Origin of the sequence: Nocardia sp. NPDC127579 (assembly GCF_042672005.1) — a bacterium.
Taxonomy (GTDB): Bacteria; Actinomycetota; Actinomycetes; order Mycobacteriales; family Mycobacteriaceae; genus Nocardia.
Window position 1 is genome coordinate 1,664,710 of the sequence record NZ_JBHXVZ010000001.1, and the last position, 57,671, is coordinate 1,722,380.

Annotated in this window: 42 protein-coding genes and 1 tRNA gene (2 of these 43 only partly in view); 22 read left to right on the forward strand and 21 right to left on the reverse strand. The window is 69.2% G+C overall.

From position 1 onward, the window contains the following. A protein-coding gene (locus ACFVMC_RS07235; protein ID WP_379207653.1) for an FAD-dependent oxidoreductase crosses the window boundary here: on the reverse strand, window positions 1-82 show its start. It extends 854 nt beyond the left edge of the window; only the first 82 of its 936 coding nucleotides appear in the window; it begins with the start codon at window positions 80-82; the stop codon falls past the left edge of the window. 94 nt (window positions 83-176) lie between these two features. Further along, a complete protein-coding gene (locus tag ACFVMC_RS07240; RefSeq protein WP_379207655.1) occupies window positions 177-1,283 on the reverse strand; it encodes a DUF3068 domain-containing protein in 1,107 nt (368 codons plus the stop codon). Between the two features lie 203 nt (window positions 1,284-1,486). On the opposite strand from ACFVMC_RS07240, the gene ACFVMC_RS07245 reads away from it, so the two are divergent. Next, window positions 1,487-2,674: an acyltransferase family protein gene (locus ACFVMC_RS07245; protein WP_379207657.1), complete on the forward strand. Its 1,188-nt coding sequence runs from the start codon at window positions 1,487-1,489 to the stop codon at window positions 2,672-2,674. Here ACFVMC_RS07245 and ACFVMC_RS07250 read toward each other — a convergent pair. The 4 genes from ACFVMC_RS07250 to ACFVMC_RS07265 form a co-directional block, all read right to left on the reverse strand. Further along, window positions 2,671-6,894 carry an alpha-(1->3)-arabinofuranosyltransferase gene (locus ACFVMC_RS07250; protein ID WP_379207659.1) on the reverse strand — a complete coding sequence of 1,408 codons (4,224 nt, stop codon included), beginning with the start codon at window positions 6,892-6,894 and terminating at the stop codon, window positions 2,671-2,673. The two genes, ACFVMC_RS07245 and ACFVMC_RS07250, sit on opposite strands and share 4 nt — an antisense overlap. A 117-nt stretch (window positions 6,895-7,011) precedes the next feature. Further along, entirely contained in the window at window positions 7,012-7,179 is a 168-nt protein-coding gene (locus ACFVMC_RS07255) for a DUF2613 domain-containing protein (RefSeq protein WP_379207661.1), read from the reverse strand. A 127-nt stretch (window positions 7,180-7,306) separates the two neighbouring features. After that, window positions 7,307-8,395: an isochorismate synthase MenF gene (locus tag ACFVMC_RS07260; protein ID WP_379207662.1), complete on the reverse strand. Its 1,089-nt coding sequence runs from the start codon at window positions 8,393-8,395 to the stop codon at window positions 7,307-7,309. Window positions 8,396-8,473: 78 nt separating this feature from the next. Next, on the reverse strand, window positions 8,474-8,953 hold the full coding sequence (locus ACFVMC_RS07265; RefSeq protein WP_379207664.1) for a universal stress protein: 480 nt from the start codon (window positions 8,951-8,953) through the stop codon (window positions 8,474-8,476). A gap of 131 nt (window positions 8,954-9,084) precedes the next feature. Here ACFVMC_RS07265 and ACFVMC_RS07270 point away from each other — a divergent pair, with 131 nt between their 5' ends. From ACFVMC_RS07270 to ACFVMC_RS07280, 3 genes are all read left to right on the forward strand, one after another. After that, window positions 9,085-10,233 carry a glycoside hydrolase family 3 N-terminal domain-containing protein gene (locus ACFVMC_RS07270; RefSeq protein ID WP_379207666.1) on the forward strand — a complete coding sequence of 383 codons (1,149 nt, stop codon included), beginning with the start codon at window positions 9,085-9,087 and terminating at the stop codon, window positions 10,231-10,233. Window positions 10,234-10,378: 145 nt separating this feature from the next. Continuing rightward, the gene (locus tag ACFVMC_RS07275) at window positions 10,379-10,978 is read left to right on the forward strand and encodes a TetR/AcrR family transcriptional regulator (RefSeq protein ID WP_379207667.1); all 600 of its coding nucleotides are present in this window, start codon (window positions 10,379-10,381) and stop codon (window positions 10,976-10,978) included. Window positions 10,979-11,069: 91 nt separating this feature from the next. Next, window positions 11,070-12,299, forward strand: coding sequence for a DUF5685 family protein (locus ACFVMC_RS07280; protein WP_379207668.1), 1,230 nt, complete (start codon window positions 11,070-11,072; stop codon window positions 12,297-12,299). Between the two features lie 78 nt (window positions 12,300-12,377). Here ACFVMC_RS07280 and ACFVMC_RS07285 read toward each other — a convergent pair whose 3' ends face one another. Further along, window positions 12,378-13,244, reverse strand: coding sequence for a MaoC family dehydratase (locus tag ACFVMC_RS07285; RefSeq protein WP_379207882.1), 867 nt, complete (start codon window positions 13,242-13,244; stop codon window positions 12,378-12,380). Further along, window positions 13,244-14,602 (reverse strand): 3-oxoacyl-ACP reductase, encoded by a 1,359-nt coding sequence (locus ACFVMC_RS07290; RefSeq protein ID WP_379207670.1) that lies wholly within the window; start codon window positions 14,600-14,602, stop codon window positions 13,244-13,246. Before ACFVMC_RS07290 ends, ACFVMC_RS07285 begins: the two co-directional genes overlap by 1 nt. A gap of 146 nt (window positions 14,603-14,748) precedes the next feature. Here ACFVMC_RS07290 and ACFVMC_RS07295 point away from each other — a divergent pair, with 146 nt between their 5' ends. Next, a complete protein-coding gene (locus tag ACFVMC_RS07295) occupies window positions 14,749-14,949 on the forward strand; it encodes a hypothetical protein (RefSeq protein WP_379207672.1) in 201 nt (66 codons plus the stop codon). Window positions 14,950-14,987: 38 nt separating this feature from the next. Here the strand turns inward: ACFVMC_RS07295 and ACFVMC_RS07300 are convergent, their stop codons facing one another. Then, window positions 14,988-15,812 carry a helix-turn-helix domain-containing protein gene (locus ACFVMC_RS07300; protein ID WP_379207674.1) on the reverse strand — a complete coding sequence of 275 codons (825 nt, stop codon included), beginning with the start codon at window positions 15,810-15,812 and terminating at the stop codon, window positions 14,988-14,990. A gap of 80 nt (window positions 15,813-15,892) precedes the next feature. On the opposite strand from ACFVMC_RS07300, the gene ACFVMC_RS07305 reads away from it, so the two are divergent. Together ACFVMC_RS07305 and ACFVMC_RS07310 are read left to right on the forward strand one after the other, a co-directional pair. Next, the gene (locus ACFVMC_RS07305) at window positions 15,893-16,711 is read left to right on the forward strand and encodes an alpha/beta fold hydrolase (protein ID WP_379207676.1); all 819 of its coding nucleotides are present in this window, start codon (window positions 15,893-15,895) and stop codon (window positions 16,709-16,711) included. 112 nt (window positions 16,712-16,823) lie between these two features. After that, the gene (locus tag ACFVMC_RS07310) at window positions 16,824-18,137 is read left to right on the forward strand and encodes an acetyl-CoA C-acetyltransferase (RefSeq protein WP_379207678.1); all 1,314 of its coding nucleotides are present in this window, start codon (window positions 16,824-16,826) and stop codon (window positions 18,135-18,137) included. Window positions 18,138-18,216: 79 nt separating this feature from the next. Here ACFVMC_RS07310 and gnd read toward each other — a convergent pair whose 3' ends face one another. Continuing rightward, window positions 18,217-19,245, reverse strand: coding sequence for a phosphogluconate dehydrogenase (NAD(+)-dependent, decarboxylating) (gnd, locus tag ACFVMC_RS07315; RefSeq protein ID WP_379207679.1), 1,029 nt, complete (start codon window positions 19,243-19,245; stop codon window positions 18,217-18,219). A 254-nt stretch (window positions 19,246-19,499) separates the two neighbouring features. Here gnd and ACFVMC_RS07320 point away from each other — a divergent pair, with 254 nt between their 5' ends. The 3 genes from ACFVMC_RS07320 (at window position 19,500) to ACFVMC_RS07330 (ending at window position 22,566) form a co-directional block, all read left to right on the forward strand. After that, window positions 19,500-21,434, forward strand: a complete 1,935-nt coding sequence (locus ACFVMC_RS07320; RefSeq protein WP_379207681.1) for a VanW family protein — start codon at window positions 19,500-19,502, stop codon at window positions 21,432-21,434. 84 nt (window positions 21,435-21,518) lie between these two features. Then, window positions 21,519-21,944, forward strand: coding sequence for a DUF4234 domain-containing protein (locus ACFVMC_RS07325; RefSeq protein WP_379207682.1), 426 nt, complete (start codon window positions 21,519-21,521; stop codon window positions 21,942-21,944). A gap of 358 nt (window positions 21,945-22,302) precedes the next feature. Then, window positions 22,303-22,566 (forward strand): hypothetical protein, encoded by a 264-nt coding sequence (locus tag ACFVMC_RS07330; protein ID WP_379207684.1) that lies wholly within the window; start codon window positions 22,303-22,305, stop codon window positions 22,564-22,566. A gap of 65 nt (window positions 22,567-22,631) precedes the next feature. Here the strand turns inward: ACFVMC_RS07330 and ACFVMC_RS07335 are convergent, their stop codons facing one another. Further along, window positions 22,632-23,714, reverse strand: a complete 1,083-nt coding sequence (locus ACFVMC_RS07335) for a DUF4185 domain-containing protein (RefSeq protein ID WP_379207686.1) — start codon at window positions 23,712-23,714, stop codon at window positions 22,632-22,634. Between the two features lie 143 nt (window positions 23,715-23,857). Beyond that, window positions 23,858-25,684 (reverse strand): acyl-CoA dehydrogenase, encoded by a 1,827-nt coding sequence (locus ACFVMC_RS07340; RefSeq protein WP_379207688.1) that lies wholly within the window; start codon window positions 25,682-25,684, stop codon window positions 23,858-23,860. A gap of 280 nt (window positions 25,685-25,964) precedes the next feature. Between ACFVMC_RS07340 and ACFVMC_RS07345 the strand changes: the two genes are divergently transcribed. Beyond that, complete coding sequence (locus ACFVMC_RS07345) at window positions 25,965-26,561, forward strand: alpha/beta family hydrolase (RefSeq protein ID WP_379207690.1); 597 nt, start codon at window positions 25,965-25,967, stop codon at window positions 26,559-26,561. Between the two features lie 21 nt (window positions 26,562-26,582). Here the strand turns inward: ACFVMC_RS07345 and ACFVMC_RS07350 are convergent, their stop codons facing one another. Then, on the reverse strand, window positions 26,583-27,257 hold the full coding sequence (locus ACFVMC_RS07350) for a class I SAM-dependent methyltransferase (protein WP_379207692.1): 675 nt from the start codon (window positions 27,255-27,257) through the stop codon (window positions 26,583-26,585). A 184-nt stretch (window positions 27,258-27,441) separates the two neighbouring features. On the opposite strand from ACFVMC_RS07350, the gene ACFVMC_RS07355 reads away from it, so the two are divergent. Further along, window positions 27,442-28,884: an alpha/beta hydrolase gene (locus ACFVMC_RS07355; RefSeq protein WP_379207694.1), complete on the forward strand. Its 1,443-nt coding sequence runs from the start codon at window positions 27,442-27,444 to the stop codon at window positions 28,882-28,884. A 50-nt stretch (window positions 28,885-28,934) separates the two neighbouring features. Here the strand turns inward: ACFVMC_RS07355 and ACFVMC_RS07360 are convergent, their stop codons facing one another. Further along, window positions 28,935-30,041 (reverse strand): DUF4185 domain-containing protein, encoded by a 1,107-nt coding sequence (locus ACFVMC_RS07360; RefSeq protein ID WP_379207884.1) that lies wholly within the window; start codon window positions 30,039-30,041, stop codon window positions 28,935-28,937. A 172-nt stretch (window positions 30,042-30,213) separates the two neighbouring features. Further along, window positions 30,214-30,966: a crotonase/enoyl-CoA hydratase family protein gene (locus ACFVMC_RS07365; protein WP_379207696.1), complete on the reverse strand. Its 753-nt coding sequence runs from the start codon at window positions 30,964-30,966 to the stop codon at window positions 30,214-30,216. A gap of 118 nt (window positions 30,967-31,084) precedes the next feature. Between ACFVMC_RS07365 and ACFVMC_RS07370 the strand changes: the two genes are divergently transcribed. From ACFVMC_RS07370 to ACFVMC_RS07380, 3 genes are read left to right on the forward strand one after another with little or no spacing between them, the layout of a single operon-like run. Further along, window positions 31,085-32,584 (forward strand): acetyl-CoA acetyltransferase, encoded by a 1,500-nt coding sequence (locus ACFVMC_RS07370; RefSeq protein WP_379207697.1) that lies wholly within the window; start codon window positions 31,085-31,087, stop codon window positions 32,582-32,584. An 11-nt stretch (window positions 32,585-32,595) separates the two neighbouring features. Further along, on the forward strand, window positions 32,596-33,360 hold the full coding sequence (locus tag ACFVMC_RS07375) for a crotonase/enoyl-CoA hydratase family protein (protein ID WP_379207699.1): 765 nt from the start codon (window positions 32,596-32,598) through the stop codon (window positions 33,358-33,360). A 4-nt stretch (window positions 33,361-33,364) separates the two neighbouring features. After that, window positions 33,365-34,069 carry a TetR/AcrR family transcriptional regulator gene (locus ACFVMC_RS07380; RefSeq protein WP_379207701.1) on the forward strand — a complete coding sequence of 235 codons (705 nt, stop codon included), beginning with the start codon at window positions 33,365-33,367 and terminating at the stop codon, window positions 34,067-34,069. Here ACFVMC_RS07380 and ACFVMC_RS07385 read toward each other — a convergent pair. Next, window positions 34,009-34,791, reverse strand: a complete 783-nt coding sequence (locus tag ACFVMC_RS07385; RefSeq protein ID WP_379207703.1) for an alpha/beta fold hydrolase — start codon at window positions 34,789-34,791, stop codon at window positions 34,009-34,011. The two genes, ACFVMC_RS07380 and ACFVMC_RS07385, sit on opposite strands and share 61 nt — an antisense overlap. A 101-nt stretch (window positions 34,792-34,892) precedes the next feature. On the opposite strand from ACFVMC_RS07385, the gene ACFVMC_RS07390 reads away from it, so the two are divergent. Both ACFVMC_RS07390 and ACFVMC_RS07395 read left to right on the forward strand, forming a co-directional pair. After that, window positions 34,893-35,117, forward strand: coding sequence for a hypothetical protein (locus tag ACFVMC_RS07390; protein ID WP_379207704.1), 225 nt, complete (start codon window positions 34,893-34,895; stop codon window positions 35,115-35,117). Further along, window positions 35,104-35,400 (forward strand): hypothetical protein, encoded by a 297-nt coding sequence (locus ACFVMC_RS07395; RefSeq protein ID WP_379207706.1) that lies wholly within the window; start codon window positions 35,104-35,106, stop codon window positions 35,398-35,400. The genes ACFVMC_RS07390 and ACFVMC_RS07395 overlap by 14 nt, the downstream gene beginning before the upstream one ends. Window positions 35,401-35,404: 4 nt before the next feature. Here the strand turns inward: ACFVMC_RS07395 and ACFVMC_RS07400 are convergent, their stop codons facing one another. Next, window positions 35,405-35,695 (reverse strand): DUF1905 domain-containing protein, encoded by a 291-nt coding sequence (locus ACFVMC_RS07400; RefSeq protein ID WP_379207708.1) that lies wholly within the window; start codon window positions 35,693-35,695, stop codon window positions 35,405-35,407. Window positions 35,696-35,822: 127 nt separating this feature from the next. On the opposite strand from ACFVMC_RS07400, the gene ACFVMC_RS07405 reads away from it, so the two are divergent. Further along, on the forward strand, window positions 35,823-36,602 hold the full coding sequence (locus tag ACFVMC_RS07405; RefSeq protein ID WP_379207710.1) for an N-acetylmuramoyl-L-alanine amidase: 780 nt from the start codon (window positions 35,823-35,825) through the stop codon (window positions 36,600-36,602). A 57-nt stretch (window positions 36,603-36,659) separates the two neighbouring features. Here the strand turns inward: ACFVMC_RS07405 and ACFVMC_RS07410 are convergent. The 3 genes from ACFVMC_RS07410 to ACFVMC_RS07420 form a co-directional block, all read right to left on the reverse strand. After that, window positions 36,660-36,733, reverse strand: a tRNA-Gly gene (locus tag ACFVMC_RS07410). 77 nt (window positions 36,734-36,810) lie between these two features. After that, the gene (locus tag ACFVMC_RS07415) at window positions 36,811-37,188 is read right to left on the reverse strand and encodes a hypothetical protein (RefSeq protein ID WP_379207711.1); all 378 of its coding nucleotides are present in this window, start codon (window positions 37,186-37,188) and stop codon (window positions 36,811-36,813) included. A 187-nt stretch (window positions 37,189-37,375) separates the two neighbouring features. Next, the gene (locus tag ACFVMC_RS07420; RefSeq protein WP_379207713.1) at window positions 37,376-39,955 is read right to left on the reverse strand and encodes a serine/threonine-protein kinase; all 2,580 of its coding nucleotides are present in this window, start codon (window positions 39,953-39,955) and stop codon (window positions 37,376-37,378) included. 319 nt (window positions 39,956-40,274) lie between these two features. Between ACFVMC_RS07420 and ACFVMC_RS07425 the strand changes: the two genes are divergently transcribed. Then, a complete protein-coding gene (locus tag ACFVMC_RS07425) occupies window positions 40,275-40,619 on the forward strand; it encodes a hypothetical protein (RefSeq protein WP_379207715.1) in 345 nt (114 codons plus the stop codon). Window positions 40,620-40,752: 133 nt separating this feature from the next. On the opposite strand, the gene ACFVMC_RS07430 is transcribed toward ACFVMC_RS07425, so the two are convergent. Continuing rightward, window positions 40,753-41,202, reverse strand: a complete 450-nt coding sequence (locus tag ACFVMC_RS07430) for a hypothetical protein (RefSeq protein ID WP_379207717.1) — start codon at window positions 41,200-41,202, stop codon at window positions 40,753-40,755. Window positions 41,203-41,440: 238 nt separating this feature from the next. Here ACFVMC_RS07430 and ACFVMC_RS07435 point away from each other — a divergent pair, with 238 nt between their 5' ends. The 3 genes from ACFVMC_RS07435 to ACFVMC_RS07445 all read left to right on the forward strand — a co-directional run. Beyond that, window positions 41,441-42,094: a sigma-70 family RNA polymerase sigma factor gene (locus ACFVMC_RS07435; RefSeq protein WP_379207718.1), complete on the forward strand. Its 654-nt coding sequence runs from the start codon at window positions 41,441-41,443 to the stop codon at window positions 42,092-42,094. Then, on the forward strand, window positions 42,091-42,810 hold the full coding sequence (locus tag ACFVMC_RS07440) for an anti-sigma factor domain-containing protein (protein ID WP_379207720.1): 720 nt from the start codon (window positions 42,091-42,093) through the stop codon (window positions 42,808-42,810). Before ACFVMC_RS07435 ends, ACFVMC_RS07440 begins: the two co-directional genes overlap by 4 nt. A 147-nt stretch (window positions 42,811-42,957) precedes the next feature. After that, window positions 42,958-57,671, forward strand: the 5' portion of a protein-coding gene (locus ACFVMC_RS07445) for a non-ribosomal peptide synthase/polyketide synthase (RefSeq protein WP_379207722.1). It continues 8,353 nt past the right edge of the window; only the first 14,714 of its 23,067 coding nucleotides appear in the window; the start codon lies at window positions 42,958-42,960; the stop codon falls past the right edge of the window.

The window sequence follows — 57,671 nt, forward strand, 5'->3', positions numbered from 1 at the left end:
GCGCGCCCCGCTCGGCCAGGACGATCGCGGTGGTCAATCCGGTTACTCCGCCCCCGAGCACGATCACATCCGCGTCACTCATACCCAACCCTAGCAACGGGCCAGAAGCAGTGTGCGCAAATAGAATTCGGCCCCCCGGCGGATGCCGGAGGGCCGAATTCGGGAGTCCGACAGGGTCAGAGATTCCTGGTGTCGATCACCTGGGTCGGCGAGTCGTCACCGCGGACCGGGCCGCCCGTGGCGGGGCGGCGACCGGCGGGGGCGGAGCCACCGCGGATACCGATGAGCGCGCCGACGATCACCAGGATCGCGCCCAGCACGCCGAGCACGATCGGCATGATCCGGCCGAACATCGACAGCTTGTCGATGCTCTCCTTGGCGACACCGATCTGCGACTCGATGGTGGCCTCGTCGAAGATGAGGTCGGCCTTGAGCGCGGTGACCTCGGGCTTGTCGCCGTTGCGGGCGTAGTACAGGTGCAGCTTCTCGCCGCCCTTGATCACGGCGCCGGTCTGCGGCTCCACCCACACGTCGCGGGTGTTGGTGTACCACCGGGTCATGGTGACCGGGCCGTCGCCCTCGACGCCCCACTTGGCGGCGGGCAGTTCCAGGCGGTGGGTCGGTGCCTTGACGACGTCCCACATGTTGGTGGCCGGGATGGTCTGCTGGAAGTGGTAGACCTTCATGTTGTTGATCTCGGTCTCTTCGACGAAGTTGATGTCGAAGGTCTTGCGCGCGTTGAGATCGAAGTACGGGTAGGTCTTCTTCTCGGTGCCGATCGGGAAGCGGTACTGCAGACCGACGTGCTGCACCGGTTCGGCGACGCTCTTCATTTCCTTGTCGACGCCGACGGCGATGGAGCCGTTGGGCTCGGCCGCGACGGGTTCACCGCTCACGCGGTCGAGGGTGACGCGGTCGACCGAGGCGGTGAGCAGGCCGGTGTCGCCCTGCTTGTCGATGCGGCGCAGCGTCTGACCGGCCTGAACGGTCATTTCGGTGGCATTGGACGGCTCTTCGACGGTGACGAACCGCTGGGAGACCAGCGGCACGTTGGTGTCGATCTTGGCCGAACCCTCGGGCGCGGTGAGCGACTTGGAGTCGAGCACCAGGCTTTCGGAGCCGGGGGCATTCTTGGCGATAGTCGTGATCTCGAGATCGAGAGGTGTCTTCGCCAGCTTGCCGACGGTGTAGGCCGGGATCATCAGCGCCATCGCGATCAATAACGCGCCGAGACCCACGAGCAGGCAGGCCACCGTCCTTCTGGTTCCGGCACTCAGTGCCATGCAAACACTCCTCGTCTTAGAACACACAGGTCGTTCCACGTACTGCGGGCAGTCCGCGGCACTCGTGAGCCCCGACACTAACAGGACCGAGTAGTAACATGCCCTGCCGAGTCCGGAATCCGACCAAAATCGCGCTGAGTGTAGCGCGAAAAGTGAAACGACGGGTTCTCACCTGCGGAATCGATAGGGCAGACTGGAGCCCGATGACCCTCACCACATCTGTGTCCGCCGCCACGACCGCACCCCCGGTACGATCGCGCGGCTTCGTTCCCGCCCTCGAAGGCATGCGCGGCCTGGCGGCGCTCGGTGTGCTGCTGACCCACGTCGCCTTCCAGACCGGCGCCTCGTCGATGCCCGTTCTCGGCCGGGTATGGGAGCGCTTCGACATGGCGGTCGCGGTGTTCTTCGCGCTGTCCGGATTCCTGCTGTGGCGCCCGCACGCGGCGGCGGCCCGCGGTCTGGGCACCGCGCCCGCGACCGGCTACTACTTCCGGCATCGCGCCGCCCGCATCCTGCCCGCCTATTGGGCGGTGGTGATCGCGGTGCTCCTGCTGCTGCCGAGCGCCGCCGACTCCGCGGGCTGGCGGGTCTGGTTCTCGAACCTGGCGCTGCTGCAAGTCTTCATCCCGCTGACCCTGACCGACGGGCTCACCCAGATGTGGAGCCTGTCGGTGGAGGTGGCCTTCTATCTAGTGCTGCCGCTGCTCGCGCTGTGCCTGGCGCGGTTGCGCGGCGACGCCGCCCGTCGACGGGTGCCGGTGCTGATCGGTGCCGCACTGCTGTGCCTGGGCTGGAACTTCATCCCGGTGCCGACCCCGGACGCGATTCACGCCGACAACTGGCTGCCCGCGTATCTGCCGTGGTTCGCCGGCGGCATGGTGCTCGCCGAGCTGGTGGACATCCGGCTCACCGCCGGCCCCGCCCGCTGGGTGCGGGTCCTGGGCAATCAGGCCCTGATGTGGGCGATCGCGCTGGTGGCCTTCCTGTTCTCGACCACCGATCTGGGCGGCCCGGCCGGGCTCACCCGCGCCGAGCCGTGGCAGTACGCGGTGAAGATGGCGCTCGGCATGATCATCGGATTCGCCTTGCTCGCACCGCTGGTCGTGGGGGAGCGCCGGCACCGCTGGCTGGAATCGCGGGTGGCGGCGACCGTGGGCCGCTGGTCCTACGGCATCTTCCTGTGGCACCTGGCGGTGCTGTCGATCGTGTTCCCGGTATTCGGCATCCTGCCGTTCAGTGGTGACTTCGCCTGGGTGCTGCTGCTCACCGTCGCGCTCACGCTGCCGGTCGCCGCGGCGAGTTACGCGCTGATCGAGGAACCGGCCCGCCGGTTCGCGCGCCGCCGGGATCGCGCGAAGGCGCAGGCGCGACCGGACGAGCGCGCCGCCTAGCGCTGTCCTCGCCGCGGCGCCAGTGCGGCGATACCCACCGCGAGCACCGCGATGAGCGCGGGCGCCTGCACCCAGAGCGAACCACCCAGGTAACCATCCTGCGCGCGCCACGGTCCGGTGGACAGGGCCGCGGCCGACGCGGTGGCGCTCAGGCCCGCGATCCACGGCAGGTACCGGGTGGTGTGCGGCCGCCACCGCGCGGCCGCCAGCCCTGCGACGGTGAGCACCGTGCCGACCGGACCGGCGATCACCGTCGCCACCACGCCCAAGCCGAGCGCCCCGGCGCCACGGCCGCCCCAGGTGCCGGGACTCGGGCCGGCCGGTTCGGGAGTCCGGCGTCGGCGCGGAACGGCAAGCAGGGCAAGGGGAATGAGCAACAGCAGGCCGCCGAAGATGCCGAGCCGGTACCAGCGGTCGTCCGGGAAGGAGACCGTGACCGGCCCCGCGTCCGGCGGCAGGATCCAGCCCTGCTGCCAGCCGTTGACCACCACCGGGGTCAGCGCGCGTCCGTCGGCGCTGGCCTGCCAGCCGACATTGGTGCTCAGCGGCAGCACCAGCAGCCGGTCCCGGGTGACCGGGCGACTCGGCTCGAAACCGGTGCGGTGCAGGCGAAGCCGATCCACCGAGAACAGTTCGGTGGGCCCGACGGTGACATCCACGCGTCCGGCCGACAGGGGAAGTTCCCCGGACGAATCCGCGGGAGCCGCTTCGTCTCCGGTGCAGACCCGGGCCGGTACCGGTGCGCCGGAACGCAATTCCTCCGCGGTGGCGGTGACGGTGGTGCGTACCAGCGCGCCGCCGATGTCGACGGTCGGGCCGAGCGCGCACGGGATGGTGAGCAGCCGGTCGGCCGGGGCGGGCGCGGGATAGTCGGGGCCGAGCACCTCGATCTCGGCCAGGCCGGGCGGCTGGCTGATGGCGAAGCCGAGCGCGGTCTTGTCCAGCACCGGCAGCCACCCCTGGAGGGTGATCTCGATCCGGTCGGTGACCTGCGGGTGCAGCTCGATCCGGGTGGGGGCGTCGGGGTCGAGTTCCCGGACCTGCGGTCCGGCACCGAGATTCACCGCCACGGCGGTGGGTGCGGCGGGCAGCCCGCCCAGCGACGGAGTCAGGTCCAAACCGGTGACCAGCGCCGGTTCGGGCAACTCGATGGTGAGCGTCGGCTTCGGGCCGGTGTGGTCGCGGATCGAGTCCTCGGGCGCGGTCCAGCTGGTGCGCACGTCACCGTCGGTGGCCGCGAAGGAGGAGCCGCGCAGGTTGCCGACGTCGGCCTGGCCGCGTGCCACCGGCCGGTCGTGGTCGGTGAGCAGCGCCTCGAGCGCGGGGCCCTGCCGGGTTCGCACGGTGAGGTCGGGCGTGACCGTCATCGGCTGCGGCACGTGCAGCGTGCGGCTGAAGTTGCCCGGTTCCTCGGCGGCCAGCGCCAGGCTCTTGCTGCACCGCACGCGGTCGGGTGAATCGAAACAGGCGCTGCGCCCGGGGAATTCCTGGCCCAGATCCCAGCCCTGCACCTGGGTGCTCGCGGCGACCGGCGGCAGCACGGTGCGGTGCCGGATCGGGACCGGCAGCGGTGTCTCGCGCACGCTGTAATCGTCGAGTTCGAGTTCGCTGATACCGAATTGGCCACCGCCGGTGCCGTTCTCGGTCCGGGTCGCGGTGATGGTGAGCCAGGTGGTGCGCCCGGCGGGCAGCGAGATCGATACCGGCGCACCGGGTTCGCTGATCCGGGTGGACACGCTGCCGTTGTCGGTGCGCACCTCCACCCATTTCACCGCGGCGCCGATGGCGGCCGGGCTGGTGGTGAGTGTGAGCAGTCCGGCGGACTTGATCGGCCGGTCCAGGTCGAGCCGGAGCCACTGGCCCACGGCGCTGTCGATACCGCTGCTGATCCAAGAGGTGGCCGGGTCGCCGTCCACCGCGGCGGCGGTGGAGCTACCGGGCGCCGCGCCGCCGAGCTGGGTGGCGTCGGAGGCCGCGCTGGAGGCGGTGACGGTGGCGCCGCTCCATTCCCCGCGCACCAGGTCCGCGCCGGGAACCGGGTAGTCGGGGACCAGGTTGTGGGTCCGGCGCGGATCGGTGGCCGCGCGCAGCGCCGAGTTGTGATTGTCGACCTTGCCGAAGTCGGTTTCGCGATCCATCGGACTGTCGGTGACCGTCACCGGTCCGAGCGGCAGACCCGCGCGGGTCGCGTCGGCGGCGAGCAGGCTCGGCGTGCCGGTCCGGTCCGTGCGGCGCAGGCGCTCGAGTACCTCGGGGCCGCCCGCCACGGTCGGAACCTGGTCCAGCCCAACGGTGTAGGCGCCCGGGAACGAGTTCGGTGCGCCGGTGCCCGAACGCACCTGGACCGGTGTACCCGGCGTCGGCGGCTCCACCCGGTAGAGCTCGACCGCCGGATACGTCGGACGCAGGTCACCGTTGGCGACCAGTCCGTCCGCGATCACGGAAGTCTCGATGGGCGCGCCGAATTCGGCCACCTTGCGCAGGCCGGGTGAGCCTTCGATGGCGCGGTGTGCCAGCAGCGGTCGGGTCGAGCGCGCGGTCTCGGGGTCGAGATCGTTGCGCAGCACCAGGATTCCGATGCCCTGATCGGCCAGTGTCGCCGCCAATCCGGTCGACGGACGCCCGTCGGCGATCAGCCGCTGTACCGAGTCCATCGCGCGGATGGTGCCGGGCGGGTTCAACGGCACCGCGTCCCGGACCGCCCACGGCGTGCTCGCCAGGGCCTGCATCGGCTCGTCCCGGGTCAGGCCCCACACCTGGCTGCCGAACGGCGCGCCGGGCACCACCAGCGCGCGAGTGTCGGAGGCATTGCGCGACAGCCAGTCCGCGGTCTGGGACCAGTAGGCGGGGACCTCGTCGTAGGCCCCGCGCGGAGCGAGCTTGCCGGTCCAGGCCAGCGAGGTCGACAGGGTCAGCGCGGTCAGGATGAGCGCGGCGACCGCGACCCGGCGGTCGCGCTCCGGATGGGCGAACGCGCTGCGCCACACCGGCATCGGCACCGAGGCGGGCAGCGGGATCCGGGCCAGCAGGTGCGCCAGGCCGAGCACCAGCGGCAGCCGGATCAGCGGTTCCAGCTTGTGCACATTGCGCAGCGGTGCGCCGGCGGAATCCAGGAACACCCGCACCGATTCCGCGAACGGCCCGCCGAGTTCACCCACAAAACCCGCGCAGATCCCGGCCAGCCCGACCAGCAGTATCAGCGTGAGCCGACCGCGATAGGGCATGCCGCGCAGCGCCAGCCCGGCCAGGCCGGCCGCGGCGAGCAGCCCGGTGGCCAGCACCGCGGCCGGCTGGGTGACCAGCACCGCGCCCGCGATCCGCTCCGGTGAGACGAACGGCGTCCAGCTGTCGGTGCCGCGCAGCACCTCGGCCAGCGAGGCCCACTGGGTGGTTACGCCCGAGGATTCGATGTAGTCCAGGAACGGCGGCGACACCTTGCCCAGCAGCAGCAGCGGCACCGCCCACCAGAACACCGCGAGCACCAGCAGCGGCACCCAGGCCCGGGTGAACCGCCACCAGCGCCGATTCGGGCGGTATGCGCCCCACCACAGCAGAGCGGGCAGGAACGCGGCCACGGTCGCGACCGCGTTGACCGAGCCCATCAGCGCCAGGGCGAGCGCGCTGCCCGCCGGGGAACGCGCACCGCCCAGTTTGTGATTGCGGTGCGCGGTGGCCAGCGCGGCGGGGGCGAGCAGCACCCACGGCGCGAGCATCATCGGCAGTGTTTCCGAGGAGATCGATCCGAGGGTGGTCAGCACGCGGGGGGACAGCGCGTACGCGGCGGCCGCGAGCACCCGCGAGCCACGGCTGCCGATGCCGAGCGTCTCGCAGAGGCGGACGATGCCCCAGAATCCGGCGAGCAGCAGCAGCGCCCACCAGATCCGCTGGGTCACCCAGGCCGGCAGGCCGAGCGCGTGCCCGGCCGAGAAGAAGGCTCCGTGCGGGAAGAAATAGCCGTAGGCCTGGTTCTGCACCTGACCCATCGGCGCCTGACTGCTCCACAGGTGGGCGGCGCGCGCCAGGAACCCGAACGGGTTCTGCGCCAGGTCGTACTTGGTGTCCGCGACCGTGCTGCCGGGTGCCTGCGCGAAGGTGAGCAGGAATGCCGCGAGAACGGTGCCGAGCAGCCAGCCCCGGCCGAGCGGCGCGGCGTCGGGCGCACCCGCCGCCGCGCGCTCGGTGCGGTGGGACTCGAGTGAGGGCGCGGAGGTCAATGGCATACCAGGTCGGGCCCGGGGCGGCGCGGCTGACGCACGCGCGGCCCCGGGCCTACCGGGTCAGCTACTGACATGCGCGGGCATTGCCCTGCCCGCGAGCATGGCGGAAGGGAGTCGAGGTCAGCGAGAGCCGTACTCAACGTTGTTGAGCAGCGAGGAGTCCGGGTCGCCCTTGTCCAGCTCGGGGCGGGTGTTCTGCTGCACGGCCGCGGTGATCGCGAACACGGCGAGCACGCCCAGCACGGCGCCGGCGACCGCACTCGCAACCCCAGGAACAGCAAACTTCATCGCGGCACTCCAATACATTGATGCAGGCACATTCCGGAGCAACTTAGCAGTAGTCCAGATCACTTCGTACCCGCAGCCTGTCGATTCGCGGGCCGACCGGGGAAAACGCCCAGAATCGAGCGCAACTTCAGGGCAGGGCGCAGTGCAGGCCGCCGAGGAAGGTGCGCAGTTTGGCGGTGGTCTCGTCGAGTTCGGTGCGCGGGTCGGAGGCGGCGACGATACCGCCGCCGGCGTAGGCGCGTACCGACCGGCCGTCGGCGGACAGTTCCGCGCTGCGGATCGCGACCACCCAGGCACCGTCGCCGTCGGCCGCGCACCAGCCGACCGCGCCGGCGTAGAAGCCACGGTCGCCTTCGAGGTCGTTGATGTATTCCAGGGCGGCCGCGGTGGGCGTCCCGCAGATCGCGGGCGTCGGGTGCAGCAGCACCGCCAGATCCAGGGCCGTGACGGCCGGGTCGCGCAGGGTCGCGGTGATCGGGGTGGCCAGATGCCAGACCTCGTGCGTGCGAAGCAGTTCCGGGCCGTCGGGAATGTTCAGCTCGGTGCACAGCGGGGCGAGCAGGTCGCGGATCCAGTCGATGACGAAGGCATGTTCGTCGCGATTCTTGGTGCTGGACAACAGCTCTCGTGCCCGCTCGGCATCCACGGCGGGATCCGCGGCCCGGGGCGCGGTGCCCGCGAGAGGGCGCAGCGTCACGGTGCGGCCGTGCCGGGCGACCAGGACCTCGGGTGTGGCGCCGATCAGGGTGGCTCCGGTGCGCCCGGCGGGGGACAGGTCCACCGCGAAGACATTCGCGTTCGGATGCCGGGTCAGCAGGTGCGCGGCCACCGTCTCCGGTTCCAGCCCCCGATCTGCCTCGGCGAGAACGGATCTCGCGGCGACGACCTTGCGCAGCGGCTGCCCGGGATCGTTCAATTGCTCGACGAGCTTCGCCACCCGCGCGATATGTTCTGCGGGAGCGGGTATTTCGGTGACCACCCGCACCGGCGGCAGCGCGGGCAGCGCCGCGGGCCGCCAGGGCCCGGCGGTGTGCTCGGCATGCGCGGGCACCGTCAGCGCCGCCGGGCGAGCCGGATCGAACGCCAGTGCGCCGACCACCAGCTCGGCCGCCCCGTCCCGCAGCGCCGCCGCCGCAGCAGCCGCCTCGTCGAAGGTGGCGCGACTACCCGAGGTGCGCAGCACCCCATCGGGCTGGGCCAGCAGGAATCCGTCCATGCTCCGACCCTAACCCCGCGCGGCGCCCCGATTTCGGTCCAGCGACGCACGTCTCAGTCGCCGGTTTCCGAACGGTGCTCAGCGCGCGGGCTCCTTGCCCGGCGGCACCATGAGCACCGGCCGGTGGCAGTGTTTGAGCACCGCGTCGGCGACGCTGCTGTGCAGCAGCGCGCGTACGCCGGTAGCGCCGCGGGTACCGGCGACGATGATGTCCACGTCGAGTTCGTCGGCGCACTCCACGATCGTGTTCCAGATGGTGGTGCTGCATTCGGCGGTGCGCGCCTCGGCGTTCAGGCCCGCGAGTTTCGCCAGCCGGACCCCCTCGGTATTGATGGTGCGGGCATCGACATAGGCGATGTCCTCGACCTCCTCGTCGGGCAGCCATTCCGGCTGCATGACGCCGGAGAGCCCGGAGAGTTTGGCGGCTTGGCGCACCATGGGTTCCCAGGCGGTGAGCACGACGGCGCGGTTCGCGGACAGGAACCGACCGGCGTATTCGATGGCGCGCTTGGCATTCTCGGATCCGTCGTACGCGATGAGCATCAGATCGCAGGGCACGGCGACCTCCCGGTGCGGGGTTCGGCTACCTCCTCCAGGCTACTCGCGACACCCCGGGGAGCGGGCTCGGCGCGCGGCCCGCGCCCACCCGGAGATGCCGGTGCGGCGGTAGCGCACTAGCGTGAACGCCCATGCGGAAGACGCCTCTCGTCCTGCTCGCGGTTCTCGCCTCGGTCGTCACCGGCTGCTCGAACGGTGGCTCCTCCGATTCCGGATCGCCGGAACCCGCCGCGCCGTCCTCGGCGGCGCCCGCGACCCCTGTGCAACGCGACTGCGATACCGAGTTCCTCGCGAAGTTCACCCCGCGCCAGAAGCTGGCGCAGCTGCTCACCGTCGGCGTCAGCAGCGCCGCCGACGCCGAGAACGTGGTGCGTACCGAGCAGATCGGCGGCATCTTCGTCGGCAGTTTCACCGACAGGGCGCTGCTCGCCGACGGTGAGATCGCCGATGTCAAAGCGGCGTCCAAGATTCCGCTCATGGTCACCATCGACGAGGAGGGTGGGCGCGTCTCCCGGGTCAAAGATCTGATCGGGGCGGCGCCCTCGGCCCGCGAAACCGCGAAGACCATGTCCCCGGACGAGTTCTACGAGGCCACGGTGGCCCGCGGCCGCAAGTTGAAGGATCTGGGCATCACGGTCGATTTCGCGCCCGATGTCGATGTGAGCAGCGAGCCGGACGACGATGTGATCGGCGATCGTTCCTTCTCCGATGACCCCGAGATCGTCACCGAGTACGCCCGCGCCTACATCCGCGCCATGACCGAGGTCGGGCTCGGCTCCGTCATGAAGCATTTCCCGGGCCACGGCAGCGCCTCGGGCGATTCGCATCAGGGCGCGGTGCGCACCCCGCCGCTGTCGGAGCTGATCGGTTCGGATCTGCTGCCCTACCGTCATCTGATCGGCACCGGCGCCGCGGTCATGGTGGGCCACCTGGATGTGCCCGGCCTGACCACTCCCGAGGTGCCCGCCAGCATCAGCCCGGAGACGATGGCATTGCTGCGCTCCGGAACCGGCTACGGCGCCGCGCCGTTCGACGGCGTCATCTTCACCGACGATCTGAGCGGTATGAAGGCGATCACCGCCCGGATGGATATCGCGGACGCGGTGCAGGCCGCGTTGGCGGCCGGTGCGGACAACGCGCTGTGGATCAACACCTCGAAGGTGACCGAGGTGCTCGACCAGCTGGAGCAGGCCCTGGCCAGCGGCGCGCTGTCCGCTGAGCGGATCGACGATTCGGTGCTGCGGGTGGCGAAGTACAAGGGCATCTCAACGCAGTGTTAAGGCCGCCTCGGGCTACCGTCCCCTGGTCGTAGGATCGCTGTCTACCCCGGCTCTCGGAGAAGTCAGGCGATCGGTGAGCAAATCGCGCCCGCCGAACTTACCTTGGAGTAATATAGGGGTTTCACCTTGCGGTAGGAGACAGTGGATGGCGGGCGGAACGAAGCGACTTCCCCGGGCGGTTCGTGAGCAGCAGATGCTCGACGCCGCCGTCGAGGTGTTCTCGCGCAAAGGTTTCCACGACACCTCGATGGACGCGATCGCCGCCGAGGCCAAGATCTCCAAGCCGATGCTGTACCTGTACTACGGCTCCAAGGACGAGTTGTTCCGGGCCTGCATCCAGCGTGAGGGCCTACGTTTCATCGAGTCCGTCGCACCCGCGGGAAATCCCCTGCTGTCCCCGCACGAGCAGGTGCGCACCGCGCTCGAGGGCTTCCTCGGGTTCGTCGACGCGAACCGCCGCTCCTGGCAGGTGCTCTACCGACAGGCGATCGGCCAGCAAGCGTTCGCCTCGGAGATCGAGAACGCGCGGGAGCGGGTCATCGAGCTCACCGCGAAACTGCTGGAGTCCAGCGCCAAGCACGCCGATCCGATCACCAACTTCGACGTGGTCGCGGTCGCGGTGATCGGTGCGGGGGAGGCCATCGCCGATCGAGTGGCCAGCGGGCGCATCGAGGTCGGGGAGGCGGTCGACCTGCTCGACGATCTGGCCTGGAGCGGTCTGAAGGGGCGCAAGAAGGCCGAATAGCCCGATTTCCGATTGCATTGTGGTTGCCGCCCTGTCATGGTGCCAGGGAGCAACAGGCACGGACCGGCCGGTCAGGTCGGGGATTATCGGGGTGGACTTGTTCGGGATGTTGAAGCCGTGTTCGCACGGCGCGGCCAGGTATGGAATCGACCCGGCGCAGTGGCGGGCCCACATGTGCGGGCTGTGCCTGGGGCTGCGAGATGGGCAGGGCCACTTGGCCCGCACCGCGACCAATACCGACGCGATCGTTCTGAGCGTGCTCACCGAAGCGCAGCTGGACCAGCCGATGCGCCGCACCACGGCGGGGCGTTGCGCCCTGCGCGGCATGCGGCGCGCCGAGGTCGCCGCGGCGGACTCGCCGGGTGTGCTGCTCGCGTCGACCGCCTCGCTCCTGTTGGGCTCGGCCAAGATTCGAGATCACGTCGAGGATCGTGACGGTTCGGTGCTGGCCCGTCGCCCGATGCTGCGGGTATCCGGTCGCTGGGCGAACGGTGCGCGGGCACAGGCGCGCCGGATCGGGCTCGATGTCGAACCGCTTGTCGCCGCGATCGATTCGCAGTCGGCACTGGAAAGCCGTCCGGCCTCGCTGGACGAGCTCACCGGTCCGACCCAGCTCTGCGCCGCCGAATTCTTCGGCCACACCGCGGTGCTCGCGGAGCGCGCCGAGAACATCGAGCCACTTCGTCTGGCGGGCAGGCACTTCGGCCGCATCGCCCATCTCGCCGACGCCGTCGAGGATTTCGACGCCGACTGCGCCCAGGGGCGATTCAACCCGCTGGCCGCCACCGGAACGGGCCTGACCGAAGCCTACGACCTGCTCCAGGAATCGGAGGCGGAGCTGCGCCGGGCTGTCGCCGCCGCTCGGCTGCGCGACGTCCCGGCGGTGCGCTGGATCCTGCTCGACCCGCTGAGCGCGGTACTGCGCCGCCTGGGGACCGGGGTGGGTGCGCCGATCACCCACGCCTGCAAGACATCTCGTGCGCACGTCGGCGGCCACCGTCCCGGGCCGAACCACTATCCGGCAGGGCCGAGCCAATACCCCGGCGGGCCGAATCAGTACCCTGCTGGACCTCCACCGCACCGGACCGGTCCGGATATCGGCCGGGCACTCGGCGCCGGGGCGGCGCTCGGCGCGGCGGGGGTCGGCGCCGCGATGTTCGGGCAGGACCAGAATCAAGAGGAACAGCGCCAGGAGCAGGGGAAGAAGTGGTGGGACCGGTGCTGCGAGGGCTGTGACTGCTGCTCGAACTGCGGTGACTGCTGTAGCTGCTGCGGCGACGGCTGTTGCTGCGACGGGTGCGGCTGCGACTGCGGCTGCTGAAGACGCGCGCCGACCGAATCTGCCTCCGCACAAAAGAAACCGCGCCCCGGAGCTCCGGAGCGCGGTTTCCGCATAACCTCAGCGCAGGGTCGCCGTCAGATGCGGGTACCCCTTCTTCGGGTTGCGCAGCGCCAGATCCCAGCCACCCTCGACCTGATCGGCATAGACGTTCACCGTCGACGGCAGGAAGATCGGCTTACCGAACTTCACCGCGTAGGTGGCCTGCTCGGGCACCCGGCCCTCGATATTGGCCAGGATATTGGCCGCCGACCACATCCCGTGCGCGATCGGCTTCGGGAACCCGAAAGCCTTGGCGCCCAACGCGGAGGTGTGGATCGGGTTGTGATCCCCGGAGGCCGCCGCATAGCGGTTGATGATCTTCTGGTCCACCCGGAACTTGCGCATCGGCGGGGGCGGCACCTCGTCCGGCTTCGGTTCGGGCTTGGGCCCGCCCGACAGCGAGGTGCGCTGCTGGTGCAGGAAGGTGGTGACCTGCCGCCACACCAGTTCGCGGCCCACGTTCACCTCGGTGATCGCGTCGACCAGCAGCCCCTTCGGGTGCTCGCGCAGGTTCTCGATGTGGGTTCGGAAATCCAGCGGCTCGGCCACCGAGATCTCGCGGGTGCGCTCGATCCGGTTCTCCGCGTGCACCGCGCCGACCGCGACGAACGGGAAGTCACGAGCCACCACCAGTTGCATGGCCAGCGGGAAGCTGAGCACGAACGGGTAGGTCAGCGGCAGCGCGTCACCGAAACGCAGGCCGGTGGCCCGGCAGTAGGCGGCCAGGTGATCGGGATCGACCCGGAAACCGTCCAGCCGTACCACCCGGTCCGGCAGCTTGTTCGGGCGCGCCGAAAGCAGCGGCACCGGAACGGCGCCCAGGGCGGCTTTGACGAAAAGGCCGCTGTTCTTGGGTGGTTCGGTGAGCGTGATCATCTGCGTCATCATGCTCCGATCAGGGACTGCCCGCAGACGCGAACCACGTTGCCGCTCACCGCGTTCGAGGCCGGGCTGGCGAAGTAGGCGATGGTCTCGGCCACGTCGACGGTCTGCCCGCCCTGCAGCAGCGAGCTCATCAGTCGACCGGCCTCGCGGGTGCCGAGCGGGATGGCGGCGGTCATGGCGGTCTCGATGAAGCCCGGCGCGACGGCGTTGATGGTGATGCCCTTCTCGGCCAGCTTCGGCGCTTCGGCGTTCACCATGCCGATGACACCGGCCTTGGAGGCGCCGTAGTTGGTCTGGCCGCGGTTGCCCGCGATGCCCGCGATGGAGGACACGTCGATGACGCGGCCACCCTCCTTGAGCGCGCCGCGCGCCACCAAGCCCTCGGTGATCCGGTGCGGGGCAGCCAGATTCACGTTGATGACCGAGTTCCAGCGGCCCTCGTCCATGTTCGCGAGCAGCTTGTCGCGGGTGATGCCGGCGTTGTGCACGACGATGTCGATACCGCCGAAGCGTTCGGTGCAGAACTCGGCCAGCTTCTCCGCGGCGTCGGCGGCGGTGACGTCGAGTGCGAGCGCGGTGCCGCCGACCTTGTTGGCGGTCTGGGACAGCGCGTCACCGGCGGCGGGGATATCCGCCACCACGACGGTCGCGCCGTCGCGGGCGAACACCTCGGCGATGGTGGCGCCGATGCCGCGGGCCGCGCCGGTCACCACGGCGACCTTGCCGGCCAGCGGCTTGTCCCAGCTGGCGGGGGCCACGGAATCGGCCGAGCCGACCCGGATGACCTGGCCGTCGACGAACGCCGACTTGGCCGAGAGCAGGAAGCGCAGCGTGGATTCCAGACCGGTGGCCGCCGCCGAGGCGTCCGGGGACAGGTAGACCAGCTGAGCGGTGGAACCCTTCAGCAGTTCCTTGGCGACCGAGCGGGTGAAGCCCTCGAGCGCGCGCTGCGCGATCTGCTCGTCGACACTGCCGGTGAGTTCGGGGGTGGTGCCGATGACCACGATGCGGCCGGAGGCGCTCAGGCTGCGCATGGCGGGCTGGAAGAACTCGAACAGCTGCGAGAGGTCCTCGATGGACCCGATGCCGGTGGCATCGAAGACCAGCGCGCCGTACTTGGTGCCCTGGGTGAGCGAATCGGCGAAGGTGTAGTCGGACAACAGGTTTCGCACCGGCTCGGCGACCCGGCCCTTGCCGCCGACCAGTACCGGACCGGCGAGCGGCGGTTCGCCGGCTTTGTACCGGCGCAGGTTCTCCGGCTGCGGCAGGCCGAGCTTGCTGGCCAGGAACTGCCCGGGCGCGGAGTGGACGAACGATCCGTAGAGGTTGGGAGCACCCTTGCTCTTGCTGGCTGCCACAGTTCCTACCTTTGCTGTCGTGGTGGTGTCTCGTTCACCCCGGGGCTGATCTGCCCTCGCGACGGGGTACGGTGTCGACAATGAACTTACTCCAGAGTAAGTTGTTCGGCAAGTGACTCTGCAGGTCAGGGTGCGAGAATCGCCCGATGGACGACTACACCACCCACAAGCAGAGGGCCGAGGCGCTGCTCGCAGAGCTCACCGCCGCGCGGGAGATCAGCGAAGCGGAGCGACGAAACGTGATCGCGCAGGCACAGGCACATGCCGCGCTCGCGCAGGCGGAAGCGCAGCGGGAGACCGCGCAGGCGCTGCGTGCGATCGGGGCGGTGCCGCGCGCGGCGGTGTGAACGAACCGACCCGGCTCAGGTTCGCTCGTTCGTGGGAATCAGCTTGTCGGCCAGGCGATGTCGTCGATCGCAAGCCACGGTGCGCCGGCCACGCCGGTGGGGGTCAAATCGACAATCGACCTGATTCGACGGTGCAGATGGGACTGGTCGGCGTAGCCCGCCTCGGCGGCCACCTCCGCGGGTGGGCGCCCTGCGGCGAGGAGATGGGCGGCATGATCGAAGCGTACGAGTTCGCACGCGCGCTTCGGCGAAACTCCGAGATGAGCGCGGAACCGAGACCAGAGGCGCTGGCGCGTCCAGCCGGTCTCCACGGCGAGGTCATCGACGCGGAGCCGCCCCCTGGTGCGGACGGTCCGATTCCAGGCGTACGCGATCTCGGGCGCGACGCCGAATTCGCGGTTCGCCCGGCTGCGAAGGAATTCCGCGGCGATCGCGAATCGATCGTCCCAGGACGGCGTCGCGCGCAGCCGCTCGGTCAGGGCGGCAGCGCGGCTGCCCCACAGCTCCCGCAGCGGCGTCACGGTACCGCCGATGATTGCGGAGTCGCGGAGCATCGCCACGGCGACGACAGGAGACATCCGGATCTGTAGGACATCGCCTGCGCCCGCGCCGGCGATGCGTACGGCACCCGCATCGAGGCCGACGATCAGCTCACCTGTGACCGAGCGCCCGAACGGGTCGTGGACGACGATCTGCTCGCTGAGATCGAACAGCAGCGTGACCTGGGGATACGGGATCATCGTGAGATCGGCCGAGGCGCCGCTGTCGTATCGGAAACCCGCCATCGAGACGCCCGGAGCCGGTTGCCGGACGGGAACCGCGACATCGATCCGCCGCGATTTCCCTCGGCTCGTTGCGGTCATGGATCCAGGTTAGGCGGACCGCGGCGCAAGGCTGACATTCGTCCAATACGACGTCGCGATCTGCGACGAGGCTGTCGGGTATGACCAAATCGACTCCAGCGCAGACACAACGCTCGACGACAGTGCGCGGGTTGCACGTCGTCATCGACGGGAACCGGGCGGCTCCGCCCGTGCTGCTCATTCATGGCTCGGGCGCAACGGGTTCCACCTGGGCGGGGGTGGTGCCGACTCTGAGCCGGACACATCGGGTGATCACGATCGATCTGCCCGGATGCGGCCGGTCCGAGCCGGCCCCGACGTATACCGTTGCGGAGCAGGCGGATCGGATAGCCGCCGTATTGGACGAACTCGGCGTCCGACGCCTGAGAGTCGTCGGTCACTCCAGCGGAGGCTACGTCGGCACCGCCCTCGTAGAGGGTCGTCCCGACCTGGTCGACAAGTTGATCCTGCTGAGCACCGGGCCGAGCCCCGCGGCCCTGCTTCCCGAACCGGCCATCATCCGGATGCTCGTCGCGCCGCCGCTCGGGCCGCTCATCTGGTCGATCCGTAACGACTCGATGATCCGCCGCGGACTGGCGGCGACCGCGGCGGCCCCGATCACGGTGCCCGACGAGGTGGTCGCCGACCTGCGGAGAACCTCCTATCGAGCTTTCCGTGCGATTCTCGCCGCCAATATCGACTACATCGCCACCCGGTCGGTGCCGCAGCGACTCCTCGCCGCCGGAAAGCCCGTCTTCGTGATCTTCGGAGACTCCGACCCCCGGTGGGACCCGGCATCGGCGCACCAGTACACGTCGGTGCCGGGCGCCGAGCTGGAATATCTACGCGGAGTCGGGCATCTCGCGATGCTCGAGGACTGCGATGCTCTCGCCCTGAGCCTGGCCCGCGCACTCGAATAGCGAATCGTCACGGGTAGTGTCGACAAAGAACTTACTCAAGAGTAAGTTTAAGGTAACCAATCCCGGCGGGGCGTACTCCCCGCGGACATCCGACGAGACCGTGGAGACTCGAGTGACTAGCAAAGCCCGTTCGGCCAAGAAGCCTGTGAAGCAGCCGAAGCCCGTCGCGATCGTCGGCGGTAACCGGATTCCGTTCGCGCGCTCGGACAAGGCCTACGCGCACGCGTCCAATCAGGACATGTTCACCGCCGCGCTGGATGGTCTGGTCAGCCGGTTCAACCTGCAGGGCGAGCGCCTGGGCATGGTGGTCGGCGGCGCGGTGCTCAAGCGCGTCGGCGAGCACGGCCTGATCCGGGAGAGCGTGCTCGGCTCCAAGCTGAGCCCCTACACCCCGGCCCACGACCTGCAATTGGCCTGTGGCACCGGTCTTCAGTCCATCGTCACCGTCGGCGACGCGATTGCCGCGGGCCGCATCACGGCCGGCATCGGCGGCGGCACCGACACCACCTCCGACGCCCCGATCGGCGTCAGCGACAGCATGCGTGAATGGATGCTGGACGCCAACCGCGCCAAGACCAACAAGGACCGTCTCAAGCTGGTCGGGCAGCTGCGTCCGTCGATGGTCGGCATCGAGATCCCGCGCAACGCCGAACCGCGCACCGGCCTGTCGATGGGTGAGCACGCGGCCCTGACCGCCAAGGAATTCGGTGTCTCCCGCGAGGCGCAGGACGAGCTGGCCTACCTGTCGCACAAGAACATGTCCGCCGCCTACGACCGCGGTTTCTTCGACGACCTGATCACCCCCTTCCTCGGCCTGACCCGCGACGACAACCTGCGTCCCGGTTCCACCGTGGAGAAGCTGGCCACCCTGAAGCCGGTGTTCGGCGTCAAGGCCGGTGACGCCACCATGACCGCCGGCAACTCCACCCCGCTCACCGACGGCGCCTCCGCGGTGCTGCTGTCCTCGGAGGAGTGGGCCGCCGAACGCAACCTGCCCACCCTGGCCTACCTGGTCGACTCCGAGGTCGCCGCGGTCGACTACATCCACGGCCCCGACGGCCTGCTGATGGCGCCCACCTACGCGGTGCCGCGCATGCTGGCCCGAAACGGCCTGACCCTGCAGGACTTCGACTACTACGAGATCCACGAGGCGTTCGCCTCCGTGGTGCTGGCCACCCTGCAGGCCTGGGAGTCCGATCAGTACTGCAAGGAGCGTCTCGGCCTGGACGGCGCGCTGGGCGCCATCGACCGCTCCAAGCTCAATGTCAACGGCTCCTCGCTGGCGGCGGGCCACCCGTTCGCGGCGACCGGCGGCCGCATCGTCGCCTCCACCGCGAAGATGCTGGCGGAGAAGGGATCCGGCCGCGCGCTGATCTCCATCTGCGCCGCCGGTGGCCAGGGCGTCGTGGCGATCATCGAGCGCTGACCCGGTAGGACCGACCGCGCCCCCGGACCTCGCGTCCGGGGCGCGGTGTCGTTCGGGGCTCGAATCGGCGTGTATGTCGTTACGCGCCGGGCAATTCGTTGTGCCCGCCGAAGGCTTTGCGCATCGCGGAGAGCATCTTGTCCGCGTACAGCGCCTCGCCGCGCGAGGAGAACCGCTGGAACAGCGCGGCGGCGAGCACGGGGGCCGGAACGCCGACGTCGATCGCCGCGTCCAGGGTCCAGCGGCCCTCGCCGGAATCGGAAACCCGGCCGCTGAACGACTCCAGTGTCGGATCGGCGTACAGCGCGCCCGCGGTGAGGTCCAGCAGCCAGGAGGCGACCACCGACCCGCGTCGCCACACCTCGGTCACCTCCGGGACGTCGATGTCGTACCTGTAGTGCTCGGGATGCTCGAGCGGCGTCTCCTCGGCGGAGAACTGTCCGGTGTGCTGTGCCCCGATATCGGCTTGGTGCAAGATGTTCAGGCCCTCGGCGTATGCCGCCATCGCGCCGTATTCGATGCCGTTGTGCACCATCTTCACGAAATGCCCGGCCCCGGCGGGCCCGCAGTGCAGGTAACCCTGCTCGGCCTGGGACGGTTCGCCGGTGCGTCCGGGCGTGCGCGCCGCCGCTTCGACCCCTGGCGCGATCGACTTCAGCAGCGGGTCGAGGTATTTCACCGGTTCGGCCTCGCCGCCGATCATCAGGCAGAACCCGCGCGCCAAACCGAAGACGCCGCCGGAAGTTCCGATATCGACATAGTGAATGCCTTTGGGCCGCAGTGCTTTCGCCCGCTCGATATCGGCGTGGTAGCGGCTGTTGCCACCGTCGATGATGATGTCGCCGGGCTCGAGCGCCTGCGCCAGCTGATCCACCATCGCGCCGGTGGCACCCGCCGGGATCATGACCCACACCACTCGCGGGGTATCCAGTTTCGCCACGAACCCGGCCAGCTCGGTACTGCCGTCGAAACTGTTACCTAGCTCACCCCGCAGGGTTTCGATGTTCTCGGGATGGTGGTCGAGGCCGACGGCGGTGTGCCCGGCACGCACGACGCGACGCACGATATTGGCGCCCATTCGACCAAGTCCGATCATTCCCAGCTGCATGGCAACCCTCTCCGTCTCCGATGTGCGGCTGTGACGCGATCCACTCCGGCACCGATTGTCCCGCCCTCGCGGCCGCAAACCCGGTGAGGCGGGGTGTAACACGCGGCACGGGTCGCCGATAAACAGTTCGGCTCCGCGTAGTTGCCAGACCCCCGACCCGGCAACTGCGTGGAGCCTTTATCGTGAGCGGAGACTCGCATCGGCGAGTGCCTTTCACCTGGCTGTATTTTCGAGGACACGGGGAGGACGGGTTCGTGACGAACGAGTCGAGCACCGGACGCCACGACCACGGTCGAGGGCAGGGCGGCGAAGTCTCGCTGCGCCAGTTGCTCGCCGCCAACCGCACCGCGGCGACCGGATCGCCGGACGAATCGGCGACCGTGCCGATCCCGTCGGTGTCTCGACCGGGTCAGCGTGCCACCGCCGACCGGGTGGAGGATCCACCCACCGAGGTCCTGCGCCCGGTGCGCCCCGGCGGCGCCCCGCCCGGCTCCGGCGGCGGATGGAAATCCCCGGGCGCGCGCCGCATCGCCATCGCGGCGGGCGCACTGCTGGCGATCGGCGTCATCGGCTACGTCACCGATCTGGTGCGCTCCTCCGGCGAGGTGCCGCGCGGCACCGTGGTCGCGGGCATCGACATCGGCGGTATGGACAATGCCGCCGCCGACACCAAGTTGCGCGGCGCGCTCGCCGGGCGGTCCGGCCAGGCGCTCCCGATTCGCATCGGCGACGTGCAGACCGAGCTGACGCCCAGTGCCGCCGGGCTGGAGGTGGACTGGGACGCCACCTGGGCCGCGATCGACGATCAGCCGCTGAATCCGTTCACCCGGTTCGCGTCCATGTTCACCCGGCGCACCGTCCCGGTCACCAGCAAGGTCGACTCCGCGGCGCTGGATCAGCAGCTTTCCGCGCTGCGGGTGCACGACCGCCCGACGGTCGAGGGCACCATTCGATTCGACGGCGCCGACCCGGTCGCCGTGCCGCCGGTGCCGGGCCGCGAACTCGATCTGCCGCTGGCGCGCACCACCCTGATCGACCGGTGGATTCTCGGTGCCGCGCTCGAGCTGCCGGTGCACCCGGCCCCGGTGACGGTTCAGCCCGAGGCGCTGACCCGCGCCTTGAACGAGGTCGCGCAGCCCGCGGTGGCCGCCGAGGTCGTCTTCACGGGTAAGGACGCCACCGGAAAAGAAGCGAGCGCCAAGCTCGACCCGGCCCAGATCGCCACCATTCTCAGCTTCGCCCCCGACGGCCAAGGCGGTTTGGCGGCCAAATACGACCAGGCCGCCGCGACCGCGCTGCTGGCGCCGCAGCTGGCCCCGACCGAGGTCGAGCCGAAGGACGCCACCTTCGCCCTGGCCGGCGGGGGAGCCCGGGTCGTACCCGCCGTCACCGGCAACAAGGTCAACTGGCCGAAGACACTGGAAAAGCTTCCGCTCCTGTTGATTTCGCCGGATCAGCGCGCCGCCGAGGCGGTCTACGAGAAGGTCGAGCCGAAGCTCACCACCGAGGCCGCCAACGCGCTGAAGATCGTCGAGCCGATGGGGTCGTTCACCACCGGCGGCTTCAGCGGCCCCTCGGGCGTGAATATCCGTACCGTCGCGGCGAAGGTCAATGGCGCCGTGGTGCGGCCGGGAGATGTCTTCTCGCTCAACGATTTCACCGGCCCGCGTGGTGTCGCCGAGGGCTATGTCGAGTCGGGCATCATCGACCACGGGCGGCCCAGTACCGCGGTGGGCGGCGGGATCAGCCAGTTCGCCACGACGCTGTACAACGCCGCCTATTTCGCCGGGCTCGAGGATGCCGGGCACACCGAGCACAGCTACTACATCTCCCGGTATCCGGCCGCGCGTGAGGCCACGGTGTTCGACGGCGCCATCGATCTCAAATTCCGCAACAACACCCAGAGCGGCATCTACATCGAAACGCTGGCGACCGGTTCGGATATCACCGTGCGGATCTGGGGCACCAAGACGGTCGAGGTCGAGTCGATCACCGGTGAGAAATCCAAACCGACCGAACCCAATACGGTGAAACTTCCCAAGGGCAAGGATTGCATCGCCTCCGAGGGCGCCGACGGTTTCACGATCTCCGATACCCGGGTGATCAAGGACCGCAAGTCCGGCAAGGAGATCTCGCGCCACACCCGCACCGTCAAGTACGACCCCATCCCGATCGTGCAGTGCGAATAAGCTGGGCGCACAACGGCTTTTTCTCCCGCGTCGGGAATTTCGATCTCAGGTCTGGTACTTTCCTGCGCGGGGGAGGTTCCATCCGTGGTGCCGAACCCGGCATGTCCGGATGATGACAGGATCGAAATGACCACCACCCAAACCATCTCACCGATTCAGCGCCGCAACCCGTTGTTGACGTGGCTGGTGTTCCCGCTGATCACGCTGGGAATCTATTTTCTCGTCTGGTATTACAAGATTCACCGTGAGATGGCCGATCTCCGTCGTGACACGGACGCGCCGGTCGCCGGTCCGATGTTGGTGATGATCTTCCTCGGCTGGACCGGTATCGGCGCGCTGATCAGCTTCTGGCGCACCGGCTCCCGGATCGCGCAGGCGCAGGAATCCGCGGGCTTGGAAGCCACCTGCAAGCCGGTGATCGGGTTCTTGCTGAACCTCGTCCTCGGCCTCGGCATCCTGTACTACCAGCAGGAATTGAACAAGATCGCTGATCGAACCGCCGCTCAGTAAGCGGAGAGCGAATTCTCGACGAGCCCGGGTCCGAATGGATCCGGGCTCGTGTGTTTCGGGCCGGCCGACACTCGCGCACCAAATGCTGTGAGCCAGCTCTCAAGAATTGCTGACAAATCGCTGGAGTCGGTGTGGGCGGCACTGTATTCGAACTCGGCGACATCGTGTTCGGCTACATTGCCCGAGAATTTGCAATCGAAGTGTGTCGATATGAGATCCCCGCAATTCTAGGGCAATTCGAGTCTTTCACGCCGATAATTCGAATACTTCGAGGTCGAAAGCTCGCGTGATAGAACATGATCAGTCGGTTGCAGCTCGGCAGCCGGCCAAGAGCAATTCTTTTAGGGGAAGTCTTTCAATGCGCAAGATTCGTACGTTCGGTATCGCTGTGGCCACCGCCGGTCTCCTGTTCTCCGGTGCGGGTGTCGCTGCCGCGGCCGACGAGACTCCGGTGGGCACCGGCTCGGCGACCCTGCTGACCGCCCTGCTCACCGGGTCGGCCGAGGCGCCCGCCGGCACCGAGACCGTCGCGGACGAACCCACCACCGGTTCGGCGTCCCCGCAGATGCTGGAGCTGCTGACCAAGCTGATCACCGGTTCCGCGGCCACCCCGGAGGAGTGACAGCCGCCTGAACGCCCGATGCCCTCCTCGCTCACGCGAGGAGGGCATCGTCGTTTCGCCGGGATCTACAGCGGCGTGCGCATGAGCAGCACGTTGTACTGACTGTGCACCGTGAGCAGGAAGTACAGATCGCTCCCGGTCTGATACGGGAAGATCATCGGGGCGTAGGCGGTGGGCAGCTCGGGAGCCGCGATGAGCACGCGCGGTTCGCTCCACGGCCCCTCCGGCGCGGGCGCGGTGCGCAGCACCACCGAATTGAACGGATCGGTGGTCAGCATGACGAATCGGCCCAGGTGCTCGTTCCACATCACCGACTGCTCGGCGACCCCGCCCACGATCGGCGCGGCCGCCCGGACGTCGCGCTTCCATGCCGTGCCGTCCCAATACTCGTAGGCATCGATATCGGCGATCTCGGGTTCGGCCGCGCGCGAGATGAATCCGGGATTGTCCCGGCCCGCCGGGGTGCCGTAGCGGTAGATGAATCCATCGTGTTTGACGAAGGCGTTCTGCTGGAAGTTCTCGTAGCCGTCGACATTCGCGCGGCGGGTGGTGGGTAGTTGCGTCCAGGTCTGCCCGCCGTCGCCGGAGGCCGCGAGGGTGGAGAAATTGGTGCTCCACTTGCCGTGGGCGCCCCACTCCCGCACCGACATCATGCTCATGTACTGGGTGCCCCCGGACGAAATACCCGCTGTCGGAATGAGACTGATCTCGACGCCGGGAATCTTGGGGCTGGGCAACGGATTCGGCACCACGCTGTCGAAGTGGATGCCCTGTGCCGGATCCTTGGTGGTGCTGCGGAACAGCATGTTCGAACTCCAGGCCCACCAACTGCCCGCGAACAGATTGGGCATCCCGAGTCCCGCGCTGTCGCCGAACGCGGTGAGCATGCGGCCACCGCCGTCGTCCCACATGATGCCGAGGTCGGTGCCGAGCATATTGACCTTCTCGGTCTGGTTCGGGCTGTCCATGCCGGTCATCTGGAACACGGCCCGAGTCGGGCCGGGCAGCTGCGGCAGGCCGTTCCAGCCGTTGATCCCGGGGATCGGGTTGATGTTGTTGGGATCGGCGGACGCCGGGTTGGTGAGCACGAGCGAGAGGGCGGCGACGCACGCACCGGCTTTGACCAGTGTGGCCAGCGATCGTTTCATCCGGAGTGTCCCCTTCTGTGGCGGTCGGCGTGCTCATTCTGCCCTCCGCACCGGCCCCGGCGCGTGACCCGACACAGCAGAGCGGCCCGGGACGAATCCCGGGCCGCTCGGTCAGCTCTTCGATTGTGCTCGGCTCAGCGGCCTCAGAAGGCGGCTTCGTCCAGCTCCATGATGTCGTTGTCCAGGTTCGCCAGCACCGCGCGGGTGGCGGTGAGCTCCGGCAGCACATTGCGCGCGAAGAACTGCGCGGTCGCGATCTTGCCCTGGTAGAACGCCTCGTCCGAGCCGTTGTCGAGCGCGGAGATGGCGACCTCGGCGCCGCGCAGCAGCTGCCAGCCGATGAGCAGGTCACCGACGGCCATCAGGAAGCGCACCGAACCCAGGCCGACCTTGTACAGCTCCTTCGGGTCCTCCTGCGCGCCCATCAGGTGGCCGGTCAGAGTGGCGGCCATGCCCTGCACGTCCTCCAGCGCGGTGGCCAGCAGCTTGCGCTCGGCCTTGAGCCGGCCGTTGCCCGCCTCGGACTCGATGAACTTCTGCACCTGGCCGGCCACGTGGGCCAGGGCCACGCCGCGGTCGCGGGCGATCTTGCGGAAGAAGAAGTCCTGCGCCTGGATGGCGGTGGTGCCCTCGTACAGCGAGTCGATCTTGGCGTCGCGGATGTACTGCTCGATCGGGTAGTCCTGGAGGAAGCCGGAGCCACCGAAGGTCTGCAGCGATTCGGTCAGGTACTGGTAGGCCCGCTCGGAACCGACGCCCTTGACGATCGGCAGCAGCAGATCGTTGACGCGGAACGCGGTGTCGGCGTCCGCACCCGAGACCAGGGCGGCGATGTCGTCGTTCTGGTGCGCGGCGGTGTAGAGGTAGATCGCGCGCAGACCCTCGGCGTAGGCCTTCTGCAACGCCAGCGAACGGCGCACGTCCGGGTGGTGGGTGATGGTGACGCGGGGCGCGGCCTTGTCGGTCATCTGGGTGAGATCCGCACCCTGGACCCGCTGCTTGGCGTAGTCCAGCGCGTTCAGGTAACCGGTGGACAGGGTCGCGATGGCCTTGGTGCCGACCATCATGCGCGCGTTCTCGATGACGTCGAACATCTGCGCGATGCCGTTGTGCACCTCGCCGACCAGCCAGCCCTTGGCGGGCACGCCGTGACCACCGAAGGTGACCTCACAGGTGGCCGAGACCTTGATACCCATCTTGTGCTCGACATTGGTGACGAAGACGCCGTTGCGGTCGCCCTTGGTCTGGGTGTCGAAGTCGAAGTGCCACTTCGGCACGTAGAACAGCGACAGGCCCTTGGTGCCGGGGCCGGCGCCCTCGGGGCGGGCCAGCACCAGGTGCATGATGTTCTCGAACAGGTCGTCGGAGTCGCCCGAGGTGATGAAGCGCTTGACGCCCTCGATGTGCCAGGAGCCGTCCTCCTGCTTGACGGCCTTGGTACGACCGGCGCCGACATCGGAACCGGCGTCCGGCTCGGTCAGCACCATGGTGGCGCCCCAGTTGCGCTCCGCGATGATCGAAGCCCACTTCTTCTGCTCATCGGTGCCGTTGTTGTAGAAGACCTCAGCGAAACCGGCGCCGGCGGCGTACATCTGCGCGGGCGGGTTGGCGCCCAGGATCATCTCGCCCAGCGCCCAGCCGACAACGCTGGGGGCGCCGAGGCCGCCGAGCTCCTCACGCACCGGGACCTTGGCCCAACCGGCGTCTTCGAGCGCCCTGTAGGACTTCTTGAAGGACTCGGGGAGGGTGACGACGTGAGTGTTCGGGTCGAAGACCGGCGGGTTGCGGTCGCCGTCGACGAAGGAGTCGGCGAGCGGGCCCTCGGCCAGGCGACGCACCTCGCTCAGCATCTCCTTGACGGTGTCGGTGTCCAGGTCGCCGTAGGCGCCGCTGTCCAGGAGCGAACCCAGGCCGAGCACCTCGAAGAGGTTGAATTCGAGGTCGCGGACGTTGCTCTTGTAGTGACCCATGTCTGTCTCACTCTCCGTTGAGTCGGGGTGCGGTCGGTGTGTGCCGTTCCCGCCCGTTGTGCGCCTCCGGGTAGCCGTGACTTGCTACTCGCGGGTAACTTACTAAGCATATTACCGGTGAGTAATCAGCGCGGCAAAGGTTCCGGCGGCCAATGTGACGCGAAAGACACTGCGGCGCATTGCCCCTGGTTGAAGCGACGAGTAAAGGGAAGAAACGACGTTGCCGCAGGTCCGTCGCCCGCCGTGGGGCTCACCGATTGCTGGCGGGTTACGGTGAGGTGTGCACATCGAGACGAGCGCCGGACCGGCCGAGATCGAGCTCGACAAGCCGCGTTCCCCGACCTTCCTGCTGCTGCTGACCCACGGGTCCGGCGGCGGCGTCGACGCCGAAGACCTTGTGGCCGTGCGTGATACGGCCCTCGAACTGGGCGGTGCGGTAGCGCTGGTGACCCAGCCCTACCGAGTCGCCGGTCGCCGAGCGCCCGGCTCGGCGATCAAGCAGGACGAAGCCTGGCTGGAGGTCGTCGCCGCGCTGCGCAAGAAGGTGCGTAAGCCCCCGCTGATCCAGGGCGGGCGCAGCAACGGGGCCCGCGTCGCCTGCCGCACGGCCCGCGCGGCCGGGGCGCGCGGCGTGCTCGCTCTCTCGTACCCGCTGCATCCGCCGGGCAAGCCGGAGAAATCGCGGCGCGACGAGCTACTGGCCGCCGGGGACATCCCGGTGGTGGTGATCAACGGCGGCAGCGACCCCTTCGGCATCCCCGACCCGGCCGACGCCGCCGAGGTCAAGGTGATCGCCGGGCAGCCGCACTCGTTCCGCACCGGATTCGAGGTCATCCAGGCGACCGTCGAACCCTGGTTGCGCCGCTGGTCGCAGTGACACCCGCTCAGCGTCGAGGTCTCAGGCGTCCGGCGCGCGCCGGGTGGCCAGGACGAGGGCGTCGATCGCGTCGCGGCCCTCGGTCGGGCGGTAGACGCGGTCGGCGAGCCGGACTCGGAGGTGCTCGGCCTCCGGGCCCAGGTCGGCGGCGATATCGTCCGGGGTGAACAGGATCGCCGGATCCTGCGGGCCGCCGTACCCATCGGTGAGATTCGTGGCGTCGTGGCCGAGGACCAGCAGGGTCCCATCGGGGGCGAGCAGATTCGCGGCCCGGCGCAGCAGTGCGCGGCGCTGCTCGGCGGGCAGATGCAGGAACACCATCAGCACCAGTTCGTACGGGCCCGTCAACCCGGCCGCCGCGGGCTCGGTGACATCGGCGCAGTGCCAGCTGATCCGGCTGCGCACCGAGCGCGACAGGCGGGTCGCGACCGTGCGCCCCTTGTCGATGCCGACCTGCGAATAGTCGATCGCGTCCACCTGCCAGCCGTGCGTGGCCAGCCACAGCGCGTTGCGTCCTTCGCCGCAGGCCAGATCCAGTGCCCGCGGATGCTCCGGTACGGGCCCGTCCGGCGTGTCCGGCCGCAGGGTGATCGCCCGCTCCAGCCCGTACACATGCTCGACCACGGTGCTGTTCGGCGGCGCACCCCACACCAGCTCACTCTGTGCGTACCGCGCGTCCCAATCCGCCGCTTCCATGCCCGAAAGTCTATTGGCCGCCCGCGACCATCTCGCGTACTGCGGCGTCACGGGTGCTCGACGACGATGCTGTTCCAGCGCACCACATCGCCATGGCGGCGGCGCGAGGTCCAGTACCCCAGGGGGACCCTGATCAATCGCCGGTGTGATGTGAGGTGGCGTCCGGTGCCTCGATGATCGGGGTATGTCGTTGTCTCGCAAGCTTTGTGCGGTCGTGCTCGCCGCCGTTCTCGGTGCCGGCCTGCTCGCCGCGTGCGCTCCGCCCGAGGGTTCGGAATCCGCGCTGACCTGGCAAGCCTGTGCCGAGGATGCCGGGTTCGAGTGCGCGCGACTGTCGGTGCCGATCGACTGGTCGGAGCCAGGCGGGGTGCGTATCGATCTGGCGGTCGTCCGGGACCGGGCCGATGCCGCCGGCGGTCCCGTCGGAACCTTGATCTCGCTGCCGGGCGGTCCCGGTAGCTCCGGTGTCGACCAGATCATCGACGGCACACCGGGGTTCTCGCCGGAACTGCGCGAGCGTTTCGACATCGTCAGCATCGATCCGCGCGGCGTGCGCCGTAGTAGCCCCGTGCGCTGTGATCGGGGGCTGGCGTTCGGGCGGCCGAATCTCGTGCCCGACGCGGGCGGTCGGTTCGAGTTGGTGCGCGCCTACGCCGAGGAGCTGGCGGCCAGCTGCCGGGAACAAACTGGCCCGCTGCTCGATCATCTCGATGCCGAGAGCACCGCGCGGGATCTGGAGGCCCTGCGAATCGCGTTGGGGGAGCGGCAGATCAGTCTCTACAGCCGGTCCTACGGCACCATGCCCGCACAGCGGTACGCGGAGCTCTTCCCGCAGCGACTAAGGGCCTCGCTGCTGGACAGCGTGGACGATCACAGCCTCGGCGGTGCCGAGTTCCTGGCGACCGAGGCGCGCGCGGGGCAGGACACCTTTGCCGAATTCGTGTCCTGGTGTGACCGCGATGAGCGGTGTGTCCTGCGCGGATCGGATCTGCACGGCAGCTACGGCGAGTTGTTCGCGGCGGCCATCCGGGGCGAATTGCGCGCCGTCTCCGGCGCGCCGCTGGCACCGCTGGATCTGAGTTCGGCTGTGACACAGCGTCTCTACGGGCCGCAGTGGGAGGAGCTGGCGAAGGATTTACAGGCGCTGTCCGCCCAGCCGCGCGGTGGCGCTGCATTGCCGACGCAGCCGCGCCGGACCGGGGAGGTGGTGGAATTCCCGGGGGTCATCCTCTGCTCGGATTGGGTATTCGATATCGCGGATCAAGCGCAATGGCAACGACTTTGGCGTGCTCAGCGCGACAACGCGCGCACGCTGGGCGCGCACTTCGCCTGGGGTGCCGGGAGTCTGTGCGCCGGTTGGCCGGTCGCGCCGAAGAATCCGCCGCATCGTCCGAGCATCGAGAACGGGCCGCCGATCCTGATCCTCAACTCCCGCCACGATCCGGCGACTCCGCACGAGTGGGCGGTTCAGGTCGCGGCCCAGACGCCCCGCGCCGCCCTGCTCACCTATGCCGGGTGGGGGCACGGCATCTACAACCGCTCAGCCTGCACGATGTCGGCTGCCGACCGCTACCTGGTCGATCTCCGCCTGCCTGTGAGCGATACCTGCCCGGCCGAAAACCGTTGATACAGCGAACGGCGGCCTCCGGGACGGGAGGCCGCCGTTCGCAGCGGAATTCAGAGGGTGGTGCGCATCAGCAGGACGTTGTACTGGCTGTGCACCGTGGTGAGGAAGTACAGGTCACGCCCGGTTTGATACGGGAAGATCGCGGGCGCGTAGGCGGTGGGCAGTTCGCGGGTGTCGATCAGCACCTCGGGCCCGCTCCACGGCCCCTCCGGGGAAGGGGCTCGGCGCATCACGACGGAATTGAACGGGTCGGTGGTGAGCGAAACGAATTGTCCGAGATAGTCGTTCCACATCACCGACAGTTCGCCGACGCCGCCCATGATCGGCGCGGCCGCGTCGACATCGCCGCGTTTCCAGCCGCCGCCGTCCCAGTACTCGTAGGCGCCGAGGTCGCCCATCGCGGGCTCCGGCACCCGGGCGACGAACGCCGCGTTGTTGCGCCCGTCGGGTGTGCCGTAGACGTAGACGAAACCGCCGCTCTTCAGGAAGGCGTTCATCTGGAAGTTGCGGTGGCCGCCCTCGTTGGGCCGCCGGGTGGCGGGCAGTTCCATCCAGGTCTCACCGTTGTCGCCGGAGACGGCGAGCCCGGAGTAGTTGGTGGTCCACTGGCCGACGTCGTCCCAGCTGGCCACCGACATCAGGCTCATGTATTGCGCGCCGTCGGCCGAGATGCCGGCGGTCGGGATGCGGCTGATCTCCAGGAACGGGATCTTCGGGCTGGGGATCAGGTCGCGCGCCTGCCCGAAGACATCGCGGACGACGCTGTCGAAATAGATGCCGTTGGCCGGGTTCTGGGTGTGGCTGCGCACCAGGATATTGCTGCGCCACGCCCAGGTGCTGCCGGAGAGCAGGTTCGGGAAGCCGAGACCGGCGGTGTCGCCGAAGGCGGTGAGCATTTCGCCGCGGCCGTTGTCCCACATGATGCCCAGGTCGGTGCCGAGCACGTTGTAGGTGTGGGTGCTGTTGGGGCTGGCCATGCCCGTCACCTGGAAGACGGCCTTGCTCCGGCCGGGCAGGTGCGGAAGCCCGTTGGTGCCGTTGAGCACCGGGATCGGATTGATCGCGTTGGGATTCGCCGCGGCCGGAGCGCTGACGGTCAATAGCACGGCCGTGGCGCCCGCGACCGTCGACAGCAGGATCGATGCGGTCTTGTGCAAGTCGGTGAAGCCCTCCGGATCACGCCGAAGCGGGCACACCGACACAGACCTCGTGATGTGTCTTGCACCACACTACGACTGGCTGGGCAGATCGACCGGAATGCTAACAGCAGGATGACTCGGAATTGTGGTGGGCATCACCATCATGCGAAATTGATATGTGCAGGTGCGCCTACTGTTTGCCGGAGCCGCGGGCCAGGCGCAGGATGAGCGGCAGCTGGGTGGCGCGTTCCCGGGCGAAGGTGCGTCGCGCGGACGCCTGCCAGGACCGGTCGAACAGGCGCTTGGCCCCGGCTACCGCGTGCGGTGAACGGGTCGCGATCCGGTCGGCGAGCTGTTCCGCGGCCGCCGCCGGGTCGGCGACCACCTCGGTGATCAGGCCGACGCGCGCCGCGTATTCGGCGTCCACGACATCGGCGGTCATGGTCAGCAGGAGCGCCTGGTCGATGCCGATGAGCTGCGACAGCGTGGCCGCGCCGGTCATATCGGGCACCAGGCCGTGCTTGGCCTCCATGACCGAGAACTCCGCGTCGGGGGTGGCGAAGCGGATGTCGGCGGCCAGCGCGATCTGGAGTCCGCCGCCGAAGCAGCGGCCGTGCACGGCCGCGATCACGGGCACGCGCAGCCGGCGCCAGGCCCAGCACGCTTCCTGGAAGGTGTTGGTGCCGCGCCAGGGCAGCGGTACGAACGCGCGCACGATCGCCAGTGGATCGCTGGTGGCCTTGGCGATATCGAGTCCGCTGCTGAAACTCGGGCCGTTGCCGGTCAGGATGACGGCTCGGACGTCGGTGTTCCGGTCGATGCGATGTGCGGCGTCGATCAATCCGCGCAGCATTTCGAGGGTGAGGCCGTTGTGCTTGTCGGGACGATCGAGGGCGACATAGGCCCGATCCTGCGCGAATCTCAGCGCGATGGGGGAGCTCATTCCCGGATCTTACCCGCGAGTCAGTTAGTCGGCATCGACCATTGCCAGGGCTGGTTCGGCTCTGTTCTAATCGAGGTCGGTTCCCGTCAGCGTTGACGGGAACTGGAGCGGAGGAACAATGCTGCCAGCCGGAATCGACCCGCGCACACCGGTTCTCGTCGGTGCCGGCCAGGTCGTGCACCGGGCCGCAGACCCGGGCCTGCTCGGTCCGGTCGCCCTCGCCGCCGAAGCGCTGCGCCGGGCCGGGGCCGACAGCGGCGCCGGTGACCGGCTGCTCCGCTCGGCTGACCTGGTCGCCGCCGTCGCGCCCGTCAGCAAGCCCTACCCCGATCTCGGCGCGCTGGTCGCCGCGGAACTCGGCGCCGACCCCAAGCGGACGGTGCAGTCCGCACGGTTCGGCGGCGACGCGCCGCAGCGGCTGCTCAACACCGTCGCCCAGGCCATCGCCGACGGGCGCTGCGAGGTCGCCCTGATCGCCGGAGCCGAGGCCGTCGCGTCCTGGAATTCCGCGAAACGTACCGGTAGCCCAGTGGATTGGCCGGAGCAGCCCGAAACCGGCTGCGAGATCATCGGTTCCGAGCGCGGGCCGAACTCCGAAATGGAGACAGCCGCCGGGATGTGGGGGCCGGTCTACTTCTACGCGCTCATGGAAACCGCCCTGCGGTCCCGGCTGGGTCTCAGCGAAACCGACCACCAGGCGCGAATCGGTGGCCTCTGGTCCCGGCTGTCCGAGGTCGCCGCGGGCAATCCGTACGCGTGGCAGCCGACCGCGCACACCGCGCGGGAACTCACCACACCCACACCCGCGAACCGTATGGTGTCGACCCCGTATCCGAAACTCTTGATCGCCAACCTGACCGTGGATCTCGGTGCGGGCCTGATCCTGTGCAGCGCGGCCGCCGCCGACGCGGCGGGCGTCCCACACGATCGCTGGATCTTCCCACACGGCGGCGCCACCGCGACCGACGAGTGGTTCGTCACCGAGCGCGCGGACATGAGCGTCTCACCCGCCATCGGCGCGGCCGGCCGGGCGGCGCTGGGCCACGCGGGCATCGGCATCGACGAGGTGGCCCAGGTCGACCTGTACTCCTGCTTCCCGGTCGCGGTGCAGGTCGCTGCCGAGGCGCTCGGCCTGCCGCTCGACGACCCGGCGCGCCCGCTCTCGGTCACCGGCGGGCTCACCTTCGCGGGCGGCGCGGGCAACAACTACACGACCCATTCGATCGCGACCCTGGTCGGGCGGCTGCGGGAGCGGCCGGACGAATACGGCCTGGCCACCGCCCTCGGCTGGTACATCACCAAGCACGGTGTGGGCCTCTACTCGGCGAAACCGCCTGCGCGCCAATTCCGTTCGATCGAGGCCGAGGTGCCTCCGGCGCGCCGGGCGGTCGCGCCGGACTACACCGGCCCCGTCACCGTCGAGGCGTACACCGTCGTCTATCGCAAGGCGCGCGACGGCGGCGACGAACCCGAAGCCGTCGTGATCAGCGCCCTGAACCCCGACGGCGCCCGCATCCTGGTGCGGGCTTCGGAGACCGACACCATCACGGCGTGCACCGACGGCGATCCGCTCGGCGCGGCCGCCGAACTCACCGCCGGCAAGCTCACCCTGTTCTGAGAGGAAACCCCATGTCCGACTTGGTATCGGTCGAACGGCGCGACGGCGTCACCGTGCTGACCATCAATCGCCCCGAGGCCCGCAACGCCATCAATCTGGCCGCCGCGCAGGCCATCGAGGCGGCCGTCGACGAGTTCGAGGCCGACGAGTCCGCGCGGGTGCTGGTGCTGACCGGCGCCGGTGAGACTTTCAGCGCGGGAATGGATCTGGTTGCCGCGACCAAGGGCGAGATGCCGATGACCCAGCGCCGCGGTCCGCTCGGTCTCACCGCGAAGCCGCCGGTCAAGCCGATGATCGCGGCGGTCGAGGGCTTCGCGCTGGCAGGCGGATTCGAGCTCGCGCTCGCGGCCGACCTGATCGTCTCGGCCGAGAACGCGCAGTTCGGCATCCCCGAGGTGAAGCGCGGACTGGTGGCGGTCGGCGGCGGCGTGCTGCGGCTGACCCAGCGGCTGCCGCGCAGCATGGCGGCCGAGCTGGCGCTGACCGGCGGGCGGATCGGGGCCGGTCGGCTGTATCGGCTGGGGCTGGTCAATCGGCTGACCGAGCCGGGCGGCGCGCTCGCCGGCGCGCTGGCCATGGCGGCCGAGATCGTGGCCGCAGCGCCGCTGGCGGTGGCCGCCAGCAAGCGCATCATCGACGAGTCGCCGGACTGGTCGGCCGACGAGGCATTCGCCAAGCAAGGTGAGATCGCCTTGCCCGCACTGCTTTCCAAGGATGCCGCCGAGGGCGCGCTGGCGTTCGCGCAGAAGCGTGAGCCGCAGTGGCAGGGACGCTGATTCGATGAGCGGGCGCGTCCGGGAGACGCAGGCGCAGCGCAGCGCGCGCATGCGCACCCGCCTCCTGGACGCGGCCGTGCAGAGCCTGGTCGACGACGGCTACTCCGGCACCACGACCTTGGCGGTGCAGAAGCGCGCGGGCGTGCCGCGCGGCACCCTCCAGCATCATTTTCCGACCAAGGCCGATCTGCTGGCCGGTGCGGTCGAACATCTGGCCGCGCGTCGGCTGGATCAGCTGTCGAGGGAATTCGAGGCCATTGCGGCCGACGTCGATCGCCTGGTGGTCGCCCTCGATCTCACCGCCCGCATGCTCGACGGCCCGTCCTTCCTTGCGGCGCTGGAGATCTGGGTGGGCGCCCGCACGGACCCCGATCTGCTGGCGGCGTTCCTGCCGCTCGAAGGGCGGCTGTTCGAGCTGATGCACACCAGCATCCGCGATGTCTTCCGCACCGAATTCCCGGACGACCCACGGGTTCCCACCATCACCGAGTTCACCATCGAGATCATGACTGGTCTGGCCATGCGCGCCCTGCTCACCGGCGATGTGGATCGTAACCGCACCGTGCGGGAGCGATGGACGACCGCGGTGCGCATCCTGCTGGGCACAGCGGCACCGGAATCACTCACCGCGCCAAGGAAATCCGATGATCAGTCGGCTCGGGCCGCGGTGTCGAGCAGCACCTGGGCGCAGCCGCCGGGATCGTCGTAGAACGGAGTGTGCCCGCTGCCGTGCAGGGTGACGTGTGCCGCGCCGGGCAGCAGCGTCCGCGCGCGGCGGCTCTGGGTGCGGTAGGTGAGCAGGACGTCGCGATTGCCCCAGGCGATGGTGACCGGGAGTGCGGCGAGTGCGCCGAGGTCGGGCAGGTGCGCTTCGCGGAACGAGTCCAGGGCGGGCCGGAAGCCCGGGGCCTGTGCGCCGTGCGCGGTGTCGATGGCGGTCTGCGGATCCACCGCCCACGCTTTGCCGAAGACCAGCGTCAGGAACAGAGTGCGGCCCGCTGCGGTGCCGAGGATGGCGGGTATCACCGCGCCGAGTGGGCCGAGCAAGTCGGCCGAGCGGCCCAGTGACTGCTGGCACCAGATGCGACCGGCCTTGTCCCAGAAGCCGATCGGCGAATACGCGGTGACCGAGCGGGCCAGCCCGCGTGCGGCGAGCCGCAGCGTGATCAGGCCACCCATCGAATTGCCCGCCAGGTGTGGTCGCTGAATATCTTGTGCGGCAAGGAAATCCGCAAGCGCGTCGGTGAGTGTGTCGACCGTGGTGTGCGGGAGCGGGGCGGAGCCGCCGAAGCCCGGCAGATCGACCGCGATCACCTCGTAGGACCGCGCGAGCGTGTCGATGATGGGCTCCCACACCTGCCAGCGGCTGCCGACCCCGTGCACCAGCACCAGCGGTTCGCCCGCGCCGACCCGGCGATGATTCAACGTCATGCTCGCCCCTCCTACTGGCAACAGGCCAACAGTATCGTAACGACCCGGCCCCGACCGGGAAAGCGCTGGCAGAAAGCCGGTTCGTCGGTACGATAAAAGGTATGGCAACACGTAAGGTCACTCTCTCGCTGGACGAGGCGGCCTGGTCGTACGCCGAACAGGCAGCGGCCCGGGCCGGTATGTCACCGTCCGCGTGGATCTCCAAGGCGGCCCGCCGCGAAGCGGTCCGCACCGGGGTCGGCCCGCTCACCGATGTGAGCGCGCAGGCCGCCGCCGACGAGGCGGAACTCGCCGCCGCCGAGAAGGAGCTGCGTGCGCAGGGGTGAACTGTGGACCTACCACCCGCACGGCTCGACCCGGCAGCGCACCATCGTCCTGATCAGCAGCGACGGCATCCATGATTCGCCGCGCCGCTGGCTGATCGCCGCCGAGATCATGGCTGAGGACCCGAAGGACATTCTCGCGGTCACCGTTCCCGGTCACGGGTGGGTGCACGCGGGCAATATCGGCCGCATCTACCGCGACTGGCTGGCCGACCGGGTCGACGAGATGACACCCGAGGTGATCGATCGGCTCGACACCGCACTGCGCGCGGCCATGGACCTGTGACGCTCTAGAGCGCCACCTCCACCTCGATCCGCGGCGTCGACCCGGCCTCGAGCCCTTCGGCGGTGCGCACCGGTTTCTTCACCGGAAGCACATAGGTGCCACGCGTTTTGTCCGGGAACAGCGAGGTCGACCAGCGGGTGGCGCCGATCGTGACATGGACGCGCACCGCACCGAACCCGCCGGTCCGATGCCCGTAGAGCTCCTCGATCTCGTCGGCGATGGCTTCGGGCAGCGACACGAAATGCCACGCGCCCATCCCCGGGTGTTCCCACACTTCGGCCGTGAACGAATACACCCCACGGACTGTATCCAGGGGCTCCGACAACGCCGTGTACCCGTGCGGCACCGAATGCTTTGCGCTGTGCAAATCCGAAGCCGGGTGGTCTACCGGCTGCGAGCAGAGAGCAAGGAGGCGCGAACCTGTGAGTGATCCACTCTGGTTGGCCGATGTGCTGCGGGCCGAAGGGCTGCGCGTGATCGAGCACGAGGGCTGGCAGCACCGTGGACACGGTGATTTCGCCGATATTCGAGGTGTGCTGTGTCATCACACCGCCGGCGGCGGCGAAAACGACTGGCGCATCGTGCAATACGGGCGGCCGGACCTGGAGGGCCCGCTGGCGCAACTGGTGCTCGAACGCGACGGCAGCTACCGCGTGATCGCCGCGGGCGTGTGCTGGCACGCGGGCCGCGGTTCCTGGCCCGGCTGGCCCACCGATGACGCCAACTATCACGTCATCGGGATCGAGGCCGTGTCGCGCGGCGACGGATCCGACTGGACCCCGGTGCAACTCGACGCCTACAAGCGCGGTTGTGCCGCGATCCTGCGCCACATCGGCCGCGACGCCGGCGACTGCGTCGGCCACCGCGAGTACTCGAGCGAGGGAAAGATCGACCCGACCGGCATCGACATGGGCGCTTTCCGGCTCGACGTCCAAGCAATCATCGAATCCACCCCAGGAGGCCACCGCATGCCCGCCCTCGAGGAAACCTTCGTCAACTTCCGCGGCGACACAGTCACACTCGGCACCGCCATCCGCTACATCGACGAATACGTCAACGACCTCCGCGAACAAGTCGGCGGCCCCATCCCCCTCAAAGGCTGGCCCCAACTCGGCGACCGCACCCTCGTAGACGCCGTAGCCGCCATCGGCGCCGAACTCGGCATCGAAGGTTTCACCGACCTCACCAAGGCTCAGAAGTAGCCACCCAACAATTCAGGCCCTGACCATAATCCCTGGTCAGGGCCTGTTCTCTAGCCATGGAGCCGATGACGGGAATCGAACCCGCGCTGTCTGCTTGGGAAGCAGAAGTTCTACCATTGAACTACATCGGCACTGCGCCTGAGCGTGCCCGCGACTCTATCAGACCAGCCACTATGCCGGTCAACTCCGACGCTTCGCCTGCGCTGCTTCAGCGATTGCACACCAGCCATTTGCCATCGATTTTGGACACCTCGAACTCCTCGGGTAGATGCTTGTTGTTGGAGAAGAACTCGAGCGTCACGGTGCCGTGATCGCCGTTCTCTTCGACCTTGGCAACGGACACGGTGTAGGGCACCCCGAAGGTTCGTGCCTGCATCTCTTTGTGCAGATCTATCGTCGCGTATCTCGACTTGTCGGCCTCGCACGTCAGGTCGACCATCGCGTCGGTGTCCTTGGTGTTGTATGCCTCGGCCATCGCGTCGGCCAGCTCGCCGACGGTGTCGCCGGGGTCCGTGCTGCAAGCCCCGGCGACCATCACGATCAATACAGCGGCACTGGCCCTGGCGGCGAGTTGTCGTTTCGTCATCGGTGCACGATAGCCAGGTCGAGGCTGGACGCCGAGCCCTTTCTATCGCCTCGAACCCGGATGCTTCGTGGATCCATACTTTCCGATCGCGTTTCACTCGCGGCTGCACGCTCGATCGGATCTCGAACGGCCGCTTCGTTTTCGGTGTCGGACCGGGCTGTAACCGGGAGGAGGCGGTGGCCACTCGCTAAACAGCCAGGACGGCGACAAGGATCGTGCACGCGACCGCTAGGACTGCGTAAGCCAGGTACAACCCCCATGGCATGCGCTCGGTCGGCGGTACCGGAATGGAGATCTCCTGTTGCGGCCGCTCCTCGAAATGCGCGGTCAGGAAGGGCAGCCACCGGCTTTTCATATGGCCGCGCTCGAAGTACTCGCTGTGGCCGAACATGAATCTTTCCTGCCACAGTCGGTTGCTTCGGGCGGTGAATCCGACGAGACCCGAAGGCCCGGTGCCCGATACGAACACGCTGACCATCCGAGTCCACACGTCCTCACTGCCGTACTCGTTCCGGACGACCTGCACTTGCCCACGTTCGATGAGCAGATCCCACGGAAAGTTCGTCGGCAGGATAGAGCCGCAGAGCAGCACCTTGCCGAAGCGCAGGTACGGATAGCGCAGCAACGCGTTGCCGAGGATGTAGGTGCCGAAGCTGTGCGCGACTATCGACGGAACTTGGCCTGCGGCAGCAGCATTGCCGAACTCCTGTTGATAGACCTCTCGGAACCACCGCACCTTCGCCAGCCTGGCCCACGGCATGACAAAACGCAGAACGGAGAAATAGCCGAAGTTCCACAGGTCGAAGTGCACGCCGAGACCGGCGCGACCTGCGACTTCGGTAAACGACCGCTGCCAGGCGGCATGGGTCCGAATGCCGTGCAGCGCAACAACCGCTGGTCCCTCCACCGCAGTTCGCGGCGCGTGCCTGGACAGCGGAGCGATGCAATCGTGAAGTTCATCGATGCTGGTGAATCTGTCTTTCGGGTCCTGGCACAAACCGCGTGACAAGGCCGATCGCAACTGCTCAGGCAGTCCATTGAGCAGGTCCTGGTCCGGCTCCCACCCACGCGGGACGGGAAACGGCAACGGCGTTCCGGTAACCAGTTCATACAGCACAGCAACCACCGCGTAGATGTCCGCGCGGCGGCCGACATGCCGCCCTTCTTGAACCTGCTCCGGGGCCGCATAGGACAGGTCACCGACAAATATGCCGGTCTTCGTGAACGAGTCCACCGCGGGGTTCTCGTGTCGAGCGATACCCGAATCCAGCACGGTGACAAGAAGGTCCGCGCCTGAAACCAGAATGTTCCTCGGCTTTATCTCACGATGCACCAGCCCGCTGTCATGAATATGCCTGAGCGCAACGCAGATCTGGACGGTTATCCAGATGCTCTCTTCGAGCTGGAGATCGCGGTTCTTGGCGAGCTCAGCGAGGTCTCCACCGTCGATGAACCTGCTGACGATGTAGGGCGGGTCATCGCCGTGCTGATTCTGGACATCCATGACCTCAACGACATTCGGGTGTGGCTTCAGTTTCAGCCACACCCGCCCGCCCCGCTGCAAGCGTTTCATCGTGTCGGCATCCGCGGCATGGACGACTTTGAAAGCAACGATCTCACCACGGATGTCGTCGTATGCCTTGTACAAGTCACCGGACAGGCCACGCGCCATGTGCTCGAGCAGGCGATACCGTCCACTGATCACCTCGCCACGGCGATCTGTCGCAATGACGGTCGTCGGCGGTCTCGGGCCGGGCCACAGCGGGATCAGATCAGGAGCCGAATCGGTCACATCGTCGGCGTACGGTTCAGCGAATGCCGGTTGTTCTCCGGCAGGAGACTGTTGTGCGTATCCCGCCACCTCGGAAGAGTGAAGGGTGACTGTAGTTCCGCGCGATGACCACTGCAACGCTGTTCTGGCCGCGGCTGCGAATTCACCACAGGTTCGATACCGGTCGTCGCGGTTCTTTGCCATCGCCTTCAGGACGACCGCGTCGAACGCCTCGAGTTCAGGACGTTCGACAGATCGCCCGCTCGGAAGTGGAGGCGGGTCTTGCAGATGCGCGCTGATCAGGGAGGCAACATTGCTTCCGGCAAAGGGGATCTCGCCTGTCAACAGTTGATAGAACGTGCAGCCGAGCGCATAGACGTCTACGCGCTCGTCCAGATCAGAGCCGCTCAGTTGTTCGGGTGCGGCGTAGTTGAGGCTGGCGACGATCGTTCCGGTTCGGGTCACTTCACCGGCATCCGCGAACAGCTTCGCAATGCCGAAGTCCGCGAGGTATGCCCGTTCCGGTTCGCTTCCTTTCGACTGCCCGAGAAGAATGTTCGACGGTTTGATATCTCGGTGGAGCACGCCGAGCGCGTGCGCGTGATCCAACGCCATCGCAATGTCGCTGACAATCTTGACCGCTCGCTCGACTGCCAACGGCCCATCACTCAGCGCCTGCGATGCGTCCGGGCCGTCAATGAACTGCATCGAGATCCAGGCGTGGTCGTCCTCGAGACCTCGGTCGTAAATGGTGACGATATTCGGGTGATCCAGCGCGGCGGCGGTGTCGGCTTCCCGTTCGAACCGAGCCCGGCTTTCGGCATCACCGGCGAATACCGCACTCAACACCTTGAGTGCGGTTCGGCGAGGCAACCTCGGATGCCCTGCCAGGTAGACGCTTCCGGTGCCGCCCCTTCCGATGAGACGGTCGATCGTGTAGCCGGCGAATACCTGACCAGGTTTCGGGTCCGGAGTCATACGCATCCGCTGTGCCATGTGGTAGTGACTATGGCGTCCATCGCATCCTCCCCCTGCCCGTGGTCGTGCCAAGTGTAATCCGGCTATGAGCAGCGTTGCGCTGTCACGACATCCCCGAAGGTGCCAGGAATCAGCCTTGTTTCGGCCACCGAGATCCGCTACTTTCCGGACGAAAGTGATTGGTGGGCGGGAACAAATGGGTGATGAGTCAGCGGGTATCGCGACGACTCGGCGGTGGCTTCGGTGGGGTCTCATCCCGCTGGTCGCTGTCCTCGCGTTTGCCGGGGGCTGGTACGTCCGGGATCGCGAGACACTCAGCTCGGGCGAGATCCGAGCGGTGGCCGACGATGCCGCCGACCACCTCAACGAGCACAGGATCAGCAAGATCACTGCTGGTGAGCTCAACGAAACGAGGCGGCGCAGCCTGGTCGAGTCGGTTCGGCGCGAAGTCGATCGAGAAATCGTCCATCAGGTCGAACATGCCGCCCTGCGGGCGGACGTGCCCGTCCCGAAGGTCGGCCTCGATAAAGAGGGGGCAACCATCAGCGACATAGACGGTGAAGATCCGGTATGCCTGCACGTCGAGATCGAGTACAGCAACGATGCCCTGCCCGGCGAAGCTGTGGAGTTCCAAACCTTGATCGACCTGATCGCTGAGGTCGAGAACGGCGCGTGCAGCTAGATGGTCGAGAAGGCGGCTGCCGTGATGTCGAGGTGGTAATCCGTTCCGGCAGATATTATTTCGAGGGTGGATGCTGCTTGGATCGCTGTCGCTGGGACCATCTCCGGGGTGGTTGTTACGGCTGCGAGCGGATCTATGTGTAGAGCACGACGCAGAGCAGGGCGGCGTATGCCGATCCGAGGGCGGCTCCTATCGCGCTGCCTCGAATCGCGCTGCGGAGCACGGTTTTTCGGGTCAGTGGGATGGGCTGGTTCGTGGTGAGGCGCACGTGTACAGGCAGTTCGCTGCCGAGGGGGTAGTGACCAGGTACCGCGGCTTGCTGCGGGAGTGCGTTCGTCCCACGGAATTCCAGGACGGTGCGTTGATCGCGTGCTGCGCAGGAGCAGGTGGCGGGGGTGTGGGCGCGGAGGCAGGTGTGCGCGATGACGCGGGCCGGGCGGCGGGGGGCGTAGCGGGGGCGGCCGTTGCCGCGGAACATCGCGTCGAGCGGCACCAGCACATGGTGGAAGGCCGCACCGCACAGGAAACCGCCGACCGTGGTGGCCGCCAGGCCCGCGAGCAGCGGGAAAGCTAGGTCGAACACTCCTGGATGGTATGCCGGGTCGGCGTCGAGTGGCGGGTGCGCGATAAATCCGTGGGGCGGACCCATCCAACCGGTCGGGCGGTACGAAATACAGATATACGTATCGCCTGTGGCGTCGAGAACGGCGGCGGGTACCAATTCGGGGAGACGAACCTGATGCAGGAGGCGCAGGGGCAATGCGGACGCGACGAATCCCGTTTCCGGCTCACACGTTTGGAGGAGCATCGCGGGTGTCGATGTGACAGACGCACAGGACGTGCCGACGATTCCGGCGCTGGGCAACCTCGCGCGCGTGGCGGCAGGGCCGTCCTGCCCACCCCGGCCGGACCTGGACGACGAGTTGACTCGTCGCTTGGTCGCGGTGCTGGTGGCGGTGGGCGACGGGGATCGGGAGGCTTTCACCGACCTGTATCGGCTGACCAGTCACCGGGTCTACGGGCTGGCACTGCGCATGCTGGGCAATCGGGCCACCGCGGAGGAGATCGCCCAGGAGGTGTATCTCCAGGTGTGGACGCTGGCCGATCGCTACGACCGCACCCAGTCCAGCCCGATGGGCTGGTTGATGATGCTGACCCACCGCAGAGCGGTGGACCGGATCAGGGGTGAGCGTTCGGCGGCCAGTCGCGAGAACACCTACAGCAGACTGCATCTGGGCCGCGACTACGACGTGGTGGTCGAGGGGGTGGAGCAGAGCATCGAGGAGGCGGCGGTGCTGCGCTGCCTGGACACGCTCACCGTGCTGCAGCGGGACACCATCGCCCTGGCCTATTACGGCGGACACACCTACAGCGAGGTGGCGGAGCGGCTCGGTGCGCCCGTCGCCACTGTGAAGACCCGAATCCGCGACGGCCTCAAGCGCCTGGCCGCCTGTCTGACCGGAGCCGACCTGTGAAGCGCGAATCCGAGCACTTGAACCTGCTGGATCTGGCCTACCCCTACGCGCTGGACGCGGTGTCGGATGCGGAGCGCCGTGCGATCGAGCACTGCCGCGAACGCGCCGACCGACGTACGGCGGTGCAGTTCGATGCCACGGTGGCCGCGGTGGGGGAGACGCTGGCCAGGCTCACCGCCCTGGATGCCTGCGCGCCGCCGCCCGAACTGGAGGAACGACTACAACGCGCCCTGACTCGGGTGACGACCGGGCGCGGGCGGCGGATCGGGGTCCAGCGGCTGGTCGCGGCGGTCATGCTGCTGGTCGCGCTGGCTGCCGGTGCGGGTTTCCTGCTGCTGCGTGCCGGTGCGGAGCCCACGCCGAGTGTGAGTACGACCGCCGAGATCGATGCCCGGCCGGACGCGCTGACCCGCACGGTGTGGGTCGGTGAGCGTGGCGTGCTGGAGATCCGGAGTTCGGAGTCGCTGCGCACGGCCGCGGTGGATTTCGTGGGGGTGCGCCGTCCGCCGTCGGGCCGGGTCTATCAGCTCTGGCTGGTGCCGCCGACCGGCGCGGCCCGGTCCGCGGCGGTGGTGGATCGTTTGCCGGATGCTCCGCTGGTGATCGTGTTCACCACGGCGGACACGCTCGCCGTGACAGTGGAGCCGGCGGGTGGTTCGCCCGCGCCCACCATGTCTCCGATCGCCATGCTGGCCCTCTGCCGCGGCGGTTCGTAACGCCCGAATTGCCGTATTCCCAAAGTTTTTCGCCGAAAGACCAATCCGTCCACCCGGTCTGTACGACTCCCATCAGACGGTTGCAGGGTAGTTGCTGCATGCCCGAATGATTTTCAGAGTCTTTCCCTCGGCGATTGGAGAGTTGTGATGACGGCGTTGGCCTCGGAGCCCGCAGGTCCAGACGCACCGAACACAGCTTCCGCTTTTCCGTTGTCAGAGGCGCAGATTGGGATCTGGAACGCGCAGCACATCGCTCCGGACGTGCCACTGACGGTCGCGCAGTACGTCGAAATCCACGGTGCGTTCGACACATCCGTCCTCGACCGGGCCATGCGCCTGTGCGCTGAAGATTTGCAGAGTCTCGGGCTGCGGATCGTGGAGGTGGCCGGGGCACCGCAGCAATTCATCGATGTCAATGGGGCTTTCGAGATCGATCGGCACGACTTCCGCGCCTGCGACGCGCCCCGCGACGCCGCGATCACCTGGATGCGCCGCGATGTCGAGGTGCCGATTCCGGTCACCGGCGAACAGCTGTTCACCGTGGCCGTGCTGCGCGTCGGCGACGAGGAGTATCTCTGGTACGCCAAGATGCACCACATCGCGATCGACGGGTACGGCGCGATGCTGCTCGTCGCGCGCATCGCGGAGCATTACACCGCCATTGTCGAGGGGCGCGCGCCGAGCCCGTCGGCGGCGCGCGAGCTGCGCTCGATCTACGAGGCCGAGACCGCCTACCGCACCTCGGCGGCGTTCGACGAGGACCGCGAGTACTGGCGCCGTCAGCTGGACGCCATCGACGAGGTGTTCACCCTCAGCGACCGGAGCGGGCCCGCCGGCGCGCGGCGCTGGATCGAAAGCGGCATTCTCACCGCGGCGGTCGTGCAGCGACTGGACTCGGTGCGGGAGCGGTTCACCGCGTCACGCCCGGCGCTGCTGACCGCAGGCATCGCCGCCTACCTCGGCGCGGTCACCGGTCGCGCGGAGGTCACGCTGAGCCTGCCGGTGACCGCGCGCACCACCCCGGATCTGCAGATGTCGGCGGGCTATGTGTCCAATGTCGTTCCGCTGCATATCGAGGTCGGCCGCGACGGCACCATCGCCGACCTGGTCGCGCGGGTGGATCCGAGCATCCGAGGCGCGCTGCGCCACCAGCGCTACCGGCACGAGGACATGCGCCGCGACCGCGGCGTTGCGGGCGAGCACCGGGACTTCTTCGGTCCGGTGGTCAATATCATGTTGTTCCACAACGGGATTCGCTTCGGCCACGCCGACGCGACCATGCACCTGCTCTCCACCGGCCCGGTGGAGGACCTGTCGATCAATATCTACAACGGGGCCGGGGGCGGCGAACTGCGCGTCGACTTCATCGGCAATCCGGCCCGCTACACCGCCGACGAACTGCATGCCCACCACCGCCGCTTCCTCGACTTCCTCTCCGAATTCCTGCTCGCCGCAGCGGAATCGAAGATCGACCAGCTGAACGTGCTCGATGCCGCCGAGCGTGCGCTCGTGCTGCGGGACTGGGCGCTGACTCCGGCGGTCGCCACCGCGCCGACTGCCACCCTGCCCGAGCTGTTCGGCCGGACGGTGGCGGCGCACCCCACCGCGACCGCCGTCACCGGCAACGGCGTCACCCTCACCTACGGTGAGCTCGCCGTACGCGCGAATCGACTTGCGCGCGAACTCATTCGGCGCGGGGTAGGACCCGAGATGCTGGTAGCGATCGCACTGCCGCGTTCACCCGAACTCGTGGTGGCACTGCTCGCGGTGCTCGAGGCGGGCGGCGGCTATCTGCCCATCGACCCGGACTATCCCGCCGACCGCGTCGCCTACATGCTGGCCGACGCCCGCCCGGCCTGCGCCATCACCTCGGCCGCGCTCGGGCTGACGCTGCCCGCTGAATTGCCGGTGATCGATCTCGACACCGCCGCGTTCGAGACCGGCGCGGCGGAGCCCATCACCGCCGCCGATCGACTCGCGCCGCTGACCCCGGGCAATATCGCCTACGTCATCTACACCTCCGGCTCCACCGGCCGCCCCAAGGGCGTGCAGATCCCGCACGCCAATGTGGCCACATTGTTCGCCAATACCGACGCGGCCTTCGGCTTCGACCATCGCGACGTGTGGACGCTGTTCCACTCCTACGCCTTCGACTTCTCGGTGTGGGAGCTGTGGGGTCCGCTGCTGTACGGCGGCACCCTGGTCGTGGTCGACTACGAGACCTCGCGCTCGCCGGAGCTGCTGCTGGCGCTGCTGCGTCGGGAGCGGGTGACGGTGCTGAATCAGACGCCGTCGGCGTTCTATCAGCTCATCGACGCCGAGCGCACCGACCCGGTGCCCGACGCGACGCCACTTGCCCTGCGCTACATCGTCTTCGGCGGTGAGGCGCTGGACCCGCGCCGCCTGGCACCGTGGTTCGAGCGGCACGCGGATACCGCGCCACGCCTGATCAACATGTACGGCATCACCGAGACCACCGTGCATGTCACGCACCGGATCCTGGACCGGGCCGCGGCCCGCGGCGGTGGCGGCGGTATCGGCCGGGCGATTCCGGGCCTGGGCCTGTACCTGCTGGATTCGCGGCTGCGGCCGGCCCCGATCGGCGTCACCGCGGAGCTCTATGTCTGTGGCGCACAGCTCGCGCGCGGCTACCTCGGCCGGCCCGCGCTGACCTCGGCGCGCTTCGTGGCCGACCCGTTCGGGGCGCCCGGCGCCCGCCTGTATCGCTCCGGCGATCTCGCGCGCTGGACCGTTGCCGGTGAGCTGGAATACCTGGGCCGCGCCGACGACCAGGTGAAGGTGCGCGGCTTCCGAATCGAGCTCGGCGAGATCGAGGCACGGGTGCTGGCGCAGCGGCAGGTGCGCCAGGCCGCGGTGGTGGTCCGCCAGGACGAGGCGGGCGAAACCAGCATCGCCGCCTACCTGGTGCCCGAACACGGTGTGGTGCTGGATATTCCGGCGCTGCGCACGGCGCTGGCGGAGCAGCTGCCGGACTACATGGTGCCCGCCGCCCTGATGCCGATCGACGCGATTCCGTTGACCGCCAACGGAAAACTGGATCGCCGGGCGCTGCCCGAACCGGTGGCGGCCACGGTGGTCTACCGCGCGCCGGTGACACCGGCGGAGCGTGTGGTGGCGACCGTGCTGGCCGAACTGCTCGAGCTGGACCGGGTCGGCCTGGACGACGGCTTCTTCGCGCTCGGCGGCAATTCGCTGAGCGCGACCCGAGTGGCCGCACGGGTGGGCGCGGAACTCGGTGTCACCGTGCCGGTCCGGGTGGTGCTGGAGGAGACGACCGTCGCGGGCCTGGCCGCGCGGGTGGCCGGGCTGCGTCCCGCCGGGGAGCACGGCGCGCTGCGGGCCCGGCCGCGTCCGGAGCGGATCCCGCTCTCGCCCGCGCAGCAGCGGCTCTGGTTCATCAATCGTTTCGACCGCGATGCCTACACCTACAACATCCCGTTCGCGGTGCGAATGCGCGGCGAGCTGGACGTGGCCGCGCTGCGCGCCGCGATCGCGGACCTGATCGCGCGGCACGAGCCGCTGCGCACCGTCTATCCCGACGGGGCGGCCGGGCCGCACCAGGTGATCCGACCGGCGGACGACGCACCGCCACTGCCCGTGCACGAGGTGTCCGCGGCCGAACTTACGGCCCGCCTGCGCGACGTCGCCGCCCGCGGCTTCGAGCTCACCGACGAGACCGCGCTGCGCATGGAACTGTTCCGGGTCGGTCCGCGCGAGCATGTGCTGGCGGTGGTTATCCATCACATCGCGGCCGACGGCTGGTCGCTCGCGCCGCTGTTCGCCGATCTGTCCCGCGCCTACGGCGCGCGGGTCGCCGGCAGCGCACCGGGGTGGCAGCCGCTGCCGGTGCAGTACGCCGACTACAGCCTCTGGCTCGACGAACTGCTCGGTGACACCGCCGACGCCGCGAGCCCGGCGGCAGCGCAGCTGGCGTACTGGCGCGCCCAGCTGGCCGATCTGCCCGATGAGCTGTCGCTGCCGTACGACCGCAAACGCCCTGCGGTGCAGTCGTTCCGGGGCGCGAAGGTGGAGGTGGCGATCGGGGCCACCGTGCACGGCGGCCTGCTGCGGGTGGCTCGCGCGGCGGACGCGACCCTGTTCATGGCGGTGCACACCGCGTTCGCCGTGCTGCTGGCCCGGTTGTCCGGCGGTGGCGATATCGCCGTCGGCACGCCGGTGGCCGGACGCGGTGAGCGCGAATTGGACGCGCTGATCGGCATGTTCGTGAACACCGTCGTGTTCCGGGCGCGGATCGAGCTCGGCGCGTCCTTCGAAGCGCTGCTGGCGCGGCAGCGGGGCACCGATCTGGCTGCCTTCGCACACGCGCAGGTGCCGTTCGAACGACTGGTGGAAGACCTGAACCCGGTGCGCTCGACCGCGCGGCATCCCCTGGTGCAGGTGGGCTTTTCGTTCCAGAATCTGGGCCGGATCGAGGTGGAGCTGCCCGGGCTCACGGTGTCGGGCAGCGAGATCGAGACCGGGGTATCGCAGTTCGATCTGCAACTCGTGCTCACAGATCACTACGACGCCACCGGCGAGCCCGCCGGGATCACCGGCCATTTCGTCTACGCGACAGACCTTTTCGACGCGGCGACGGTCGCCGGTTTCGCCGATCGGCTGCGCTGGCTGCTGGCCGACGCGGCCGCGCGGCCACACCTGCCGATCGGCGATCTCGACCTGCTCGCGCCCGCCGAGCGCACCCGGATCCTGCACGGCTGGAACGACACCCACCATGTCATCGAGGCGCGGCGCACCCTGGCCGCGCTGTTCGCGGCCCAGGCCGCGCGCACGCCCGCGGCGACCGCGCTGGTCGTGGACTCCGGCGCCGGGACCGAGCCGGAAATCCTGAGCTACCGCGAGTTCTCCGAGCGGGTCAACCGGCTGGCGCGCCGCCTGATCGCGCTGGGGGTCGGGCCCGAGACCCGGGTGGCGCTGGCGCTGCGCCGCTCGACCGAACTGCTGGTCGGCATGTACGCGGTGACCGTGGCGGGCGGCGCGTATGTGCCGCTGGACCCCGATCAGCCCGCGGGCCGCCTGGAATACATTCTCGAGACCGCCGCGCCGCGCTGCGTCCTGAGCACCCGGGCCGATGCCGCCGGGCTGCCCGGCACCGCCACCGTGCTCGAGCTCGACGGGCTCGACCTGTCGGCGCTGCCGTCGTATCCCGTGCTCGACGGCGAACGGCTCGCGCCGCTGGACCCGCGGCACACCGCCTACGTCATCTTCACCTCCGGCTCGACCGGGCAGCCCAAGGGCGTGGCCGTGCCACACCAGGCTGTGGTGAACCAATTGCTCTGGAAGCAGGAGCATTTCGGGCTCGGCGACGAGGACAGCGTACTGCTGAAGACGGCTGCCACCTTCGACCTCTCGGTGTGGGAGTTCTACTCCGGGATGCTGGCGGGCGGGCGGACCGTGCTCGCCGCACCGGACGGCCACCGCGATCCGGCGTATCTGCGCGCGCTGATCGCCGGCACCGGCGTCTCGGTGCTGCACCTGGTGCCGTCCATGCTCGCGGCGCTGACCGCCGATCCGCACCCGGACCTGCCCGCCTCGGTGCGGCTGGTGCTGGCCATCGGCGAGGCGCTGCCCGCCGCGGTGGCGCAGCGCGTCCGGCACGCGAATCCGCGGGTGCGGCTGTGGAATCTGTACGGCCCCACCGAAGCCGCGGTGTCGGTGACCGCGCACCAGGTGGACGCGGCCGATACCGAGGCGGTGCCGATCGGGCAGCCGGTGTGGAACACCCGCGCCTACGTGCTCGACGCCCGGCTGCGGCCGGTCGCCCCGGGTGTGGTGGGTGAGCTGTATCTGGCCGGAAACCAGTTGGCGCACGGCTATTTCGGTCGGACCGGGCTCACGGCCGAGCGATTCGTGCCGGACCCGTTCGCGGTGGCGGGCGAGCGCATGTACCGCACCGGCGATCTCGCGGCCTGGAATCCGCTGGGCGAGTTGGAATATCACGGCCGCACCGATTTCCAGGTCAAGATCCGGGGGTTCCGGATCGAGCTCGGTGATATCGAGGCGGCGCTGCTCGCGCACGACGATATCGAGGCGGCCGTGGTCGTCGCCCGCCCCGATGCCCGCGGCGATGATCAGCTGGTGGCCTATGTGGCGCCCACGGGCCGCCGGGTGCTGGCGCCGGAGGACGTGCGCGCCGGGCTGGCCGCGACGCTGCCCGCGTACATGCTGCCCGCGGCGCTGCTGGTGCTGCCCGAGCTGCCGATGACCGCCACCGGCAAGGTCGATCGCCGGGCGCTGCCCGAGCCGGTGTTCGCGGCCGCGCGGTTCCGCGCGCCGGTCACCCGGGTGGAGTGCGCGGTGGCGGAGGTCTTCGTCGAACTGCTCGAGGTCGAGCGGGTCGGGCTCGACGACGACTTCTTCGCGCGCGGCGGCAATTCCCTGCTCGCGACCCGGGTGGCTGGGCGGCTGGGCACGGCGCTGGACACGGTGGTGGAGGTGCGCGCGCTGTTCGACGCGCCCACCGTGGCGGCCCTGGCCGCGCGCCTGGAACGGTCGGCGGGTACGGGTGGGCGTCCGGAGCTGGCGGCGATGGCGCGCCCCGCGCGGGTACCGCTGTCCGCCGCGCAGTCGCGGCTGTGGTTCCTGAATCGCTTCGACGTCGATTCGGGGGCCTACAACATCGCGGTCGCGCTGCGGATGTCGGGCCGGTTGGACGAGCCGGCCCTGGAGCGTGCGCTGTCGGATCTCGTTGCGCGGCACGAGATTCTGCACACGGTATTCCCCGAGGACGAGCAGGGCCCGCATCAGCTGGTGCGGGCCGGGGCGGTCGCGCCGTTCGCGCGGATCGTCGCGCGGCCCGACTCGGTGGACGCCGACATTCTCGATTTCGCCGGTGGCGGTTTCGATCTCACGGCCGAGCTGCCGATCCGGGCCGCACTGCTGCGGCTCGGGGCCGAGGAGGCAGTGCTGGTCGTGGTGATCCACCACATCGCCGCGGACGGCTGGTCGCTCACGCCGCTGGCCGCGGATCTGCACACCGCCTACGCGGCGCGGGTCGGCGGGCATCCGCCGCGCTGGACCGAATTGCCGGTGCAATATGCGGATTTCACGGTGTGGCAGCAGGATCTGCTCGGCAGCGCGGACGACCCGGACAGCGCCGCGTCCCGCCAGCTCGCCTATTGGCGGGACCGGCTGGCGGAGCTGCCCGAATGCCTGGCCCTGCCCACCGACCATCCGCGCCCGGCGGTGGCGTCCCAGCGTGGGGCGCGGATCGACACCCGGCTCGATGCCGCGCTGCACGCGCAGGTGACAGAGCTGGCCCGCCGGCACGGCGTGAGCGTCTTCATGGTGCTGCACGCCGCCCTGGCGATCGTGCTCGCCCGGCTGGCCGCCACCGACGACGTGGCTGTCGGCACCCCGGTGGCCGGGCGCGGCGATCCGCGCCTGGACGATCTGATCGGCATGTTCGTCGGCACCCTGGTGCTGCGCACCGAGATCGATGCCTCGGTGTCCTTCGCCGAGTTGCTGCGGACGGTGCGCGATACCGATCTGGACGCGTTTGCCCACGCTGAGCTGCCGTTCGAGCGCCTGGTCGAGGAACTGGACCCGGTGCGCTCGACGGCACATCACCCGCTGTTCCAGGTCATGCTGTCGGTGCACAGCGCGGTGCCGGAAGCGGTGGAGCTGCCGGGTCTGCGCTCGACGGCCACGGCCGTCGAAACCGGTGCGGCCCGATGGGATCTCCAGTTCACCATGGTCGAGAAGCAGGTGGCGCCGGCCGATCCGGCGGGCATCGAGATCGGCCTGACCTACGCCACCGACCTGTTCGAGGCGGACTCGGCGCGTTTCCTGCTCGAGCGGTTCACCCGGGTGCTCACCGCCGCGACGGCCGATCCCACGGTCGCGGTGGGCGATCTTCCGCTGCTGCGCCGCGACGAGATGGCCGATCTGACGCCCGCGCGTGGGGCCGCGCCGGTACCCGCGCTGACCCTGGCCGAACTGTTCGCCGCCGCCGCGCGCCGGAATCCGGACACTGCCGCGGTCCGGTTCGGTGGCCGCGACCTGAGCTACGCGGAGCTGGACCGCAGGTCCAGCCGCCTGGCCCGCCTGTTGATCGCACACGGTGCGGGTCCGGAAACAATGGTGGCGCTCGGGATTCCGCGCTCGATCGATTCGGTGTGCGCCATCGCCGCGGTGGCCAAGACCGGCGCGGCGTTCCTGCCGGTCGATCCCGCGTATCCGGCGCAGCGCAAACAGCACATGCTGGCCGATTCCGGCACCCCGCTCGGACTCACCGTCGCCGCCGCCCGCCCGGATCTTCCGGACGACGGCGTGCGGTGGCTGGTGCTCGACGACCCGCAGTGCGTCGCTACGCTGGCGGAGCTGGCCGACGACCCGGTCGATGACGCGGAACGTACCGCGCCGCCGCGGATCTCGCACACCGCGTATGTCATCTACACCTCCGGTTCGACGGGCACGCCCAAGGGCGTCACGGTCACGCACGCGGGCATCGCGAATTTCGCGCACACCATGGCCGAACGCTTCGGCATCGACAGCGGCTCGCGCACACTGCATTTCGCCTCACCGAGTTTCGACGCCTCGGTGCTGGAACTGCTGCTGGCCTGGGGGACCGGAGCGACCATGGTGATCGCGCCGCCGCAGCTCTACGGCGGCGACGAGCTGGCCGAACTGATCGACCGCGACGCGGTCAGCCACGCGTTCCTGACCCCGGCCGCGCTCGCCACGCTGGACGCGGATCGCTGGCCGCTGCCGCGGCTGCGCGCCCTGATCGTCGGTGGTGACGCCCTCGGTGCGGACCTGCTCGCCCGCTGGGCCCCGGGCCGCACCTTCTTCAATGCCTACGGCCCGTCCGAGGCGACGATCGCCGCGGCCGTGTCCTATCCGCTCGCGCCGCAGCAGCCGGTGGTGCTCGGCGGCCCGATCCACGGTGCGGGTCTGGCCGTGCTGGATCGCCGGCTGCGGCCGGTGCCGCTCGGCGTGGTCGGCGAGCTGTATCTCAGCGGCCCCGGGCTGGCCCGCGGCTACCTGGATCGGCCCGGCCTGTCGGCGGCGCGGTTCGTCGCCGATCCGCACGGCGCGGCCGGAACGCGGATGTATCGCACCGGTGACCTGGTGCGCTGGACCCGAGCCGGTGAGCTGGTCTTCGTCGGCCGCGGCGACGATCAGGTCAAGGTGCGTGGTTTCCGGATCGAGCTCGGCGAGATCACCGCCGCTGTCGCCGGCTGTGCCGGAGTGGAATTCGCGCACACCGAGGTGCGCCCGGATGCGGCCGGACGCGCGCGGATCGTGAGCTACGTCCGCGGCGCGGCCACCGGCGACGCGATCCGCGAACACGTCGCCGCCCGGCTGCCCGGTTACATGGTGCCCGCCGCGGTCGTCGTCCTGGCCGCGATTCCGGTGGCGCCGAGCGGCAAACTGGACCGCCGGGCGCTGCCGGAACCGGTGTGGGACGTCACCGTCGGCGGCCGGGCACCCCAGACGCCGGCCGAGACCATGGTGGCCGCGCAGATGGCGCGTGTGCTCGGTCTGCCCGCCGTGTACGCCGATCAGAGTTTCTTCGATCTGGGTGGCACCTCGCTGTCGGCGACCCAGCTGGTCTCGCGGATCGCGGCGGCGTGCGGGCATCGGCTCGCCGTGCGTGAGGTCTTCGAACAGCCCACCGCCGCGGGGCTCGCCATCCTGGTGGATGCTGCTGTGGCACAGCCGGATTCGACCCGTCCGCGCCTGCGTGCGGGCGACCGCCCGGCCCGGGTGCCGCTGTCGGCCACCCAGCGTCGCCTGTGGTTCCTCAATCAGCTCGACACCGCCTCCGGCGCGTACAACATCCCGGTATCGGTGCGATTGCGCGGCACACTCGACGAAGCCGCACTGCAGTCCGCGCTCACAGATGTCCTTGCCCGCCACGAGATCCTGCGTACCTGCTATCCCCAGGACGAGCAGGGGCCACACCAGGTGGTGCTGCCCGTCGCGGCCGCGCCGCTCACCCGGATAGCGGCGGGCGCGGACCAGCGCCGCAGTGCCGCCGCGGGTTTCGACCTGACCACCGACCTGCCGCTGCGCGCCGAGCTGCTGTGCACCGGCGACGCGGAATACACCCTGGTGCTGGTCGTTCACCACATCGCGATGGACGGCGGCTCGCTGGCGCCGCTCGCCGCCGATCTCACCACCGCCTACGCGGCGCGACTGGCCGGGCACGCGCCGGACTGGCCCGACCCGCCGGTGCAGTACGCGGATTTCGCGCTCTGGCACGAGGATCTGCTCGGTCACGTCGACGATCCGGACAGCCTGGCCGCCCGCCAGCTGCGGTACTGGCGTACCCGGCTCGCCGGTGCTCCGGATTGCCTCGAACTGCCCGCCGACCGGCCCCGGCCCGCCGTCGCCTCGCAGCGCGGAGCCTCGGTGCGCGCCCGGGTGGAGCCCGAATTGCGCGCGGCTGTCGCCACATTGGCGCGTCGCCACGATGTCAGCGAGTTCATGGTGCTGCACGCGGTGCTGGCCGTGCTGCTGGCCCGCCTCGGCGATACCGCCGACGTGGTGATCGGCACCGTGGTCGCGGGACGTACCGAAGCCGAGCTGGACGCGTCGATCGGCGCGTTCGTCGAGACGGTCGTGTTGCGCACCCCGGTCGAGCGGGCGCGCTCGTTCGCCGATCTGCTGGCCGCGGTCCGCGATGGCGACCTCGACGCGTTCGCGCACGCCGACCTGTCGTTCGAGCGGCTGGTGGAGGCGCTGAATCCGGCGCGCTCCACCGCGCACCACCCGCTGTTCCAGGTGAGCCTGTCGCTGGACAGCTTCGGTGCGACCACGGTGCGCCTGCCCGGCCTGGACGTGACCGTCGACCGGATCGACCCCGCGGCAGCGAAATTCGATCTGCAATTCGCCTTCACCGCTCCGGCGGGCCCCTCCGGTGGTCTGGAGCTGTGCCTGACCTACGCCACCGATCTGTTCGAGATGAGCACGGCGGCCGACCTGAGCCGCCGGTTCCTGCGGCTGCTGGCGGCGGCGGTCGCCGCTCCCGGGCGCGCGGTGGGCGATCTCGACCTGCTGGCTCCGGCGGAGGCGCGGGCGTTGACGCCGGTGCGCGGCCCGGCCGCCCCGGACGCGCTCACCCTGCCGGAGATCTTCGCGGCTACCCGCCCGGATCCGGAACACCCTGCGGTGGTGACGGATTCGCGATCGGTGAGCTACCGCGAACTCGACGAATGGTCGAATCGCCTGGGTCGCGCCCTGATCGCGCTCGGCGCGGGGCCGGGCACGGTGGTCGCGCTCGGCCTGGCCCGCTCGCTGGAGTCGGTGGTGGCTACCCTGGCGGTCGCCAAGACCGGCGCCGCCTATCTGCCGGTGGACGTGCGGCATCCGATCGATCGGATCCGGCACATGCTCACCGATTCCGGCGCCCGGCTCGGCCTGAGCACCGCCGCGGACCGGGACCGGCTGCCCGTCGACAGCGCGGTGCGCTGGTGCCGGATCGATGAGCTCGGCGCGACGGAATCCGGTGCGCCGATCGAGGATTCGGACCGGCTGCGGCCCATGCGGGTCGACGACATCGCCTATGTCATCTACACCTCCGGGTCCACCGGCGTGCCCAAGGGCGTCGCGGTGCCGCACCGCGGTCTGGCCGGGTTCGCCTACGAGCAGCGCGACCGGTACAGCATCGAAGCCGCTTCGCGCACACTGCATTTCGCTTCGCCGAGCTTCGACGCCTCGGTGCTGGAACTGCTGCTGGCCTGGTCGGCGGGCGCCACCATGGTGGTGGCGGACGCGGACATCTACGGCGGCGACGAACTCGCGGCCCGGCTGGAGCAGGCGGCGGTCACCCACGCGTTCCTCACTCCGGCCGCGCTGGCCAGCATCGATGCCGAGCGCTGGCCGCTGCCGCGGCTGCGCCGGCTGATGGTGGGCGGTGAAGCGGTCGGCGCCGACCTGGTCGCGCGCTGGGCGGCGACGCGCACCATGTTCAACGCCTACGGGCCCTCGGAAGCCACGGTGGCCCCGGTTCTTTCGGACGCGCTCGCGCCGGATCAGCCCGTGCTGCTCGGCGGGCCGATTCGCGGTGTCGCCGTGGCGGTGCTCGATGCCCGGTTGCGGCCGGTGCCGGTGGGCGTCCCGGGTGAGCTGTATGTGGCGGGCGCGGGCCTGGCGCGCGGCTATGTGGACCGCTTCGGGCTCACCGCCGAACGATTCGTGGCGAATCCGTACGCCGCCGTGCCGGGCGAGCGGATGTATCGCACCGGTGACGTGGTGCGCTGGAACGGCGCTGGTGCGCTGGTCTTCGTCGGCCGCGGTGACGACCAGGTGAAGATCCGCGGTTTCCGGATCGAGCTGGGTGAGGTCAGCGCGGCGGCGGCCGAGTTGCCGGGAATCCGGTTCGCGCACACCGAGATCCGCCAGGACGAGGCCGGGACCCCGCGCATCGTCGGCTATGTGGTGCCCGAGGACGCCGTGGCACCGGATCGCGACGCGGTGCGCGCCGGGCTGGCCGGGCGACTGCCGGGCTACATGGTGCCCTCGGCGATCGTGGTGCTGGCCGCGATCCCGCTCTCGCCCAGCGGCAAACTGGATCGGCGGGCGCTGCCGGATCCCGACTGGTCGGTGACCCGGGGTGGCCGGGAGCCACAGACGGCCAGCGAAGTCCTGGTGGCCTCGGTCATGGCCGAGATCGTCGGCCGGGACCGGATCGGCGCCGATCACGACTTCTTCGACCTGGGCGGCACCTCGCTGTCGGCCACCCGTCTGGTGGCCGAGCTGGCCGCCCGGGCCGGTCGCCAGTTCTCGGTGCGCGCGGTGTTCGAGCATCCGACGCCCGAGGAACTCGCCCGTGTGCTGGATAAGGCTTTGGCACAACAGGAGTCGAATCTGCCCGAGTTGCGTGCGGGCCGCCGCCCGGACCGGGTCGCGCTGGCCCCGGCCCAGCAGCGCCTGTGGTTCCTCAATCGATTCGACACCGATTCCGGCGCGTACAACATTCCGCTCGCGCTGCGCCTGCGTGGCGACCTGGACGTCGACGCGCTCACCGCGGCCCTGCACGACCTGCTCGCCCGGCACGAGGTGCTGCGGACCGTGTTCCCGCAGGACGGTCAGGGACCGCACCAGGTAGTGCTACCGGTCGACGCCGCGCGGTGCGCGCTGCCCGTCACCAGCCTGTCCGAGGACGAGGCGAGCGTTCGGCTAGGGACGCTCGCCTCGTCGGGATTCGATCTGACCGCCGCGCCGCCGCTGCGCGCGGAACTGCTGCGGTTGGCCGCCGACGAGCACCTGCTGGTCGTGGTGGTGCACCACATCGCCGCCGACGGGGCGTCGATCGCGCCGCTGGCCGCCGACCTGGCCACCGCCTATGCCGCGCGCAGGCAGGGCGCCGGCCCGCGGTGGACCGAATTGCCGGTCCAGTACGCCGATTTCAGTCTGTGGCAGCGGGAGCTGCTCGGTGACGAAGCCGATCCCGAAAGCCTGGCGGCACGCCAATTGCGGTACTGGACCACGCATCTGGCGGATCTGCCGCAGTGCCTGGAGTTACCCGCCGATCGACCGCGCCCGGCGGTGCCGTCCCAGCGCGGCGAGTCGGTGACCGCCCGGCTCGAGGCGGCCTCGCACGCTGCCCTGCTCCGGCTGGCGCGCGAGCACGACGCCAGCCTGTTCATGGTGTTGCACGCCGTGCTCGCGACCCTGCTCGGCCGGGTCACCGGCACCGGCGACATCGCGGTCGGCACCCCGATCTCCGGGCGCGCCGACGCCCGGCTGCACCCGCTGATCGGCATGTTCGCGGGCACCCTGGTGCTGCGCACCCGGCTGGATCGGGCCCGCTCGTTCACCGAGCTGCTGGCGGCGGTGCGTGAGGACGATCTGGACGCGTTCGCGCACGCCGACCTCCCGTTCGAACGGCTGGTGGAGGCGCTGGATCCGGCGCGCTCCACCGCGCACCACCCGCTGTTCCAGGTGATGCTCTCGGTGCACGACACCGCGCCCGCGCCGCCGCGCCTGGACCAGGTCGAGGTGGCGGTCGAGGAGCCGGCCACCGTCGTGGCCAAGTTCGATCTCCAGTTCACTTTCACCGAATCGCGTACCGCACAGGGTGATCCGGATGGGGTGGACATCTGCCTGACCTACGCGACCGACCTGTTCGACGCCGCGACGGCCGAGGGGCTCCGCGCCCGCTTCGTCCGGCTGCTCGCCGCCGTGACCAGCCGCCCGCACGCCCGGATCGGCGATATCGATCTGCTTTCGGTGCCCGAACGAGCCGCGCTGGCGCCCGCCCGCGGCCTGGACGGCCCGGTACCGGCGACCCTGCCGGAACTGTTCACCGCGGCCGCGTCCGAACGGGACCGGATCGCGGTACGGGCCCCCGGCGGCACCGTTACCTACGGTGAACTGGACGAACGGTCCACCCGGGTGGCGCGGGCCCTGATCGCCCGCGGTCTGGGCCCCGGCGACTTCGTCGCGCTGGCCCTGCCGCGGTCGATCGAGTCGGTGCTGGCGACGGTGGCCGTGGCCAAGACCGGCGCGGCGTTCGTGCCGATCGACCTGCGCTACCCGGCCGACCGCATCCGCCACATGGTCGCCGATTCCGGTGCGCGCGTGTGCATCACGCGCAACGCCACCGACGCGCTGCCGCCGGAACTGCGTCAGCTCGAGCTGGCGGAGCTGGAACAGGGCGCCGCGCCGATCACCGGGTCGCGGCCGCCGGTCATCGACGACATCGCCTATGTCATCTACACCTCGGGATCGACCGGTACGCCCAAGGGCGTCGCGGTCACCCATCGCGGGCTGACCAGCTTCGCGGCGGAACAGCGCGTTCGCTATGCCGTGGATTCCGACTGTCGCGCACTGCATTTCGCGTCGCCGAGTTTCGACGCCGCGGTGCTCGA

Coding starts and splice junctions, on each gene's coding strand:
- ACFVMC_RS07380 (WP_379207701.1), top strand. CDS start 33,365: ATGAGCGGGCGCGTCCGGGAGACGCAGGCGCAGCGCAGCGCGCGCATG.
- ACFVMC_RS07245 (WP_379207657.1), top strand. CDS start 1,487: ATGACCCTCACCACATCTGTGTCCGCCGCCACGACCGCACCCCCGGTA.
- ACFVMC_RS07415 (WP_379207711.1), bottom strand. CDS start 37,188: ATGACGAAACGACAACTCGCCGCCAGGGCCAGTGCCGCTGTATTGATC.
- ACFVMC_RS07420 (WP_379207713.1), bottom strand. CDS start 39,955: ATGGCACAGCGGATGCGTATGACTCCGGACCCGAAACCTGGTCAGGTA.
- ACFVMC_RS07255 (WP_379207661.1), bottom strand. CDS start 7,179: ATGAAGTTTGCTGTTCCTGGGGTTGCGAGTGCGGTCGCCGGCGCCGTG.
- ACFVMC_RS07370 (WP_379207697.1), top strand. CDS start 31,085: ATGCTGCCAGCCGGAATCGACCCGCGCACACCGGTTCTCGTCGGTGCC.
- ACFVMC_RS07260 (WP_379207662.1), bottom strand. CDS start 8,395: ATGGACGGATTCCTGCTGGCCCAGCCCGATGGGGTGCTGCGCACCTCG.
- ACFVMC_RS07355 (WP_379207694.1), top strand. CDS start 27,442: ATGTCGTTGTCTCGCAAGCTTTGTGCGGTCGTGCTCGCCGCCGTTCTC.
- ACFVMC_RS07250 (WP_379207659.1), bottom strand. CDS start 6,894: ATGCCATTGACCTCCGCGCCCTCACTCGAGTCCCACCGCACCGAGCGC.
- ACFVMC_RS07275 (WP_379207667.1), top strand. CDS start 10,379: ATGGCGGGCGGAACGAAGCGACTTCCCCGGGCGGTTCGTGAGCAGCAG.
- gnd (WP_379207679.1), bottom strand. CDS start 19,245: ATGCAGCTGGGAATGATCGGACTTGGTCGAATGGGCGCCAATATCGTG.
- ACFVMC_RS07305 (WP_379207676.1), top strand. CDS start 15,893: ATGACCAAATCGACTCCAGCGCAGACACAACGCTCGACGACAGTGCGC.
- ACFVMC_RS07335 (WP_379207686.1), bottom strand. CDS start 23,714: ATGAAACGATCGCTGGCCACACTGGTCAAAGCCGGTGCGTGCGTCGCC.
- ACFVMC_RS07385 (WP_379207703.1), bottom strand. CDS start 34,791: ATGACGTTGAATCATCGCCGGGTCGGCGCGGGCGAACCGCTGGTGCTG.
- ACFVMC_RS07295 (WP_379207672.1), top strand. CDS start 14,749: ATGGACGACTACACCACCCACAAGCAGAGGGCCGAGGCGCTGCTCGCA.
- ACFVMC_RS07390 (WP_379207704.1), top strand. CDS start 34,893: ATGGCAACACGTAAGGTCACTCTCTCGCTGGACGAGGCGGCCTGGTCG.
- ACFVMC_RS07365 (WP_379207696.1), bottom strand. CDS start 30,966: ATGAGCTCCCCCATCGCGCTGAGATTCGCGCAGGATCGGGCCTATGTC.
- ACFVMC_RS07375 (WP_379207699.1), top strand. CDS start 32,596: ATGTCCGACTTGGTATCGGTCGAACGGCGCGACGGCGTCACCGTGCTG.
- ACFVMC_RS07270 (WP_379207666.1), top strand. CDS start 9,085: ATGCGGAAGACGCCTCTCGTCCTGCTCGCGGTTCTCGCCTCGGTCGTC.
- ACFVMC_RS07350 (WP_379207692.1), bottom strand. CDS start 27,257: ATGGAAGCGGCGGATTGGGACGCGCGGTACGCACAGAGTGAGCTGGTG.
- ACFVMC_RS07285 (WP_379207882.1), bottom strand. CDS start 13,244: ATGACGCAGATGATCACGCTCACCGAACCACCCAAGAACAGCGGCCTT.
- ACFVMC_RS07330 (WP_379207684.1), top strand. CDS start 22,303: ATGCGCAAGATTCGTACGTTCGGTATCGCTGTGGCCACCGCCGGTCTC.
- ACFVMC_RS07300 (WP_379207674.1), bottom strand. CDS start 15,812: ATGACCGCAACGAGCCGAGGGAAATCGCGGCGGATCGATGTCGCGGTT.
- ACFVMC_RS07340 (WP_379207688.1), bottom strand. CDS start 25,684: ATGGGTCACTACAAGAGCAACGTCCGCGACCTCGAATTCAACCTCTTC.
- ACFVMC_RS07240 (WP_379207655.1), bottom strand. CDS start 1,283: ATGGCACTGAGTGCCGGAACCAGAAGGACGGTGGCCTGCCTGCTCGTG.